The organism is Cycloclasticus sp. (assembly GCA_040743155.1).
In the GTDB taxonomy this organism is placed as follows: Bacteria; Pseudomonadota; Gammaproteobacteria; order Methylococcales; family Cycloclasticaceae; genus Cycloclasticus.
The window spans coordinates 1,209,848-1,266,868 of the sequence record JBFLJU010000001.1 but is presented as its reverse complement, the minus strand read 5'-3'; the positions used below and the strand labels follow the sequence as shown (position 1 = coordinate 1,266,868).

56 protein-coding genes, 2 tRNA genes and 1 riboswitch (2 of these 59 only partly in view) are annotated in these 57,021 nt (G+C 42.3%); of the genes, 28 read left to right on the top strand and 30 right to left on the bottom strand.

Going from position 1 to position 57,021, the window contains the following annotated elements; translation table 11 throughout:
• Both rapA and AB1Y31_06075 read left to right on the top strand, forming a co-directional pair.
• Positions 1-1,573 carry the 3' portion of an RNA polymerase-associated protein RapA gene (rapA, locus tag AB1Y31_06080; protein ID MEW4982732.1) on the top strand. Its footprint begins 1,277 nt before the window's first position, so 1,573 of the gene's 2,850 nt are visible here — the last part of the coding sequence; its start codon lies beyond the left edge, outside the window; it ends in the stop codon at positions 1,571-1,573.
• A 12-nt stretch (positions 1,574-1,585) separates the two neighbouring features.
• The gene (locus AB1Y31_06075) at positions 1,586-1,780 is read left to right on the top strand and encodes a hypothetical protein (protein MEW4982731.1); all 195 of its coding nucleotides are present in this window, start codon (positions 1,586-1,588) and stop codon (positions 1,778-1,780) included.
• Between the two features lie 19 nt (positions 1,781-1,799).
• Here the strand turns inward: AB1Y31_06075 and yaaA are convergent, their stop codons facing one another.
• Entirely contained in the window at positions 1,800-2,576 is a 777-nt protein-coding gene (gene yaaA, locus AB1Y31_06070) for a peroxide stress protein YaaA (protein MEW4982730.1), read from the bottom strand.
• Positions 2,577-2,895: 319 nt separating this feature from the next.
• On the opposite strand from yaaA, the gene phbB reads away from it, so the two are divergent.
• From phbB to AB1Y31_06055, 3 genes are all read left to right on the top strand, one after another.
• The gene (gene phbB, locus AB1Y31_06065) at positions 2,896-3,642 is read left to right on the top strand and encodes an acetoacetyl-CoA reductase (GenBank protein ID MEW4982729.1); all 747 of its coding nucleotides are present in this window, start codon (positions 2,896-2,898) and stop codon (positions 3,640-3,642) included.
• Positions 3,643-3,763: 121 nt separating this feature from the next.
• Positions 3,764-4,423 carry a TIGR01841 family phasin gene (phaP, locus tag AB1Y31_06060; GenBank protein ID MEW4982728.1) on the top strand — a complete coding sequence of 220 codons (660 nt, stop codon included), beginning with the start codon at positions 3,764-3,766 and terminating at the stop codon, positions 4,421-4,423.
• Positions 4,424-4,494: 71 nt separating this feature from the next.
• Complete coding sequence (locus AB1Y31_06055; protein ID MEW4982727.1) at positions 4,495-4,761, top strand: hypothetical protein; 267 nt, start codon at positions 4,495-4,497, stop codon at positions 4,759-4,761.
• 5 nt (positions 4,762-4,766) lie between these two features.
• Here the strand turns inward: AB1Y31_06055 and phaC are convergent, their stop codons facing one another.
• From phaC to dksA, 4 genes are all read right to left on the bottom strand, one after another.
• Positions 4,767-5,756, bottom strand: a complete 990-nt coding sequence (gene phaC / locus AB1Y31_06050) for a class III poly(R)-hydroxyalkanoic acid synthase subunit PhaC (GenBank protein MEW4982726.1) — start codon at positions 5,754-5,756, stop codon at positions 4,767-4,769.
• Between the two features lie 71 nt (positions 5,757-5,827).
• Positions 5,828-6,565, bottom strand: coding sequence for a poly(R)-hydroxyalkanoic acid synthase subunit PhaE (locus AB1Y31_06045; GenBank protein MEW4982725.1), 738 nt, complete (start codon positions 6,563-6,565; stop codon positions 5,828-5,830).
• A 71-nt stretch (positions 6,566-6,636) separates the two neighbouring features.
• On the bottom strand, positions 6,637-7,536 hold the full coding sequence (gene gluQRS, locus AB1Y31_06040) for a tRNA glutamyl-Q(34) synthetase GluQRS (protein MEW4982724.1): 900 nt from the start codon (positions 7,534-7,536) through the stop codon (positions 6,637-6,639).
• Positions 7,537-7,561: 25 nt separating this feature from the next.
• Positions 7,562-8,002: an RNA polymerase-binding protein DksA gene (dksA, locus tag AB1Y31_06035; GenBank protein ID MEW4982723.1), complete on the bottom strand. Its 441-nt coding sequence runs from the start codon at positions 8,000-8,002 to the stop codon at positions 7,562-7,564.
• 156 nt (positions 8,003-8,158) lie between these two features.
• Between dksA and AB1Y31_06030 the strand changes: the two genes are divergently transcribed.
• Positions 8,159-9,334 (top strand): aminotransferase class I/II-fold pyridoxal phosphate-dependent enzyme, encoded by a 1,176-nt coding sequence (locus AB1Y31_06030; protein ID MEW4982722.1) that lies wholly within the window; start codon positions 8,159-8,161, stop codon positions 9,332-9,334.
• Positions 9,335-9,385: 51 nt separating this feature from the next.
• A complete protein-coding gene (locus AB1Y31_06025; GenBank protein MEW4982721.1) occupies positions 9,386-9,547 on the top strand; it encodes a hypothetical protein in 162 nt (53 codons plus the stop codon).
• Here the strand turns inward: AB1Y31_06025 and galE are convergent.
• The 4 genes from galE to nhaD are packed head-to-tail and all read right to left on the bottom strand — an operon-like array spanning position 9,544 to position 13,755.
• Positions 9,544-10,536, bottom strand: a complete 993-nt coding sequence (gene galE / locus AB1Y31_06020) for a UDP-glucose 4-epimerase GalE (protein MEW4982720.1) — start codon at positions 10,534-10,536, stop codon at positions 9,544-9,546. The two genes, AB1Y31_06025 and galE, sit on opposite strands and share 4 nt — an antisense overlap.
• Positions 10,533-11,762 carry a gephyrin-like molybdotransferase Glp gene (gene glp, locus AB1Y31_06015; GenBank protein ID MEW4982719.1) on the bottom strand — a complete coding sequence of 410 codons (1,230 nt, stop codon included), beginning with the start codon at positions 11,760-11,762 and terminating at the stop codon, positions 10,533-10,535. The genes galE and glp overlap by 4 nt, the downstream gene beginning before the upstream one ends.
• A complete protein-coding gene (gene mobB / locus AB1Y31_06010) occupies positions 11,762-12,283 on the bottom strand; it encodes a molybdopterin-guanine dinucleotide biosynthesis protein B (GenBank protein MEW4982718.1) in 522 nt (173 codons plus the stop codon). Before mobB ends, glp begins: the two co-directional genes overlap by 1 nt.
• A gap of 23 nt (positions 12,284-12,306) precedes the next feature.
• On the bottom strand, positions 12,307-13,755 hold the full coding sequence (gene nhaD, locus AB1Y31_06005) for a sodium:proton antiporter NhaD (GenBank protein ID MEW4982717.1): 1,449 nt from the start codon (positions 13,753-13,755) through the stop codon (positions 12,307-12,309).
• Positions 13,756-13,977: 222 nt separating this feature from the next.
• On the opposite strand from nhaD, the gene AB1Y31_06000 reads away from it, so the two are divergent.
• From AB1Y31_06000 to AB1Y31_05975, 6 genes are all read left to right on the top strand, one after another.
• Complete coding sequence (locus AB1Y31_06000) at positions 13,978-14,535, top strand: hypothetical protein (protein ID MEW4982716.1); 558 nt, start codon at positions 13,978-13,980, stop codon at positions 14,533-14,535.
• 491 nt (positions 14,536-15,026) lie between these two features.
• Positions 15,027-15,803, top strand: a complete 777-nt coding sequence (locus tag AB1Y31_05995; GenBank protein MEW4982715.1) for a methane monooxygenase/ammonia monooxygenase subunit C — start codon at positions 15,027-15,029, stop codon at positions 15,801-15,803.
• 86 nt (positions 15,804-15,889) lie between these two features.
• Positions 15,890-16,696 (top strand): bacterial ammonia monooxygenase, subunit AmoA, encoded by an 807-nt coding sequence (gene amoA, locus AB1Y31_05990; protein ID MEW4982714.1) that lies wholly within the window; start codon positions 15,890-15,892, stop codon positions 16,694-16,696.
• A gap of 4 nt (positions 16,697-16,700) precedes the next feature.
• A complete protein-coding gene (gene amoB / locus AB1Y31_05985) occupies positions 16,701-17,951 on the top strand; it encodes a bacterial ammonia monooxygenase, subunit AmoB (GenBank protein ID MEW4982713.1) in 1,251 nt (416 codons plus the stop codon).
• A gap of 2 nt (positions 17,952-17,953) precedes the next feature.
• On the top strand, positions 17,954-18,547 hold the full coding sequence (locus tag AB1Y31_05980) for a hypothetical protein (GenBank protein MEW4982712.1): 594 nt from the start codon (positions 17,954-17,956) through the stop codon (positions 18,545-18,547).
• Positions 18,548-18,931: 384 nt separating this feature from the next.
• Entirely contained in the window at positions 18,932-19,744 is an 813-nt protein-coding gene (locus AB1Y31_05975; protein ID MEW4982711.1) for a hypothetical protein, read from the top strand.
• A 393-nt stretch (positions 19,745-20,137) separates the two neighbouring features.
• Here AB1Y31_05975 and AB1Y31_05970 read toward each other — a convergent pair whose 3' ends face one another.
• The 6 genes from AB1Y31_05970 to AB1Y31_05945 form a co-directional block, all read right to left on the bottom strand.
• Positions 20,138-21,247 carry an S-(hydroxymethyl)glutathione dehydrogenase/class III alcohol dehydrogenase gene (locus AB1Y31_05970; protein MEW4982710.1) on the bottom strand — a complete coding sequence of 370 codons (1,110 nt, stop codon included), beginning with the start codon at positions 21,245-21,247 and terminating at the stop codon, positions 20,138-20,140.
• 29 nt (positions 21,248-21,276) lie between these two features.
• On the bottom strand, positions 21,277-22,533 hold the full coding sequence (locus AB1Y31_05965; GenBank protein MEW4982709.1) for a cytochrome c peroxidase: 1,257 nt from the start codon (positions 22,531-22,533) through the stop codon (positions 21,277-21,279).
• 5 nt (positions 22,534-22,538) lie between these two features.
• Positions 22,539-23,204 carry an SCO family protein gene (locus AB1Y31_05960; GenBank protein ID MEW4982708.1) on the bottom strand — a complete coding sequence of 222 codons (666 nt, stop codon included), beginning with the start codon at positions 23,202-23,204 and terminating at the stop codon, positions 22,539-22,541.
• 57 nt (positions 23,205-23,261) lie between these two features.
• A complete protein-coding gene (locus AB1Y31_05955) occupies positions 23,262-24,656 on the bottom strand; it encodes a selenium-binding protein SBP56-related protein (protein ID MEW4982707.1) in 1,395 nt (464 codons plus the stop codon).
• Between the two features lie 181 nt (positions 24,657-24,837).
• Positions 24,838-27,075: a patatin-like phospholipase family protein gene (locus AB1Y31_05950; protein ID MEW4982706.1), complete on the bottom strand. Its 2,238-nt coding sequence runs from the start codon at positions 27,073-27,075 to the stop codon at positions 24,838-24,840.
• 394 nt (positions 27,076-27,469) lie between these two features.
• Positions 27,470-27,745: a DUF4242 domain-containing protein gene (locus tag AB1Y31_05945; GenBank protein MEW4982705.1), complete on the bottom strand. Its 276-nt coding sequence runs from the start codon at positions 27,743-27,745 to the stop codon at positions 27,470-27,472.
• Positions 27,746-27,849: 104 nt separating this feature from the next.
• Between AB1Y31_05945 and AB1Y31_05940 the strand changes: the two genes are divergently transcribed.
• The gene (locus tag AB1Y31_05940; protein MEW4982704.1) at positions 27,850-28,854 is read left to right on the top strand and encodes a helix-turn-helix domain-containing protein; all 1,005 of its coding nucleotides are present in this window, start codon (positions 27,850-27,852) and stop codon (positions 28,852-28,854) included.
• A gap of 355 nt (positions 28,855-29,209) precedes the next feature.
• Here the strand turns inward: AB1Y31_05940 and AB1Y31_05935 are convergent, their stop codons facing one another.
• Together AB1Y31_05935 and AB1Y31_05930 are read right to left on the bottom strand one after the other, a co-directional pair.
• A complete protein-coding gene (locus tag AB1Y31_05935) occupies positions 29,210-32,611 on the bottom strand; it encodes an EAL domain-containing protein (protein MEW4982703.1) in 3,402 nt (1,133 codons plus the stop codon).
• A 267-nt stretch (positions 32,612-32,878) separates the two neighbouring features.
• Complete coding sequence (locus tag AB1Y31_05930; protein ID MEW4982702.1) at positions 32,879-33,052, bottom strand: hypothetical protein; 174 nt, start codon at positions 33,050-33,052, stop codon at positions 32,879-32,881.
• 392 nt (positions 33,053-33,444) lie between these two features.
• Between AB1Y31_05930 and AB1Y31_05925 the strand changes: the two genes are divergently transcribed.
• Both AB1Y31_05925 and AB1Y31_05920 read left to right on the top strand, forming a co-directional pair.
• On the top strand, positions 33,445-33,636 hold the full coding sequence (locus tag AB1Y31_05925) for a hypothetical protein (protein ID MEW4982701.1): 192 nt from the start codon (positions 33,445-33,447) through the stop codon (positions 33,634-33,636).
• On the top strand, positions 33,629-33,883 hold the full coding sequence (locus AB1Y31_05920; GenBank protein ID MEW4982700.1) for a hypothetical protein: 255 nt from the start codon (positions 33,629-33,631) through the stop codon (positions 33,881-33,883). The genes AB1Y31_05925 and AB1Y31_05920 overlap by 8 nt, the downstream gene beginning before the upstream one ends.
• Positions 33,884-34,420: 537 nt before the next feature.
• Here the strand turns inward: AB1Y31_05920 and AB1Y31_05915 are convergent.
• Both AB1Y31_05915 and AB1Y31_05910 read right to left on the bottom strand, forming a co-directional pair.
• Positions 34,421-34,508 (bottom strand) — tRNA-Leu (locus AB1Y31_05915).
• 63 nt (positions 34,509-34,571) lie between these two features.
• Positions 34,572-35,219: a response regulator gene (locus AB1Y31_05910; protein ID MEW4982699.1), complete on the bottom strand. Its 648-nt coding sequence runs from the start codon at positions 35,217-35,219 to the stop codon at positions 34,572-34,574.
• A 66-nt stretch (positions 35,220-35,285) separates the two neighbouring features.
• Positions 35,286-35,494: riboswitch (cobalamin riboswitch) on the top strand.
• A gap of 116 nt (positions 35,495-35,610) precedes the next feature.
• On the opposite strand from AB1Y31_05910, the gene AB1Y31_05905 reads away from it, so the two are divergent.
• Positions 35,611-37,449, top strand: a complete 1,839-nt coding sequence (locus tag AB1Y31_05905) for a TonB-dependent receptor (protein ID MEW4982698.1) — start codon at positions 35,611-35,613, stop codon at positions 37,447-37,449.
• 80 nt (positions 37,450-37,529) lie between these two features.
• Here AB1Y31_05905 and AB1Y31_05900 read toward each other — a convergent pair whose 3' ends face one another.
• The 4 genes from AB1Y31_05900 to AB1Y31_05885 form a co-directional block, all read right to left on the bottom strand.
• Positions 37,530-38,303, bottom strand: coding sequence for an ABC transporter ATP-binding protein (locus AB1Y31_05900; GenBank protein MEW4982697.1), 774 nt, complete (start codon positions 38,301-38,303; stop codon positions 37,530-37,532).
• Positions 38,300-39,310: an iron ABC transporter permease gene (locus AB1Y31_05895; GenBank protein ID MEW4982696.1), complete on the bottom strand. Its 1,011-nt coding sequence runs from the start codon at positions 39,308-39,310 to the stop codon at positions 38,300-38,302. The genes AB1Y31_05900 and AB1Y31_05895 overlap by 4 nt, the downstream gene beginning before the upstream one ends.
• 13 nt (positions 39,311-39,323) lie before the next feature.
• Positions 39,324-40,169, bottom strand: a complete 846-nt coding sequence (locus AB1Y31_05890) for an ABC transporter substrate-binding protein (GenBank protein MEW4982695.1) — start codon at positions 40,167-40,169, stop codon at positions 39,324-39,326.
• Between the two features lie 111 nt (positions 40,170-40,280).
• A complete protein-coding gene (locus AB1Y31_05885) occupies positions 40,281-40,691 on the bottom strand; it encodes an MAPEG family protein (GenBank protein ID MEW4982694.1) in 411 nt (136 codons plus the stop codon).
• A 106-nt stretch (positions 40,692-40,797) separates the two neighbouring features.
• Here AB1Y31_05885 and AB1Y31_05880 point away from each other — a divergent pair, with 106 nt between their 5' ends.
• Both AB1Y31_05880 and umuD read left to right on the top strand, forming a co-directional pair.
• The gene (locus AB1Y31_05880; GenBank protein ID MEW4982693.1) at positions 40,798-41,646 is read left to right on the top strand and encodes a fumarylacetoacetate hydrolase family protein; all 849 of its coding nucleotides are present in this window, start codon (positions 40,798-40,800) and stop codon (positions 41,644-41,646) included.
• 234 nt (positions 41,647-41,880) lie between these two features.
• The gene (gene umuD / locus AB1Y31_05875) at positions 41,881-42,480 is read left to right on the top strand and encodes a translesion error-prone DNA polymerase V autoproteolytic subunit (protein MEW4982692.1); all 600 of its coding nucleotides are present in this window, start codon (positions 41,881-41,883) and stop codon (positions 42,478-42,480) included.
• Between the two features lie 326 nt (positions 42,481-42,806).
• On the opposite strand, the gene AB1Y31_05870 is transcribed toward umuD, so the two are convergent.
• A tRNA-Leu gene (locus tag AB1Y31_05870) sits at positions 42,807-42,891 on the bottom strand.
• 112 nt (positions 42,892-43,003) lie between these two features.
• Between AB1Y31_05870 and queA the strand changes: the two genes are divergently transcribed.
• From queA to secF, 5 genes are read left to right on the top strand one after another with little or no spacing between them, the layout of a single operon-like run.
• Positions 43,004-44,044 (top strand): tRNA preQ1(34) S-adenosylmethionine ribosyltransferase-isomerase QueA, encoded by a 1,041-nt coding sequence (queA, locus tag AB1Y31_05865; protein MEW4982691.1) that lies wholly within the window; start codon positions 43,004-43,006, stop codon positions 44,042-44,044.
• Positions 44,034-45,149 carry a tRNA guanosine(34) transglycosylase Tgt gene (gene tgt / locus AB1Y31_05860; GenBank protein MEW4982690.1) on the top strand — a complete coding sequence of 372 codons (1,116 nt, stop codon included), beginning with the start codon at positions 44,034-44,036 and terminating at the stop codon, positions 45,147-45,149. The genes queA and tgt overlap by 11 nt, the downstream gene beginning before the upstream one ends.
• 35 nt (positions 45,150-45,184) lie before the next feature.
• Positions 45,185-45,556: a preprotein translocase subunit YajC gene (gene yajC / locus AB1Y31_05855; protein ID MEW4982689.1), complete on the top strand. Its 372-nt coding sequence runs from the start codon at positions 45,185-45,187 to the stop codon at positions 45,554-45,556.
• Between the two features lie 24 nt (positions 45,557-45,580).
• Positions 45,581-47,437 carry a protein translocase subunit SecD gene (gene secD / locus AB1Y31_05850; protein ID MEW4982688.1) on the top strand — a complete coding sequence of 619 codons (1,857 nt, stop codon included), beginning with the start codon at positions 45,581-45,583 and terminating at the stop codon, positions 47,435-47,437.
• Between the two features lie 3 nt (positions 47,438-47,440).
• Positions 47,441-48,376, top strand: coding sequence for a protein translocase subunit SecF (gene secF, locus AB1Y31_05845; protein MEW4982687.1), 936 nt, complete (start codon positions 47,441-47,443; stop codon positions 48,374-48,376).
• Between the two features lie 75 nt (positions 48,377-48,451).
• Here the strand turns inward: secF and AB1Y31_05840 are convergent, their stop codons facing one another.
• The gene (locus AB1Y31_05840; GenBank protein MEW4982686.1) at positions 48,452-49,252 is read right to left on the bottom strand and encodes an inositol monophosphatase family protein; all 801 of its coding nucleotides are present in this window, start codon (positions 49,250-49,252) and stop codon (positions 48,452-48,454) included.
• A 58-nt stretch (positions 49,253-49,310) separates the two neighbouring features.
• On the opposite strand from AB1Y31_05840, the gene AB1Y31_05835 reads away from it, so the two are divergent.
• The 3 genes from AB1Y31_05835 (at position 49,311) to AB1Y31_05825 (ending at position 52,068) form a co-directional block, all read left to right on the top strand.
• On the top strand, positions 49,311-50,081 hold the full coding sequence (locus AB1Y31_05835) for an RNA methyltransferase (GenBank protein ID MEW4982685.1): 771 nt from the start codon (positions 49,311-49,313) through the stop codon (positions 50,079-50,081).
• Positions 50,082-50,144: 63 nt separating this feature from the next.
• Positions 50,145-50,933, top strand: a complete 789-nt coding sequence (cysE, locus tag AB1Y31_05830) for a serine O-acetyltransferase (GenBank protein MEW4982684.1) — start codon at positions 50,145-50,147, stop codon at positions 50,931-50,933.
• 16 nt (positions 50,934-50,949) lie between these two features.
• Positions 50,950-52,068, top strand: a complete 1,119-nt coding sequence (locus tag AB1Y31_05825) for a cysteine desulfurase family protein (protein MEW4982683.1) — start codon at positions 50,950-50,952, stop codon at positions 52,066-52,068.
• Here AB1Y31_05825 and AB1Y31_05820 read toward each other — a convergent pair.
• Genes AB1Y31_05820 through AB1Y31_05800 form a run of 5 tightly spaced genes read right to left on the bottom strand, consistent with a single transcriptional unit; the run spans position 52,065 to position 56,836 of the window.
• Complete coding sequence (locus tag AB1Y31_05820) at positions 52,065-52,808, bottom strand: SDR family NAD(P)-dependent oxidoreductase (protein ID MEW4982682.1); 744 nt, start codon at positions 52,806-52,808, stop codon at positions 52,065-52,067. The genes AB1Y31_05825 and AB1Y31_05820 overlap by 4 nt on opposite strands.
• Positions 52,801-54,069, bottom strand: coding sequence for a DNA recombination protein RmuC (gene rmuC, locus AB1Y31_05815; protein MEW4982681.1), 1,269 nt, complete (start codon positions 54,067-54,069; stop codon positions 52,801-52,803). The genes AB1Y31_05820 and rmuC overlap by 8 nt, the downstream gene beginning before the upstream one ends.
• A gap of 13 nt (positions 54,070-54,082) precedes the next feature.
• Positions 54,083-54,766, bottom strand: coding sequence for an HAD-IA family hydrolase (locus AB1Y31_05810; GenBank protein MEW4982680.1), 684 nt, complete (start codon positions 54,764-54,766; stop codon positions 54,083-54,085).
• Between the two features lie 6 nt (positions 54,767-54,772).
• On the bottom strand, positions 54,773-55,492 hold the full coding sequence (ubiG, locus tag AB1Y31_05805) for a bifunctional 2-polyprenyl-6-hydroxyphenol methylase/3-demethylubiquinol 3-O-methyltransferase UbiG (protein ID MEW4982679.1): 720 nt from the start codon (positions 55,490-55,492) through the stop codon (positions 54,773-54,775).
• 9 nt (positions 55,493-55,501) lie between these two features.
• Positions 55,502-56,836, bottom strand: coding sequence for a TRZ/ATZ family hydrolase (locus AB1Y31_05800; protein MEW4982678.1), 1,335 nt, complete (start codon positions 56,834-56,836; stop codon positions 55,502-55,504).
• A 4-nt stretch (positions 56,837-56,840) separates the two neighbouring features.
• Here AB1Y31_05800 and mtnA point away from each other — a divergent pair, with 4 nt between their 5' ends.
• Positions 56,841-57,021, top strand: the 5' portion of a protein-coding gene (gene mtnA, locus AB1Y31_05795) for an S-methyl-5-thioribose-1-phosphate isomerase (GenBank protein ID MEW4982677.1). The gene runs 851 nt beyond the window's last position; only the first 181 of its 1,032 coding nucleotides appear in the window; it begins with the start codon at positions 56,841-56,843; the stop codon falls past the right edge of the window.

The following is a 57,021-nucleotide window of genomic DNA, read 5'->3' as shown; positions in this document are numbered from 1 at the left end:
ACGGCAATTACATGCGTACGAGTTACCGGCGTTAGACGTTGAACCCGAGTTTGAGTTAGATAACGATATTGCCATGGCGTGTGCGTTATTACCGGAGATGTTGCTGGGTGAAGAGTGGCTTGAGCTTGATCCGCGTGTGTTGTGGTTAATGGATTGGCTGGATGCGCACAAGTCTGAAAAAGTATTATTGATTTGTGCCCAGCAGCAAACGGCAGAAGAGCTTCATGATTATCTAAAAATGCGGACTATTTTTGCGTCGGCTGTTTTTCATGAAGGCATGAGCTTGATCGCCAGAGATAGGGCTGCTGCTTATTTTTCTGATGCTGAAGAGGGTGCGCAAATCTTGATATGTTCTGAAATTGGTAGTGAAGGCCGAAACTTTCAGTTTGCTCATCATTTGGTGTTATTTGATTTGCCGCTCAACCCTGATTTGTTAGAACAACGTATTGGACGTTTGGATCGAATTGGTCAAACAGATACGGTGCATATTCATGTGCCTTGTATAAAAGGCTCTGGTCAACAACGGTTGATGCAGTGGTACGACAAAGGCCTTAATGCCTTCAGCCACGTTTGCTCAACGGGGCATCATGTGTACGCTGCGGTTAAGGCCGATCTAAAAGAAGCATTGCTAGGTGATACGGAGGACGAAGACTTTGACGCGATCATCGAAAAAACTGACGCTCTAATGAAACAGAGCATTGAGGATATGCACGCAGGGCGTGATTTAATGCTTGAGCTTAATTCATGCAGAAAAGATGAAGCGCAGGTGATTATTGACGAAATTAGTTTGTCATCAAGCCACTTGGAATTGTCGAATTACATGGAAGAAGTGTTTGAGAACTTTGGCGTTGAACAGCAATACCATAGTGAAGACAGTATTGTTATAAAGCCAACGGGGCATATGCAGGCAGAGAACTTCCCCAACCTAAGTGAGGATGGGCTAACGGCTACGTTTAACAGGAAAATTGCGCTATCTCGTGAGGACTTCCAATTTTTGACCTGGGAACACCCAATGGTGACCGCGGCGATGGAGCAAATTATCAATACTGAGTTTGGTAATTCAACTTTTTGTACAATGGCCTTACCGCCCATTCCTGCCGGGACAGTCATACTTGAAGCTATTTTTACGACACATTGCCCAGCTCCTAAACGCCTGCAATTGCACCGTTATTTGCCAAAAACGATGAAACGAATTGTAGTTGGTTCAAATGGTTTAGATATGACGAATATTTTAAAACCAGAGCATATAGCGTCGAGATTGACGTTTGTTAAAAAACCGATTGCGTTGAATATTATTGAACACGGCCAAGAAGCGATTAAAACGCTGATTACTAAAGCAGAACTGCTAGTTGTTGAGCACCAAGAGGCGCTAGTGACTGAAAGTGTTGAGCAGATGCGACAACATGAGTCGGCGAATTTAGAACGCTTGGTTGCATTGGCTCAGGTTAATCCAAATATTCGCGATGCTGAGATCACGCAACAAAAAGCTAAAATCCAGGACTTAAGTTCTTATATAGAACGTGCGTCTTTTAAATTAGACGCCATTAGAGTGATATTGATTACTGATTCATAACATCCAAAGCTAGTGCGTCCGACTGAAGCTCAATATAAACAGCCTTTTATCGATATTGATGCTGTTAACGGGGGGGGTGTTATCGCTTCGTCGGACTATGCGCCAAGTAGGGTTGGAATGATACCTATTCAGCTATCCGAGCGAGTTTTCTATGTTAAGGGTATGCTGGGCGTTGCGACAGATAACGAAGGGTTTATTTATCCCTAGAAGCAGAAGCGTTAGACGACTAAGCGGCATCCTTTCTAAGAAAAACCCACTCATTTTCAGTCGATTGTTCAGCTGAAAATGCATAGCCAGCCACGTCAAATAATTTGATATCGCCCGGGCTTTCTAGTTGGTTTTTAATGATGTAAGCGCTCATCATGCCGCGTGCTTTTTTGGCATAAAAACTAATAATTTTGTATTTATCGTTTTTCCAATCTTTAAACACAGGTGTGATAACTTGAGTATTTAAGAGTTTGGGTTTAACCGACTTGAAATATTCATTTGACGCCAAATTAATCAGTACAGGGCTTTTTTGCTCAGCCATTTCCTGATTGATTTTATCGGTGATTTTGTTTCCCCAGAACTCGTACAAGTTCTTACCGCGTTGGTTGCTAAAGCGTGTTCCCATTTCTAGGCGATAAGGCTGAATTAAGTCCAAAGGTTTAAGTAAACCGTATAAGCCAGATAAAATCCGCAGGTGTTTGTTTGCCCAATTTAAGTCGTCTTCTGACAAATCATTAGCAGCCATGCCTTCGTATACGTCACCCTTAAAGGCCAGTACGGCTTGTTTGCTGTTTTGTGGTGTAAAAGGCAGTTGCCATTCGATAAAGCGATTGCTGTTGAGTACGCCCAACTTATCGCTAATACTCATTAATGAAGAAACATCAGAAGGTGAGAGCGTTTTAAGTTGGTCGATCAGCTCGGCTGAGTCAGCTAAAAAATCGGGCTGAGAATAAACAGAGGTGCTTGCAGGTGTTTCGTAATCTAAAGTTTTAGCAGGGGAAATAAGCAATAGCATGGTCTTAACTCATTGTCGTTATATCTGAAAAGCATTGTACGGTGTTGATAGGAGTTTTGTATATCTCATCATAATAACGTGTCTATTAAATGGGGCGTAGGGGCTGTCAGTGACTAAATTTGATGAGCAACAAGTCAGTGATATATAGTGAAAAAAGCTGATAAAGGCCTGTAAAAAGCGCCCAATTATAGTGCGTAAAGAACACGTATTGTCCCGTTGATGGTGCGCTATAGGCGGTGGTTACATTGACGGAAGTGGTGAGTATCTTTATACTGCATCGCAATAAGTTGTAGTTTTTCATTATCGGAGATTCACGAGTATGAGTAAGTCAATAGCCTTAGTAACGGGCGGTTTAGGTGGTATTGGTTCAGAAATTTCAAGAAAATTATCTGAAAATGGTTACACAGTTGTTGCGACAACGTTTAACAAAGAAATTGAAAAAGCGGATGAGTGGATTGCCGCGCAAAAAGAAGCTGGTTTTGATTTCCTAGTTGAAGAAGCAGACGTAACAAGCTTTGATGACTGCGCTGCTATGGTTCAACGCGTTGAAGATAACATTGGTCCAGTTAATGTTCTTGTTAACTGTGCTGGTATTACACGTGATGGTTTCTTGAAAAACATGGATGAGTCTAACTGGGACGCCGTGTTATCTACAAACCTTGATGGCGTGTTTAACATGACTAAGAATGTACTTTCTTTTATGCTGTCTAGAGAATTTGGTCGTATCATTAATATTTCATCTGTTAATGGTCAACGTGGCCAATTTGGTCAAACAAACTACTCTGCCGCTAAAGCAGGTATGCATGGTTTCACAATGGCGTTAGCGCAGGAAGTAGCACGTAAAGGAATTACAGTTAATTCTGTTAGCCCTGGCTATATTGCTACACAAATGGTTATGAAGATTGATGAAGGTATTCGTAATGACCTTATCGCTCAAATTCCTATGCAACGTATGGGTGAGCCTGTTGAGATTGCTAACACCGTTGGCTTCTTGGCTTCAAACCAAGCGGACTATATTACGGGTGCAAATATTCCCGTTAATGGCGGTTTGTTTACCAGTTTCTAAAGAAACATCAAATATACCAATAAAAAGGCGATCATTTGATCGCCTTTTTATTGACAGGAAGATAAGTAACAGATATTACTGCACAAGACTTTTATCGTTAAATAACAAAGGAGTGGTGAAAATGCAAAATGACATAATTAAGCAGTGGGCTCAATTAAGTAAAAAAGCCAATGAGTCGTTGAAGAAGATTAATACCTTGAACACTAAATCCATTAAACAATTAACGAAGTTACAAATGGAAATGGTTTCTAGCTGTATAGAGGGGAGTATTAAAAAGGCCAAAACAGTGGACAAAGTAACATCATTGAGCGACTTAATGAATTTGCAGTCTAGCTTATACAAAGAACTGTCAGAAAAGGTATTAGAAAGCGCTCAGAATTCTGTCAAAATTGCGATGGAAACTAAGCAAGCGATGGCTGACCTTATTAAAGAGGGTATGGCCGAGGCGCCAACAATGGTTGTTACGTCAGAAACCAAGCAAGCAGCGCCTAAACCAGTGGCTAAGCAAGCAGTGCCTAAACCTGCGGCTAAGAAAGCAGCGCCTAAACCTGCGGCTAAGAAAGCAGCGCCTAAACCTGCGGCTAAGAAAGCAGCGCCTAAACCAGTGGCTAAGCAAGCAGCGCCTAAACCTGTGGCTAAGAAAGCAGCGCCAAAACCAGTGGCTAAGCAAGCAGCGCCAAAACCTTCGGCTAAGCAATCAGCACCTAAACCTGCGGCTCAAAAACTACAAATGCCAAAACCAAATGGTCGACCAATGACCGAAGGTGATGCTAAAAAATAAGCTATTTAATGAACAGAACTGCTATGTTCACTTTTTGTTGTTCATAGCAATTCATTTAGCTAGGGGTGAATATGAAAGCTACGATTGAAATTGACGCAACACCTCAAGAAATGAGGGAGTTGCTGGGCTTGCCTGAGGTCCAAGGCTTGCAAAAAGAGGCGATGGAAAAAATACGGGAAAAAATGCTATCAGGCATTGAATCCAATGACATGACAGAATTGATGAAACTGTATATGCCGATGCCCGAACAGATGTCGGCGATGGAAGGGTTTCAAAAAACGATGTGGGAGGCCATGATGAAAGGTGGAGTTCTATCGACAGGCAAGGATAAAGAATAACGTCGCTAACCTAGCCACTTGACCAGTGAGTCTATAAGCTCAGGTTGGCTGTTTAAGCTGGTAAATGCTCCAATATGGCCGCCATTTATTGGATGTTCTTGGTACAGCGATGGTTTAATGTGTTGGGCTAGCGCACGTGTCGAAGCTGGCGTTACGATATGATCCTTTGTCGCGTATAAGTTAAGAACGGGGCACTTAATTGTTTCTAGTCTAACGGCTTTGTCATGAATCGTTAAATTGTTTTTATGTAAGCGGTTTTGTTGATAAAAAGCGTCCATGAATTCTTGAGCTGCAAGCCCTGTTAAATCAGGGTTATCATTAAGCCACTTTTCTATGCGTAAGAATGTATCTAGGTGCTCTTTTTTAGAGATTAAGTGCTTAATTCGTCGATATTTTTCTCGGTTTAATTGGAAGGGCTTCAATGTTTTGAATAATTGACCGATAAGCTGACCGGGTACATTACCTGCACTGTTGGTCAAAATTTTTGTGTTCATACCGTTTGTTAGAAGGCTCAATAGGTTGTTATCCGTATGAAAATCTACGGGTGTTACAAGGGTAATGAGTTTGCGAATCTCAGAGGGGTGTAGGGCTGCGTAGCATAAGGACAGCACGCCACCTTGGCAGATTCCCATTAAGTCAATTTTTTTTCTGTTGGCGTTTCGTTTTACGTGTTGAACACAGCGGTGCATATAACCATTAATGTAGTCGTTAAGGCTTGTGAAACAATCACTACTGTCGGGGTAGCCCCAGTCAATAAGATAAACTGGGTAGCCTTGTTCTAAAAGGCGTAACACTAACGATCTCTTCGGTTCAAGGTCAGCGATATATGGACGGTTGACCAGCGCGTAAGCTATTAATATGGGCGCTTTTCTTTGTTTAACATTTAGGGGCTCATAACGAAAAAGGCGCAGTTTGTTTTCACTGTAAATAAGTTCTTTAGCAGTTGTGCCGACCCTAGGGGTAGGCTGTCTACCATCATGACTTAGTTGCTTCATGAGGCGTATGAAATCATCCAGCCAGATGTCTTCGTGTTGTTGACTTGTGCTCGGCATGTTTTGGGAAATGATTATTTTAGACGCTGAATAGTCTGAGTTAATTTGCTGATAGCGGCATCGGTATCTTCCTTATATTCTGCAAATTCAAGCCGAAGTTTATGTAAGCCTGTTTGTAAATCTTCAACTGTTTGTTGAGAGGGTAAGCCGAGCACACCGGAAACTTGTTCTGCTATGACAGTTTGTGTGTTTTTTAATTCAGCTAATGATTCAAATAATGTTCTTTGAGTGTCGATATAGTCGTCAGTTTGGCTGATTTCCTTGAAAGCCCCTTCGCCGGCCTTTAACCAGTTGTCACAAAGCTGCTCTGTTGATAATTCAGTGGCTTCACCTTTTAGGGTTTGGAAGCGTTCCATCGCCAACACACTTAACTCGTTATGCAAGCTAGTCATTTTGACGAGGCTTGATTGAACGGTCTCGAAACTTCCTTGTATTTTTAACGGAATATCGCTGAGCGCATGGGCGAATTGATCGCTCAGTGGAATGTCAGCGTTTGCTTTAATGTTATTAATGTCAAAAATTGACTGAAGCCATTCAGGTTGTTCGCTAGATAAAGCATCAAAGCCAAGGGTGTTGGGTAAATCCCAAAATTTAGATAAATCTGGTTCGTTGTCGTTAACACTTTGGACTAATTGCTGATAAAAAAGTCCCTGTTCCCAAACGTTCTTTAAAAGCTCTTTGTATTGCTCAGGCATATTGCCATTAATTAAGGCGTTGAATTGAGCAAAAGCATCGTCGGTTTTAATGGTCATCTGGATCACGCCTAATAAGTGACTAGTAATTTTATTGAAATAGAGGAAAAACGTACAGGTGAATTATTTATTTAATGCATTTGAAAGAAAATGGAATTTGTTGGTGTCATTTTATCGAGCGACCAGTTCTCAACTCCCCAGTTTAAAATATCAGCAGGCTTTGATTCTAAAAGTGCTGTTGGCGGGCTTAAGTTTAAATGTTCTAAAACGTTGATCAGCGTTTCTCTAACGGGCGATAAAGATACATCGCTGGCAAAGGTTTGTTTACTAAGCTTTTCGCCATTAGCGTCGCTAATGACGGGAATATGAGCGTAGTAGGGCGTGTTGAGTTGAAAGAGTTGTTGAAGATAGATTTGTCGGTAGGTGCTGTTAAGTAAGTCATGACCTCTAAGAACTTCGGTAATACCTTGTGTGTGGTCATCTAATACAACAGCGAGATGATATGCATAGACGAAATCTTTACGGAACATGACAAAATCACCTACCTGCTTTTTTAAGTCTTGCTTAGACGTTCCTTGGACAACATCCGTGAGACAAACTGGCTCGTTCGGTAACTTGATTCTTAATGAAGTGGGCTGGTTTGCTTCTAGTGCATGAGTTAAGCAGTAACCGTCATAAATATTATGGCTCTGTCTGTTTGCTAAGTCCTTGCGAGAACATTGGCATGGATAAAGTAACTGTCGTTGTGTTAGCTCATCTAATGCACTTTTATATGCATCGTGCCGTGAACTTTGGTAGAAAACCTGCTCATCCCAGGTGAGCCCGTATTGCTCGAGCGTGTTAAGGATAGTCGTGGAGTACTGTTGTTTGCAGCGAAAAGGGTCTAAGTCATCAATTCGAACGAGCCATTTTCCGGCGTTAGATCGGGCCTGTAAAAAACTGGCGACGGCGGTGTATAAAGAACCAAAATGCAAAGGGCCGGTAGGTGAGGGGGCAAAACGCCCCCGGTAACCTAAATCCGTAACAGCCAAAAGGCGTAAGTGTACTTAAAAGGGGTTAAACTTTTTGTTTTTCTCTTATTTCGTCAAGAGATTTACAATCGATGCATTGTGTAGCCGTTGGACGCGCTTCTAGACGTTTAATCGCAATTTCTATACCGCAAGTTTCACAAAAGCCATAGTCGCCAGAGCTCAGCATACTGATGGACTCATCAATTTTCTTGATTAACTTTCGTTCACGATCGCGTGTGCGTAACTCAAGGCTGAAATCAGCTTCTTGACTCGCTCTATCGGTTGGATCTGGAAAGTTAGACGCTTCATCTTGCATGTGGTGAACCGTACGATCCACGTCGCCCATCAAACCATTTTTCCACTGCAGAAGAATAGATTTAAAATGCTCAATTTGAGCTGGACCCATGTGCTCCTCACCTTTTTTTGCTTTGTAAGGTTTGAATTCAAGGTGACTTGCGTCTAAGTTTTTGTTGTTTGCTGTAGCCATTATTTTATTTGTTACCAATGGTTAAAAATTTGAGCGCGAATAAATATCAGATATTGAATGATTTTGCAATATTTTTTGTTAATTAGATTGCTCGTGCGCTACATTGTCTTACATTAAAATATAGACCTTATTAATGGTTTCTACAAAGGTTTTTTGATGAATATTGGAAAAGTTTCAAAGCGCGTTGAAAATGTTTTACCGTTTTATGTGATGGACCTGATGGCTAAAGCTAAGGCGCTTGAAGAATCAGGGCGGGACATTGTGCATATGGAGGTCGGAGAGCCTGATTTCCCGACGCCAAGGCCCATTATAGAGGCTGCACAACGTTTCTTAGAGCTTGGTAATGTGCGCTACACAGAGGCGCCAGGGTTGCTTGTCTTGCGTGAAAAGATTGCTGACTACTATTGGCAGGAATATCAAGTTAAAGTGTCGCCAGAACGTATTTTCATAACCCCGGGTGCGTCCGGCGCATTAACTGTCGCGTTAGCCGCATTATTAGATGAAGGTGATGAGGTGCTGACGTGCGACCCGGGTTACCCATGTAATAATAATATAATCACCTTATTTGGTGGGCAGCCGGTACCGGTAGAAATTGGTGAAAGTCATGGCTTTCAGGTGACCGGTCAGGCTATTGCGCAATCATGGACGACATCAACTAAAGGGGTGATGATTGCATCACCGTCCAACCCAACGGGGACCATGATCAGTCGTTCGCAGTTAGAAGGCATTGTTAAAACGATAGAGGAGCGCCAAGGCTTCTTGATTTCTGATGAAATTTATCACGGCCTTGTCTACGAGCAACGAGCAACCTCAGCGTTAGAAGTATCTGATGATGTTTTTGTGTTGAACAGTTTTTCTAAATTCTTTGGCATGACCGGATGGCGGTTAGGCTGGTTGATCGTTCCTGAATATGCGGTGTCTGCGGCTAATCGCTTAATGCAGAATTTGTATATTTCTGCGCCAACGCATTCGCAATATGCTGCTTTAGCAGCTTTTGATCAAACTACTCGAACAATCCTGCACGAACGACGGGATGAATTTAAGTGTCGCAGAGATGTACTTTATGACGGCTTGAAAAAACTGGGTTTTGGTATGGCTGATAAACCGCAAGGAGCTTTTTACATCTATGCGGACTGCCGTGCGTTCACCGACGACAGTTATAACTTTGCATTGGAATTATTGGAAAAAGCTGGCGTGGCAACCACGCCGGGGAAAGATTTCGCAGCTAGTTGCCCCGAGCGATACCTTCGTTTTGCCTATACCACCTCAATGGAACGTATTGAGCAGGGGCTCGCTCGTATGGCCGAGTTTTTAAAGGCTAATGCACGTTAAGTATTTAAAGTTCCGACAAGTTTTTATTCTCATTAATATATAATCCTGCGCATGAAAAAATACTATAAAAGATGGCTGCTACTAGGAACAAGCGCTGTTTTAAGTGCTTGTTCGGTTATCTCTGTGGTAGATACGGCCGTCGATGTTGCTCTTTTACCTGTAAAAGCAGGTGTTGCTATCGCAGGCGCGGTTATACCGGATGGCGATGACTAGCTCTTTCGTACGGTCAGTTTTCTTTCCCAAGCGAGCGATGTTTTAACAATCAGGTTTAGATCATCAAATTGTGGTTTCCATCCGATGCTATCGCGTATTTTTTCAGCAACAGAAATAAGTTCAGGCGGGTCACCTGCACGACGTGGCATTTCTTCAACCGTTATGGGCGTGCCATTTTCTTCGTTAATGGCGTTAATAACTTCCCTTACGCTAAAACCATGACCGTAACCGCAGTTGAGCGTGGTTGATTCGCCATTGGCTCTCAAGTAATCCAAGGCGTTGATATGGGCCGCAGCAAGATCAGACACATGAATATAATCACGAATACCCGTACCGTCGGGGGTGGGGTAGTCGGTGCCAAAAACAAGTAGTTTGTCGCGCTTTCCTGTAGCAACTTCGGCGGCAACTTTAATAAGCAAGGTGGCATTTTTAGTCGATTGGCCAATTTGCCCATCGGGATCGGAACCGGCAACATTAAAATAGCGCAAAATTACGTGGCTTAAATCTGTTGCTTTCGATACATCGCGAATCATCTGCTCGCTCATTAATTTAGAGCTTCCATATGGGTTAATGGGGGCTTTAGGTGTGTCTTCAGAGGCGAAGCCAGTCTCAAGTTCACCATAAACAGCGGCTGTTGAGCTAAAAATAAGATGTTTCACACCGGCTTCAGAGCAACATTCAAGGAGGTTACGCGTACCGCAGGTATTGTTTTGATAATACTTCAATGGATTTTCTACTGATTCGGGCACGATGGTATGTGCAGCAAAGTGAAGCACGGACTCGACGTTGTGTTCTTTTAAAATACGGCTAACGAGCTCCTTATCGCCGGTATTTCCTTGGATGAATTTACCGTGCAATATTGATGATTCGAATCCAGTTGATAAATCATCCAAAATAATGATATTTTCGTTGCGTTCGCCAAGTAGCTTAACAACGTGGCTGCCAATGTAACCGGCACCACCGGTCACTAAAATAGATGTACTTGTCATAAATGCGTGTCCAATAATTGAATGGTTACGTGTTGGCCTTTGTCGACGGTACTGCTGTTTTGTTCGAGCACAATAAAACAATTGGCTTTAGCCATAGAGCTCAATATATGGGAGCCTTGGCTGCCAGTGGGTTTAACGGTCAGTTTGCCATTAATGTTTTCAGCAAAACCGCGCTGAAACTCCATCCTGCCGGGGTGTTTTATAATGGTTTCGGTAGTAATGGCCTGTAGTGTGATGGCGGGCTGGCTTGTTGAGTAGCCCATCAGTTTTTTTAATGCGGGTAAAACGATGTTATGAAAGGACACCATTACTGAGACGGGGTTGCCGGGCAGACCAAAAAAACTGGCATTATTAATTGAACCAAACACAAATGGTTTACCTGGCTTTATGGCAATCTTCCAAAGGTTAATATGGCCAATCTTTCCGAGCACATCGGTGATGAAGTCTGCTTCGCCGACGGAGACGCCGCCAGTAGTGATAATAACGTCACACTTTTTGGAAGCGGATATAAGGGCTGCTTCAACTGCGTCAGCATTATCTGGAATAACACCCATGTCGATCGGGGTAAGGCCTGACTGCTCGAGTAGGGCGTGTAATGTGTAGCGATTGCTGTCATAAATCTGTCCCAAGTTAGCTTGTGAGCCAATGGGTATAAGTTCGTCTCCGGTGGAGAAGAAACCAACGGTTAGTTGCTTAAAAACAGCCACGTCAGCTATGCCGCAAGAGGCAAGTAAGCCAATGTCGGCCGCGTTTAAATCCCTACCTTTGGTTAATAACGTTTGCCCCTTGCTGGTGTCATCAGCAATGTTTCTGATGTTTTCTTTTGATTGGGGCCATTGATTAATCTGAATGCTTTCGTTGAGACGCGTTACGTTTTCTTGCATGACGACGCAATCACTGTCGTCGGGCACATATGCGCCTGTGAAGATGCGTACGCACTCGCCTCGGTTAATTTTCCCAGTGTAGGGTTTGCCCGCCCAAGATGTGCCAATAAGGTTTAAGGTGTCTTTTTGATGGTCTAAGGAGCGTAATGCATAACCATCCATTGACGAATTTCTGAAGCTGGGTACATTAATATTTGAGGTGACATCTTGGTATGTAACGCGGCGTAGGGCTTTTTTTAGCGGTAAGAGTTCATAATATTGCGGTTGTGGTAAGGCATTTAATATCTGAGCGAGAGCTTGTTTAAGTGGTAATAAACCAGGTGCTGCGCAAGAATCAGTCATTATTGTTTAACCGCTAAAAAATCGTTGATGACAAAGTCGGCCACTTGTTTTGGGTTATTAATATCAAGAACAGGTAGCTGAGTTGGTGGTTTGTTATCGCTGGCTATAGCGATAATAGAACGGTCATTAGGGTGCAGGAAAGGAGCGTTTAATGCCGCTCTATGTAGTTCAATTTTAGGGAAAACCTCCTGCTTGAAGCCTTCAACAATAATCAGATCAACAGGGCTGTTGTGAAAGCAATATAACTGTTCAGCTAAGGTAGGCTCGCCGGAAGTTAGTTCAGTAATAACCGCGCGACGGTGGCTGGACACTAAAACAACTGGGGACGCGCCGGCCTTTCTTAGGCGATAACTATCTTTACCCGGCTGATCAATATCAAAATCGTGATGGCTGTGTTTGACCAAGCCTACTTTAAGGCCGCGCTCACTCAAAATAGGAATGAGGCGGCTTAATAAAGTCGTTTTACCCGTACCGCTGTTCGCGGCAAAGCCAAGAACAGGTGGTGAAGAAAATTCAGGCACAGGTTCTAGTGACGCAAATATTGTTAGAAATGTGCAGCGTTAACCCACATATGAACATAGATACTGGCAATGTAACCAAGTGCAATAACAGGCGTCCATTTAAGGTGAGAAGCAAACGTATATATGCCTCGAGCTTGACCCATTAAAGCTACACCAGCGGCGGAGCCAATAGATAATAAGCTGCCACCAACACCGGCTGTTAATGTGACTAAAAGCCACTGCCCATGACTCATGTCAGGTTGCATCGTTAGTACCGCAAACATCACCGGAATGTTGTCAACGATAGCAGATAACACACCAACAATAACGTTAGCGGTGGTAGGACCAAGTTGACCGTACATGGCTTCAGAAACCATGCCTAAGTAACCCATAAAGCCAAGGCCACCAACGGCCATAATGACGCCGTAGAAGAAGAATAAGGTGTCCCATTCTGCGCCTGCTACTTTAGCAAAAACATCAAATCCTTTTGCGTCCGGGTCATGGCGTTGTGAGGTTTCAATATCCATGCCTTCATCAAAGCGGTCTTCTGGTTGAGTTGATTCTTGGTCTACAGTTCTTTTTAGGTAGTAGCCAAAGAATTTCAAATAGGCTAAGCCAGTCATCATGCCGATGGCGGGAGGTAGGTGTAGGAAGTTGTGGAAACTAACGGCTGTAACAATCGTTAATAGGAATAAAACAACAATAATAATACCGCCGCGTTTCATTTTTAATTCTTCGCCTTCAACTGGATCAGGTGAGCCTGACGGAATGAAGAAATGCATAATCGCAGCCGGTATTACATAGTTGACGACCGACGGTAAGAATAATGCGAAGAATTCAGAGAATTGAACGATGCCTTTTTGCCATACCATCAATGTTGTGATGTCGCCAAATGGACTGAATGCGCCGCCAGCATTGGCGCCAACAACAATAGCGATACAAGAAATAGCAACAAACTTTGGCTCTTTTGTACCAACGGTTAATGCCACAGTACACATGATTAAGGCAGTCGTAAGGTTGTCGGCAATTGGGGAGATAAAGAAGGAAAGAATGCCGAGTAACCAGAATAATGCTTTGTAACTAAACTCTTTTGCAACTAACCAGCCCCTTAACGCATCAAACACACCGCGTTCAATCATCGCGTTAATGTAGGTCATGGCAACTAATAGGAAGAAGAATAGTTCGGCATATTCAAGGAAGTTATGCCGGATCGCAATTTCAGCAGCATGATCAAAGCCATGTTGCTGATAGACGACCGCAATCATTATCCAGATGAGGCCAGCAGCTAACAGCACCGGCTTGGATTTACGCAAATGAAGCTGTTCTTCAAAAATAACCAACGTATAAGCGACAACGAATACGGCAAGTGCTAAATAACCAGCGGTGTGGTCGGTTAAGTCAAGCTGGGGGTGTTCGCCAGTTGTGGCAGAAAAGGCCAATGTCGGCAAAAAGACAAGAAATAAAAGGCTGGTGAAGCGAATTAAGGAATTCATTTGCGTCCCTGTAAGGTTATGTGTGGATAAACAGCTACTGAAGGTTCGATATTATATAGTGACTAACGTGTGAGCAACAAACAGAAAGTTGGGGTCATTGTGATTTCCTTATCTAGATCGTGAGCAAGCCCTAATTGTTATTAGCTATAATTTTATGGAACTAACGTGCACTTGGTGCAGACTATATTAAGATTTAAATAAAAAATCCAGAGGAAATAGAAGATGAGAACAAGCTTAGTAGTACTTTTGTTTGTAAGTAATTATGTGTTTGCGCACGGTAATATCGATAATAAGCATGGAGCTTGCACATTGAAGTTAGCTGAAGGCCGAGGTATTCACCTAACAGCTTATCAAGCTTCAACGCATAAAGGCGAGGTGTTTTGCCAAAGCGCACCAGATTTAGTTGAAACAACGATTGTTCTAGATTTTATGGAAGAAGATTCGAAGGGCTTTCCATTTTCTTTTTCAATAGGATACATGGATGGGGAAAGTCTTGAACCACTAGCTGCGTTACCACTTAAATTGTACCCTCAAGGCTCAATGCTATTGAATTTTATGCCAAGGCAAAAGGGAAAGTATCATGGCAAGGTCATGTTTTTGAATAAAGACGGGCATGATACGACAAGGGAGTTTGATTTTTATGTGGGTGAGCTTGGTCCGAATAGTAGGGAACCTTCAAGCACTCAACAAGTTATCAAGTGGCTGCTGATAGCGTTATTGATTTTAAGTGGGCTCTATATTTGGTATGTGAAAAAAGTGAATAAAGAGCAAGACCAATGACTGTAATTAGGCTGGTATTTTTTCTAAGATCGATTCAAATTTTGATCTAAATCATTTTAATATTAAGGAGCAAATGCTGATGTTTAAAGAATATTAGTGTGAAATTTTACAAGGTTATTATTTTAGTAAGCCTATACCTTCTGATAAATTTAAAGAACTTTTGATTAGTCTTTAAAGGGGCTGGCTTTCCGGTGGCTGGGTAATGTAGTTGGTGAGTTAATGCCCGTATTTTAATTCTTTCTTTTAGTATTGCAAATGATGGGCTATCACTGAAATTAAAGTCACTCATTTAGTCTTTTTTAAGATTAATCCGTGCTCCTATTGATTTATAGAAAGGGGAAAGGTTATTATATTATAACAACTGTTAGGTAGATTGGTTGTGCTCCTCACTAGCGAGGCTTAGGGCCTCGCGTTTTTTGTCAGCCGTATAAGAAAAGATTAGTAGTGTAGGATCAGAATAGGGTGCATATAAATTAAAGTGGAGAATTCTAATGGCAATAACACAAGAAGATGTTGTAGATGATCAAAAAATAGAAGCTTTTAAGTTTAATTTGAAGCCTATGGCTATTGGGTTTCTTATACTCATAGCTATTATGGGAACAGCGCGTTGGTACCAGCAATGGGCTGCATGGGATTATGGGCTTGATGCCACAGATCCGATGTTTGATAAGTATTGGATGACCGTTTTTTGGGGTGAGCTTATTGCTGAAGTAACGGCGTTTTTTGGCTTTGTTGGTTATTTTTGGGTGACACGCGATAAGCACCTTCGTGACCTAAAACCAAGGGAAGAGCTTAATAGGCTATTAGTTTGGGTAACTATGTTAATGGTTTATGCATTTGCATTTTATTTTGCAGGAAGCTTGTATGCCGAGCAAGATGCTTCTTGGCATCAAACAGTAGTTAGGGACACCAGTTTCACACCGAGCCACATATTCCTTTTTTATATGTGCATGCCTATTTTCATCATTATTGGCTTTAGCTTGTTTTTTTATGCAATCACTCGCTTACCGTATTTTGCTGAAAAGATTTCAATTGCGTTGGTATTAGTGGTTTGTGGCCCATTTATGTTGTTACCAACAGTTGGGTACAACGAATGGGGCCATGCTTTTTGGTTAATGGAAGAATACTTTACGGTGCCTTTACACTGGGGCTTTGTATTTTTCGGTTGGTCAATTATTGCATTAGGTGGTGTGTTAGTTCAGGTAATCAAATACATCATTGATTTGCTACCAAGAGTAGTAAACGAAAAAGGTGAGTTAACATCGTAAGAAGGTTTGAGTTCAGCCCTAATTTTATTTAGTCACTTATAGATAAAATTAGGGTAATTTTTTATAAAAATTACAGAGGTTGAGTTATGGCTTTAGAAGCAAATGAAGCATTACTGTTGAAGGCGGTTAGAACGTCGAATTCAGATGCTGCAAGGATCGCGCGTGGTTTAGATAGGATTGTCGTTGGTATTTTGTTTTTTGCAATTGTTGCAGCGTTCCACATACATTTTATGTTGACAGTGGGTGACTGGGATTTTTGGGTGGACTGGAAAGATAGGATGAACTGGGTGACATTAACACCTATGTTATTGATTGTTATTCCGGCGGCCTTATCTTATCCGCTAATGGAGAAGTTCGGATTACCTATTTCAGGAACATTATGCGGACTGTGTTTAATGGCGGGTGAATGGGCAAGCCGTTATTTTAGCTTTCATTTATGGACATATTTTCCAATGAGCATGATTTGGCCTTCAATCGTGATTCCTGGCTTAATGTTAATGGATTTAGTCTATTTACTTTCAAGAAATTTATTTATAACAGCCATATTTGGTGGTAGTTCAGTTGCGTTTGCGTTTGCACCTGCAAACTGGCCAATTCTTGCACCGTACCATGTGCCTGTTATTCATATGGATCAAGTCGTTAATGTGGCTGATTTGATCGGTTATTCATTTACTCGTACAGCAACACCAGAGTATTTAAGAATGATTGAACGAGGTACGTTGCGTACATTTGGTGGTGAGTCTACGTTGATTTCAACCTTCTTCTCTGCCTTTGTATGCATGGTTCTGTATTACGTTTGGTGGAAAATTGGCGCATGGCTTACAAACCTGGGAAGTGTGCCAAACCGTTTAAAAGGCTTTGTTGGTCTAGACGACGTGGCTGAGGAGAAATAATAAGATGCAAACTGTAAATCTAGTAAGAAAGGCAGTTTTATTATTTGTCTTGATGGCGGTATCAACTGTTCTGTATGCGCATGGTGAGCGTAACCAAGAACCTTTTTTAAGGATGAAAACATTACAGTGGTACGACGTTAAATGGTCTGTAGACAATGGTGCAACCATCAATGTTAATGATGAAATTACCTTAAAAGGGCGGGTGCACTTTTTCTCGCGCTGGCCTCAGTCAATCAATGAACCAGATACGGTGTTTTTAGCAAACGCTACACCAGGTCCGGTTTTTGTAAGAGTGAGTAGTTATCTAAATGAAGTACCTCAGATTCAATCAACGGGTGTTGAACTCGGACGTTTTTATGACTTTGAAGTTGTCTTAAAAGGACGTATTCCGGGACGTCACCACGTTCACCCTATGTTCAATGTCCAATCGGCAGGTGGTTTAATTGGCCCAGGGATATGGGTAACTATTGCAGGTGATGCAGATGACTTCGTCTATTCTATTGAAACCAGAACAGGCCAAACAATCGAAAACTTAGGTACATATGCTACGGGTAACGTATACAAATGGCATTTGATTTGGGTTGCGGTCGCTATTTTTTGGCTAATTTGGTGGATAAGGCGTCCTTTATTGATTGAACGCTATTTGCTTGTTAAAGATGAGCAGTGGTCTAAATTGATAACTGCTACAGATATGAAAGTAGGCGCATCGTTAATTGTCATTATTATTGGGATGTTGATTTTTGCTAACAGTCTTACACGTGAAGCGTATCAATATACAATTCCATTGCAAGGTGGTGTGGCTGAAACAGATCCTTTGCCGGACCTAGGTAAAGGCAAGGTTGTTGTTAAAAACAAAAGAGCTGAATACTACCTACCCGGCAGAACAGTGACTATGGATGTTGAAGTTACAAATAACCATGATTTACCAATAGAGCTTGGTGAGTTTATGACTGCTAACCTTAGGTTTATTAACCAAAATTTACCGGTGGCTGTTGCTGCTGTAGATGAAGGTTACCCAGATGAATTAGTGGCAGATAGTTCGCTTGTAATTAGTGATCTTTCACCCATCATGCCGGGTGAAACTAAAAGAATCCTAATTAATGCGACAGATGTTGCCTGGGAAGTTGAGCGACTCAGTAGTTTGCTTAATGATCCAGATAGTAGTTATGGTGGGCTTTTATTCTTTTATGACAGTAACGGTAAAAGGCTTATTAGTGAGGTATACGGGCAAATCTTACCTACATTTATAGATTAATTTTGTTAAGTAATAAGTTGATAAAAATGTATGGCAGGGCTGTTTTATGCAGCCTTGTCATATTAATTTTCACGCCTAATGTCTTTGCGCACGGTGGTGTAACAATAGACCGTGACCAGTGTGTATTTCGTACTGAAGGACATACTATCCATTTTACGGCCTATCAACCGATAGAGACACAACAAGAAGAGCATTGCAGGCAAATTCCTACAATATCTAAAACATTGATGGTTTTAGACTTTATTGATGAAAGCTTGCGTAATATCCCTATTGAAATTCGCGTTGAAAGAAAAGAAGGGGAACAATTTGTTGATTATATTTCGACAAAAGCTGAGAGGTATACATCAGGGAGTGCAAATCTAGAGCTTATAGGTATTACTGAAGGACAATACCGAGTCTCTGTTGGATTGTTACAACCTGAAAAGCATAACCATCAAGAAAGGCGGCATAAAACGGGCTCCTTTAACTTTTCAGTCAAAGATATAAGTAAACGTGGCGACGTGGGTTTTTTAAATAAGAATGTTTGGGTATTTTACCTTGCTGCCTTTGGGTTATTTGTCTATTTATTGGCAAGAAAGTATAGAGATAAAGCTTAAAAGTTGTTTTAAGGTGGGTTTATTCACCCTTTTTTTACTTTCCATACAGTATTCATACGATTGATTGATCGTTAGCAATGGCTCGTTTGTAGTATCGGCGGATATTCAATAATGTGAGGCATCTCAAAAGCGAAATAGCCGAGTATTGCAGAAACTTATAGAAATCAAACTTCTCGCCCTCATCTATGCAGCAGTCGTTTAGTAAAGACTTCAAACTGCATTATTTATACTTAAGACGTTTAAAGAAAAGATTCTTTGGTTTAGCGCACTTAGCTATCTTCCAAGCAAATTATAATAATAATTTTTTAAAGCTTTATTCAGTTGACTGATTGATTAATCAAATATCTCAACCATACTAAGTATTCAATTATTAAGATCAAGCGTATGGGTATTAGTGAAATTAAATTTTATGATGAGAAGAAAGCCGTTGTAACGAACATCCTTGATGCGGCTGTTAAAACACTTGAGTTTGATCAGAAAAGTTATATAGAAACAAAAAGAAAATTAATGCAAATTATCGAAAAGCCTGGCTACGAAGGTTTAGGCTTGGGTGAGGTTGTGTCAATTTCTAATAAAATGATTGCCAAGGTTGCTGAGCACTCCGGCTACGTCATTGTTGACTCGCCTAAAGGTACGGCAGATGAAACGACTACTACTAGAGATATAAAAAGAAAAGCCCTTGATGAGGGATTAAGGCAAAAAGTGGTGCCGAGTAGTGTCAGTCGAACAAGTGGTGTTGTTAGTGAAGAACCAGAAGACCCAAGTATTAAAGGTAAGGAAAACCTGCTTAAACTAATGAGGTTATTGCCGCCTTTAATCACAAGGAAGGAAATGGAGCTCTATTCGGCGCAAATAAGAAAAGTGCGCCTAGGGCCTCCAACGGGTGCAAGTCCAGCACGTACCACGGGAGATTTTGAAGTGGTTATTTCAGCAGAATTGATTGAGAGTTATTCATTGGAGTTCGACAGTTTAGTAAAGGAACAGCCAAAAGCGTTTATAGAGTCAGTTGAAATGGTTAGCGGCTCAATAAGAAAAGTTGATGTTTCCGATAAACTACGAAAACAACTGTCGAGAACACGTTCTGTTGCAGAGTTCCTAAGTATTAGGGACCTTGTTGATCGTCACATTAAAGATTATACAAAGCCAACTATTGAAAAAAGCAAAAAGGCGAGCTTGTTTTTTTGGCGCAAAGCATAGCGAATTAGCATCCGTCTATTTGAAACCTAGAGAGCTTTGGAAAAGGCTTATACAGACACTAGGAGGTTCTCAAGATCTATCAATTGGCAACTGAAGCGTTTTACAGGTACTTGACCGGCTAGGTCTGTAAATACCAGATGTATGTCTGTAGCTGCCGGTTTTACTCAGAGGGCATTTGTGCTTTTCTTATGGACTACGCTGATGATATTCATAAGTTGATTTATATTAGCAAGGTGAGCGAATTGTTGAGCCGCTTTTTCGAAAAGGCATCAAAAGGCTAAGCTGTTCTTAATTGTTGACCGCGCAAAAAGAAATTGACGTCTTAAGTATTTAAGGGACATTAGAAAACAGAAGGTGCTTATCTAATATTGTTATTAGCTCGTTAATTTCACTTTAGTAAAGAATAACCGAACGGATGCTTTTACCTTGGTGCATGAGGTCAAAGGCACGGTTAATTTCATCAAGCCCCATAGTATAGGTAACCATTTCATCAATTTTTATTTCACCACGCATATATTTTTCAACATATTCGGGTAACTCACTACGGCCTTTAACGCCACCAAAAGCAGTGCCTCGCCATACGCGCCCTGTCACTAACTGAAAAGGACGTGTTGAAATTTCTTGCCCAGCGCCGGCCACACCAACAATAATGGATTCGCCCCAGCCTTTATGGCAACACTCTAAGGCTGACCGCATGGTGTTTACATTGCCAATGCACTCAAACGAATAATCAACGCCGCCATCGGTCATATCAACGAGAACATCTTGAATAGGTGCATCGAAGTTTTTTGGATTAATGCAATCGGTTGCGCCAAGTTGTTTGGCAAATTCAAACTTATCTTCGTTAATATCAACCGCAATAATGCGCTCGGCTTTAGCAATAACCGCGCCTTGAATGGCGCTTAAACCAATACCACCTAAACCAAAAACAGCCACGGTGCTGCCTGCTTCTACTTTTGCTGTATTAAGTACAGCGCCAAGGCCAGTGGTAACACCACAACCAAGTAAGCACACTTTATCTAATGGTGCGGCTTTATTTATTTTAGCTAATGATATTTCGGGCAATACGGTATATTCAGCAAAAGACGATGTGCCCATGTAGTGATAGATAGGCTGGCCATTTTTTGAAAAGCGTGATGTGCCATCGGGCATAAGACCCTTACCTTGCGTGGCGCGAATGGCTTGGCATAAATTGGTTTTACCCGATAAGCAAAATTTACACTTCCCGCACTCAGGTGTGTATAGCGGAATGACATGATCGCCGACTTGTACGGAGGTAACGCCGAGGCCAATCTCTTCAACAACAGCTCCAGCTTCATGGCCTAGAACAGCAGGGAATATGCCTTCAGGGTCATCACCAGAGAGAGTAAAAGCATCGGTATGGCAAACACCTGTTGCAACGTTGCGAATCAGTACTTCGCCTTGTTTTGGGCCGTCTAAATCAATGGTTTCAATGCTAAGAGGTTCGCCAGCTTTCCAGGCGACGGCAGCAATTGTTTTCATTTTGTTTCCTTAATGTATGGGTATCAGTTTTATTGAGTGTCGCCAACGGGGGCGGCAAATGCGTCTGAAATTAGTGCGTCTACATTTGAACCTGTCAGGCTGTTTAAAAATGCGAGTAAGTCTATTTTCTCATGTGCGGTTAAATCAAGGGGCTTTATTAGTGGATCTAAGTCAGCATTCTTAATGCCGCCTTGGTTATAAAAATTGATCACTTCTTCCAGTGTTTTAAACGCGCCATCGTGCATATAGGGCGCGGTTAAGGCAATGTTTCTTAATGTTGGCGTTTTATATTTCCAGCGATCTTTGGGGTTTTCGGTTACTTCATATAAACCAACATCGTTAGGCTTTTTTTCAGAAACCGAATCAAAGAGAGCTGAATCAATTTCAATATATTGCCCGGGGGCAACGAGGATTTTTTGTTTCTTCGGCCGTTGGTGCATGGAGATCTGATAACCATGCCCCGTGTTGTGCAGCTTGTGGTCGGTAAACAAAGCACTATTTTCACCAACATTATGGCAAGCGATGCATTTTGCTTTGCCTTTGAATAGTTGGAAGCCATTTTTTACGGATGCATTAACAGCTGTATCTTTATGCCCAAAGTACCATTGGTCAAACGGGCTATTGGCAGAATTTAAGCTGCGCTGATAGCTGGCAAAAGCCATGCCCAGTGTTTCCATACTAAGTGGTTTATTGAAAGTAGCTTCAAATAGGCCATGATAATCACTGAGTGAGCGAATTTTGCGCAAGACGACAGCGACAGATGGGTTGCCCATTTCATTATGTGCTAATAGTGGGCCCCAAATTTGTTGCTCTAAGTTGTCTTCACGCCCATCATGGAATAGTATTTTAGCGTAAGCAACATTAAAAATAGTTGGGCTATTTCTACGACCTGAGCGGCCCTCTATACCAACGGCTGTTGCCAATTCGTTATGGCTAAAGCCTTGTTCTGGCACATGACACATGGCGCAAGAGAACGTGTTATTGAGTGATAATCGACGATCGAAAAATAATTTTCGACCTAAAACTATTTTCTCTTTGGTGATGGGGTTATTACTTGGAACAGGGGTTGGCGGTAAGCCAAGAGGAGGCTTTTCAATGAAGCGTATTAAATCAGCTTTTTTGCCGACCCGGGTGGTAAGTGCCTTGCTATTGGTCGTATAACTTTTGGTGCTGTAACCTGTTTTATCGTCACCTGCGCCGTGTAAACTTGGCTTGGCGCTCTTATCGTCGGCAAAGCAGCCGAAGGAAACGATAAGAAGTAACAGTAAAAGGCCAGCATTTTTCATAAGCCTTATTCTAACGTGAGTGTTTTCACATCATTAATTAAAATATCGGGGTGTAAAAAGCCAACGCTGTATATTTTTCTAATTTTTTTATGCCTATCAATTAGGTACACACGGAGGGTATGTGAAAAACCACCTGTAGACTCCCCGGCGTCATTATATTTTTGTTGAACGGTCTGGTTGTAACCTTCAAGAATAGGCCGTAATTCTTTTTGAGATGCCGTGGTTAAAAAACGCCAATCGGTTTGTTTTGTTTCTAATGACTTGGCGTAGTTAGCCATCATATCGGGTGTATCGTGTTTTGGGTCAAAGCTTAAGGTAATAAGGCGTAAATCGTTTTTAAGACCTGCTTTGGTTAAGCGTCGTTTAATTTTGTGAAATACAGATGTGGATAAAGGACAGCCGTTTACATCGTTACAGGTTGCGTAAATAAAGCTAAGTAAAACAACTTTGTCGCCCATCAGTTCATCGAGTGTTTGGTGTGAGCCAAGGCTGTCAATGACCTTTCCATTACTTGCTTCGCCATAAATAGGTAATGTATAGCTACCGGCTTTAGGGGCTTCAAATGTTAGTGGACCGTAGCCAGGAGCTAATAAAATAGGTGTTGCTGTGTCCTCACTTGCAAAGCAGTTGAGTGACGTGATTAGGAACAGTAAGAAAGTGATAATTTTCATAAGCGTGGCCGAATAAAAAAGGGCCACCCGAAGGCAGCCCTTATAATAATTAAATATTTATTTAGACAATGATGCAATGATCTTCTCAGCACTTTTCACAGGTGCTTTTGCATAAAGAGCATTTGAACCAAAGCGCATTTGATGTGGGTAACCATATCCTGCTTCAAGGAAATCAATGTCCATTGTTTTTGTTAGTTTCTTACCGTCCCAATCATAGGCACGGAAGAACTGATCTTCATCCTCACCTTTTTTGTCCCAGTTAGACAACACAGATGATGTGAAGTACAAACGCTTGCCGTCCCAGCTTGAAGAAACCATGTTTACTTGCTTACCAATTTGCTCTTCAAAAACAACTTTTGGTGCATGTGGGTCTGAAATATCAAACAAACGAGTCTTGCCGTCCATTAAAGTGTTAACCCATAACTTGCTGTCATCACTTGTGATAGAGATATCGACAGGAAGAGGGATTTTAGAGGCATCGCCAATAGCGGCAACATCTTTTGCATGCCATACGCCTTTGTTATCTTCATAAATTAACCAAAGTCTTGAAGTTAACGCGGTTGTCGTAAAGCAATAGTTCTTATTGACTCCCCATGCGCAACGAAGTTCTAAAGGTGCACCTGGTACATCTAATACTTGTTTAGGTTGTTTTGTGTGCAAATCCCAGATCACAACAGTGTTCCCCATTCGCTTCATCGCTTCAGGGTCGGCAACTAATTTGCCAAAATTCATCATGTAGTTATTCCAACCGGTGAAAGAAGAAGTAATCATCATGTTCCGGCGAGGAAGTGCGCGTATGTCGTAGCCATAACCATCAGCAAATTGACCGGATTTTTTAGCACCGTTTAGGTTTTCGTCTGTTGGCATCCAATGTGTTGCAACAAAATCACCAGCGTTGGTATATTCAACTAATGCAGTGCGGCCGCCGTGATCTTTATTATTAGATAAGCCAGTGATCATCATAGTGCCAGGCAAGGCGTAGGTTGTATGTGGGCCTACAACGCCGCCACTGTCGGCAACAAAGTTTTCAATAACTTTATGCAACGTTGGTTTTGAAGGGTTTGTATGCACATCAAAAATGAAAATTTTGCTTGTATCTAAACCACCAGCCCAAAGGTATTTACGGTCATCGGTAAAACCTGAGTGATGCGCTTCGTTACGGCCGCCAACAGACACACTGTTGATAACTTTTCCGTAGTCTTTATCTTGCGGATTAACGGAAAGCGTCACTAATTTGTCTTGTTCGTCGCCAACACCCACAACGCCTAAAGTCCATACATAAACGTAGTCTTCTTGACCAACAATTTTAGCCATGTAAGGAGACATGCACGTTTCATCCGCTTGCACTTGTTGCGGTAGTGCCGCCATGCCGATGCTTAGAGCAACTGCAGAACCAAGCATAACGCCTTTAAGCGTTTTGCCGAGTTGTGTAAAAGTTTGTGTGGATATCATTTCTCAACCTCTAATTATTATTGAATTCTTATTCTGGACTTAGTAATAAAGATCAACAAGGTCTAAATAAGACAATATGGTGCTATTTAAGCCATTTTGGAGTTTAGTTTAGGTTTTTGAGATGCTAATTATGCGTATATGCGTGATTTGTAATGCCAGAGAAAAGCATTAAGTTTGCTTATTACTCAGTAACTTCATTACCACGACACCACCTTGTTACTTCGCTAATGGAAGAAGAGTAGCCTAAGGCTACAATTTTTTCCAAGTGCTCATACTCAAGCGTTCCAACGCTGTCGACGGGTAACATCAGGTATAGACTGGCTAACCCTTTTTCATCTGTTTGCATGCTTTTGTTAACGGCTGCTAGTGTCATCGAGCGTGAAATAATATCAAAAATACTGGGAATATAATTCTTGCGACGGAAAGGGTTAAGACGGGCTAATAAAAGCCTTAGGCCGGAGGTGGAGATGAGGTGGCTTTCGTTGTTAGCTAAATCAACTTTAGGGGATATGTCTACAGCAATAATTTTTCCGCCTGCATACATGTCATTCATGACATCAATCGGCAGATTGTTGAGCACGCCGCCGTCAACCAATAAATCACCGGATTGTAAAACAGGAGGTACCATTGCCGGTAAGCTCATACTTGCACGCAGGGAATCACGAATGGAACCCTTATTATGAATAACTTGCTCGGCGCGTGTTAAATTTGCCGAGACGCAGAAAAAGGGAATTAACAAATCCTCTATCTGTTTGTCACCGAGAGCCTTTTCAAGGTTTTCTTCAATTTTTCTTCCTTTGATAAGCGATATAATCGGCAACGTAAAGTCAAAAAATTTACGAAAGTATTGGGAACATAACTCAAACGTTTTATTTGAGTCATACTGCAAGGCGACGGCAGCACCAATAATGGCACCGATGCTGGTTCCTCCAACAATATCAATGGGGACTCCGTTTTCTTCTAATGCTCGAAGCACTCCAATATGAGCATAGCCACGCGCTCCGCCACCGCCTAAAACCAGCGAATTTGCTTGCCCTGTGACGATTCTGGCAAGGCGTGCATAATCTTCAAGGTGCTCTTTACGAACGTGGTAAAAGCTTTGGATGCGACGTCTTTCAAGCCAACGTTTGGTACCGGAGATGTCATCGGTATTAGCGGGATGAAGGAGAATTAAGCTTTGTTTGAGGTGACTGGAAAAGTCCCATAAGGCGTTAAGCTTCTTTTCTAATGGGCTTTGTTCAACATCGGCTTCTGAATCGGTTACCAATAAAAGGTGATCGGCTTGTCTGATTGCTCGTTCAGTCCAGTTGGACCAGCTATTATCGGCAATTAGAATAATGTTCTCATAGGTGATTTCTTGTTTGTGTAACCATTGTGAAATTTCAACATTTTTAATGCTGATACTCGGTTCTTGAGCGACTCCTTCTTGCCCAAGTTCTTTATCAATATCCTGGGCGCTGAAGTATGCAGTTGATCCGGTGAATTTCATTGCTGAAAATAAAGAAGAAACGAATTCTTTGGTATTAAAGTCATCATGAACGGGAGTGACAACAAATATCGCTCCTTTACGGTATTTTGGCGATTTTTTGTTCAATTCGTTTTTCAGTCTTGTTGCCACTAAACGAGCTATCTGTAATGTAATTTGAGGGTGCGACTTGGTTAATTGTGCGAACCCTTCACTTGAAAGCTCGGCAAGCACGGTGTCACGCGCGGCAGCCACTGTGCCATGACGTCCAGAACGGGTGAGGGACGCCATTTCACCGACGGTTTCACCAGCAAGCATCTCTGAAACGAGCCGATGCCGACCATTACCTTCGTCTATGATTCGGCGCATTTTACCGGCCAATATTAAATAAATTGAATTACTGGGTTCACCTTGCCGATAGAGAATTTGGCCGCTATTTAAGCTACGCCACTCCACCCCCTCAAGTAAATTTTTGAAGCCCTGTGGATCATGGAAGTCAAACAAACTGCTCATATAAAGCGCAAATTGACCCCTGTACACAAGTTGCCTGATCGATTTGTCGTAATGGAACTTTGCATCAGGGAATTGACGTAATACAGAAATAAGTACTTTATCGGGGATAGATAGTAAAGTGGTTGGTTCTGCAGCCACTAAGTAAATCTTACCTTGAAAGTTTACCTGAGATTTTAAATTGCCAATTAAAGTGCCTGCTTCAAACGCATCAAGAGCCTGCTCGCCATGAGTATGGCTGTTTAAGAAAAAGGAAAGTTTGCCTGAAACGATAATAAATATGGCAAAGCGGTCTTTATGCTTAAATACCATCTTCTCGCCCGCTTGAAGCGTTAATTCACCGGAGTGGCTTGCTAGCTCTTTGAGTGCCGTAGAATCAATGCGAGCAAACTCTGGCTGTTTCTGCAAAGTATTATATCGATCATTTTCGTGCAATATCATCATTAGAGTTCTATAGCTGATGCTCTAAATAGTTGGCTAGATCGTTCAAGTAGGTCTGTCATATAGGCCTCGGATCAATAAATTTTTGTAGTAAATTATGGAGAAACGATATGTCGAAATATGGCTACTAAAAATAATTCTACATGAGTTAAAAATCAAGAAGGTAGCCTAATGATTTATCAATAATCAAACATTAGGATTAAGGAGTGATGAGTTTTACGTCCTAAGACTAATCGATAATGCGATGTGCAAAATTCTGAAATAGTTTATTTTGATGTTATTTCTCAAACAGCCCAAGCTCCGACTCTTTAAAGCCGTCATTCGTTCATTGTATTAGCGGCATAATTAAGCTTTAAGCCGAGAAATACCGTGTTACTTCAAGCCCTGGTGAGATTTTTCAGGTTTCTGACGTTGTTGGGTCGATAATCGATTTAACTTCAGCAATGCTATTTGCAGGAAAACCGCCTCGTTCCGCGTGTTCGCGAAGGGCTTCTTCGTTTGGCGCGATATAGACGCAATAAATTTTATCCTCGGTCACAAAGCTTTCTAACCACTGTGTTTGACTGCCCATTTCGCGTAATACGCCGCAAGAGGTTTGTGAAATGCCCTGAAGTTCCTCGGCAGATAGTTTTCCAGCGTCTGGTATTTTACGTTCGATGATGTATTTTGGCATAACGGATCCCTCGGTAAATTTAAAGGTAAATTGCAATGTGAGGTATATTCTGATCTTATAATCAATGTATAGTAAGGTCTAAATATGACAAAAACGTGCTATTTATGCCAAATATAAACATTTCTATCCTCGCTATCGAAGAAACGATGATTTACACCCTAGCGGGTCCCTATGATATTTTCTCTACAGCAGCGGTGTGTAGCCAGCAAATGCGGTCAGAATCAGCCATTTTCGTAACGGATACATCGGTTGTTGGTATAAAAAAAGGTCACCTAACGTGTTACAACGGCTTAACGATAGAGTGCCAAAAGTCGCTGACTGAAGTGACAACGACAGATCTCATTATTATTCCTTCGGTTGAGTTTATTGATGAACCATTTTTAACAAAATACCCACAGTTGAAAGATTGGCTTACCCAGCATTATGAGAAGGGAGCTGTTATCGCTAGCATTTGTGCGGGGGCTTTTTTAATTGCAGAGACAGGTTTGTTGGACGGAAAAATAGCGACCACGCATTGGGCTTTTGCTGATTTGTTGCAAGAGAAATTTCCAGAGGTAGAGGTGTATGGTGACAAGATCATCACGGAGCAAGATAATGTTATTTGCGCGGGTGGTGCGACCTCATGGCAAGACCTTGTGACTTATTTGCTGGAGAAATACGCATCAACAGATACGGCGAAATATATAGAGAATTTTTTTCTTTTAAACACGCATGGCTATGGTCAAAAACCGTTTAAAAAGTTAACAAGTACGCTGGAACATAATGATCAAATTATTATGGATTCACAACAATGGGTTAAAGATAATTTAACAGTAGAAGACTTGTTGAAACAAATTACTCAGCAATCAGGTTTGGCAGAAAGAACATTTAAACGACGGTTCAAAAAAGCAACTAAACAAAGCCCGAATGAATATATACAAAATGAGCGCATTGATACTGCAAAGTATTTACTGCTAAGCAGTAAGCTGAGTATCCAAAAAATTGGGGAAGAAGTCGGCCTGTTCGATGGTAGTTATTTTAGGCGGTTATTTAAAGCGAAGACAGGAATGACCGCGAATGCCTATAGAAAAAGTTTCACCAGTTTGGACGATTCAAGAAAGATAATTTAGGAATAAGTTTTATTTCTAGGAGCCGGGTTACAGCTATTTTTAGAATGCTAATTTAAGTAGGCGCTAGCCATATCTTAAACCTGACTTTGGTGGGGGTCACAAACTGAATCGTCTGAGTTAATTTGCCCCGCTAACTCGTGACGGCTGCATTCATATCACTGTTGATACAGTAGTGATGCCAATGTTGAAAAGAGAAGGGTAGGGCGTACCTATTAATTTCAGAATGAAAAAAGCGCAAGGTGTTTTGGGTAGGGTTATTTTGCCAAAGCTACTGCAACGGCCATCGTGCTGGTAACTTAATGATGGGCGTAGCGAAGGGAATTTGAGAATGAACCTAATGGCGTCGCAAACTCAGTTACTCCGAGTATGACAAGTGAGAATAGGCTACCTTTGTATTCGCTGTGGAGGAGTTGATTTGTTTTTGTAGGGTATTGAGCTTGTCTAGTAGTTGGCTTTTTAGTGCCAATAAGTCTTTTGCCAAGAGTACAGCGTCCTGTTTTTTATTATTGTTATATAGCTTGATAATACGGTAACCCGTTTTATGAACATTTTTGTGAATGGCTTCTAAGTCACGAAATTCACTTAAATTGCCGTAGTGTTTTTTGCCATAACCACCGTACCAATTCCCTAGTTGACATTCATGATGATTAGTCAGTTCGTTGTGTTGTAATCCAAGTTGATGACCTTCCAGTACGTCAAATATTTCCTGAATCCATTGTATGTGGTCGCTTTGCGCCCTGACTAGATGCAAGTTACTCATTGCCCAGTGAGCATTGTCCCAAATTGACCATGCTTCATCAGGTTTATAGTTACGCATCCAAGTAGCTACCTTTGCTGCCGGCATTGGTTTGGCAATAGCGTAACCTTGTGCATAATGACAGCCAATTCGCATCAGAAGAACACCATGTTCAGTCGTTTCAACACCTTCTGCAATGACTTCGCGGTCGAACGCTTCAGCCAAACCGATGATGCCCTCGATTAAAGCTAAATCTTCTTTATCATCCAGCATGTCACGGACGAAAGATTGATCAATCTTAATAGTGTGAGCAGGCAAGCTTCTAAGGTGTGTTAAAGAGGAATAACCGGTGCCAAAATCATCAAGAGCCACATTGATGCCCAATACCTCTTGGCAACTGGTGATAATTTCATTGATCTTCATAAGGTCTCCCAACGCACTACTTTCTAAGATCTCTATTTGTAAGTCTTGGGGGGGAACGTTAGGATGCCTAGCTAGGGCATCATCGAGTTGATTAAAGAAAACGGAAGATTGCAGGTGGTGGGAAGCGATATTAATGCTGACTTCAAGTTTCACACCTTGCTGTTGCCAGTGATCGAGTTGTTGTAAGGCCTCATTAATCACCCAGCCCCCAACTTGAATTTCTAACTCAGTCCCTTCGATAAGGGGTAAAAAATCTAATGGTGGAATCAAACCTCTTTCAGGGTGGAACCAGCGAATCAAGGCTTCTGCGCCAAATACCTTGCCGGTTCTCATGTTTACTTTAGGCTGGTAATACAGTTGAAACTCTTTATTGCTTAATGCTTGTGTAATTTCTTCTAATTGATGATGCCTTTGAATAGTGCGCTGATCCTCTTCCGGGTTGAAAAAGTGATAACGGTGTTTGCCAGCAAGCTTAGCTTGATACATCGCTTGGTCGGCGTGACGAAGTAGTGTGTCTATGTCACCATTATCATCAGGGTATAAAGTTACACCACTCGACACGGATACCTTATGATGGAAACCATCAATGATATATGGCTCAGCAAGTGCGTGGTGGAGTCGTTCTATCGTTTGTTCACATTGTGTAAAAGATTCAATATCATTTAGCAATAAGGCGAATTCATCACCGCCTTGGCGAGAGACTGTGTCTTCCTCTCTGATGCTGCTGCTAATGCGTTTAGCGACTTCCACCAACAAGCGGTCACCCGTGCTATGACCATAATTATCATTGACCGGTTTAAAGTCATCTAAATCAAGGAAACAAATGGCAAGTTGATTACCGGTGCGTTTACTGTGAGCAATAGATTGGTTGAAGCGGTCTATAAATAACACTCGATTAGGCAGCTTTGTCAGTGGGTCGTAATGAGCCATGAAACTCAGCTGTTCTTGTTGCTCTTTGCTTTTCGTGATATCGGTGAATATGCCAACATAATTGACCACGTTATTTTGGTCATCCTTGAGTACGGAAATGGTGAGTAATTCAATATATATATCACCGTCTTTTTTACGGTTCCAGACTTCACCTCGCCAGTGGTCTTGCTTTTTAACCTCATGCCACATTCCGTCATAAAACGCTTGTCTCTGTTTGCCTGAGCTTAGAATGCGAGGGTTTTGACCAATAAGCTCTTCACGGCTATAGCCTGTAATGTCGCAAAAGGCAGGGTTAATATCAACAATATTCATGTTGTCATCGGTAATAAAGATACCATCATGCGTTTCACTAAATACACGAGATGAGAGTTTAAGTTCTAGCTCTGCTTTCTTTTGGTGGGTGACCTCCTGGACCGTTCCGCGTATCATGACTGCCTTGTTCGTTGAATCAAACTCGGCCTTTCCAATCCCACGCATCCAACGTATATTTCCATTCCTATCGGTAATTCTATATTCAACATCTAGGTCTGAAGCATTATCAATATGTGACTGAATGACCTTATCAACATGTGCGCGGTCATCAGGGTGCATGGTACTCAACACATCAGCCATGCTGGATTTGTCGTGTGCTAAAGGGAAACCTAATTCTTGGAAAACAGCATTAGAGTATGTAAATTCACCAGTTAAGACGTTGTATTCCCAGGTGCCTATACCTCCGGCGAGTTGACTCAAGCGTAATTGTTCTTCGCTATGAGTAAGCAGTTCTATATTGTCTTCTAACGCTTTTGTTCGCTTTAAAATAGTGTGTTCTAACCGTTGGTGATTGTGTCTTAGACGTGACCACAAAAGAGATGAGGCGGTTGCTAAAATGATAAAGAGCAAGCCAATCAAAACAGGGTATACAAGTGCCGAATAATCTCTCCAACCATTAATTGGAAAAGCGTGAAATGTCCACATTCCATTCGGGACTTTAATGGTCAATACTTCAGGGTTTTCAATTAATGGGGTGTTTGAGCTTGAGATAATATGCATTTCACCAGTATCAGGGTGAGTTCGTGATAGCTGATAGGCGATGCCTTCTTCAATAAGCGCGGGTAATTTTGCCGATTCTAAAATATCAGGAAAACGGATTAAGGCACCCGCAAAGCCCCAAAATTGCTTTCCTTTTGGTGTCTTTAAATAAATAGGTAAACGGGCTGCTGCACCAACCCCGCCTTGGACAAGGTTAAAAGGGCCGGCCAGAGTCAGCTTGCCGGTATCTCTAGCAAGAAATGCTTCTTTATTTCGGTCGGGGCTTAATAACAGGTTGTGGCCTATTGCGCCCTCATTGCCTTTCAACGGCACGAGGTGTCTTATAACGCCATTAGGCTGGAGTTGTAACGATGCAATGCCGGGATAGAGCGGTAGCATTTCTGTTGCCAACTTAGTAAAGCCAGAAACATCACCATTTTGTGTGCGTATTAATGCCGCTAATGGGTAAGTAGCAGAAAAAGCCTGATAGAGGTTATTTCTGATATGGCTGACATAACTACTGGCGATTTTTTGGGTTGCGATGCGTTTTTCTTGATAACTATATTGGTCAAATAAATACACTGCATACAGTGATATGACAACTGATATAACAAAGGTAATCTGTACAAACGTCGATTGTCTAAATGAAGTAACCACTTTGGATCCATTTTTTCCAAACAAGTAGTATTGCAGTTAAATTTATAATGTTCAATTGTTAAATATCATGGTTATCTAATACTGACTTCGTGAGCACTAACCGTGCTTAAGCACGTCCAAAATACCACCCAACAAAAAAGCCCTTAATTATGCGTTATGGCTAGTAAATTATACTCATAATGGGTTAGTTGAATTTTTCAAAGAATTTGTAATAAATCGCGGGATAGAACGTCACATGCTCTACGCAAGATCATGCTTTCCTGATACCTATTGGATTGACGTTAAAATCTCGCCAGTTTGTTCGATTACTCGCGCCGGTTTTGTATTGCTGGATAACCCATTATCTTGTCTTTCAGGATTAGCAGATGGCGCATTGCCAAGAACGCCCTTATGGTAATTCTTCTCTGCCTCTGACATCTCCTTTGGCGTTAGAAAGTCCATGTTGACCAGTTGATCTTCTAGGTTGACTATCCGTTGCGCCAGCTTCGTTGTTAGAAACGTCTCTGCTGCTCGGCTATCTCTTCCACTGTTTTTACTTTTAGTTTTTTTATTTTTAACTCTAGCCGTTAATTCATCTTTTATGAGGAAATCACTCGGATTCTCTTGATTGCAATTACTATCAGTCGTACGATTCGCCTCGGTTAACGCTAAGCCAAATTCGGCCTTTATATAGTTCAGGTAACTCTATTGGATTATTTGTGGCGTTGCTTGATTTAACGTGAGCAGACCTTCCCTTAAAGCGTTCTATTTTGCTGATCATATTCATGCTATACATATTTTATTTTGCACGCAAATGCGTTACATTGCGTGTACTTTTAAAGAAAACTATACTTATGTCACCAAAGAAAACAACAACACTTAACCTACGCGTTGATCCCGCTATAAAAGAAGCGATCAAGATTGCTGCCAGCCTTGATCACCGTAGCGTAGCCAACATGATTGAAATGCTTATCCGTAAGCACTGTGATCAAGAAGGAATATTAATACCCGAGCAACGCGCGTTATTTGGTGATGCCGATGCATGAGAAAACTATTCGAGCGTTGGTTGAAGCAGGCGCTGTTAAAAAAGTTCGCATCGTAGCTCATGGAGCGGCAATACACGTTGATATAGTCACCAAGAACGACGTTGTGACAGCCACTACTCTTAAAGGAGCAATAAAGATATGGGTAACTATTGATGCTTCTACAAAGTGGGTGAAGAATTTAGGAATAGGCCGAATTGAACTTATTGTTGATAAGTGGTTGCCTGATCAAAAAGGATTAAAGATATAAGAACCCTGTTAAACAGAGGGTAAGCAATAAAGAGAGTTTGTGCCTTGAGGTAGTAGCGCGAGCTAGGTTTGTGTTATGAAACCAAGTCAATGAAAAAAAGAGTTTTCAAGGTTTAATGTACCCAAAGTTGGTCAGTTATTAAGGGTACTAAAAGCGGGCATCAACAATCTTGGCTGTTCTTTAAAAGAAACTTGATACAAGTCATCTCTACCAAAGCCCAAGCCGTTCACTGTGGCAAATGCCTCTGGGCGTTATTTCTAAATATAAACCGCCGCTATCTGCCAGACGATGTTTCTTATCTTTAGGCTTTGAACCTTTGATTCATAATGTATTAAGTGCCGTAGTTCATATTCCTTATGGGCTGCATGGATTGGGGGGGGGTATTTTAAATACGGATATTTCAAAGTACCCCTAAAGACACCCCCACTTTGGGGATGTTTCTTAGAGCGTCATAGGGTTGTATAGGAATGGCAGGCAATAAAAAACCCCGTAACTACTGGAGTTCGAGGCTTCTTTGGACGTTCTAATACAACTTGATGGTGCCTGGGGCCGGAATCGAACCGGCACGACTGTTAAGGTCGCGGGATTTTAAGTCCCGTGTGTCTACCAATTTCACCACCCAGGCAATCAAATTGAGCGCGAATTCTACCTTATGATTGAACCGTTGACGAGTAGAAATTTTATAAATTTATAAATTTGTTAGTAGGCCTTCGTTGATGGCGAGTTTAACCAACTCAATATCATTGGTGACGCCTAGCTTTTCATGCGCTCTGTAGCGGTGCGTATTGACTGTTTTAGGGCTGATGGACAAGGAATTCGCAATGTCTGCTATTTTATGTCCATCAACAATTTTAGTGATTATTTGTAATTCACGATTACTTAGTTGGCTAAATACGTTTTGTTCGGGTTCTTGTGCGCTAAAGATAAGGTTTGTAGCGACAGCGGATGACAAGTAATTTTTACCTTGGAAAACCAATACGATGGCTTTAATCATTTCATCTACGGGGCAACCTTTATTAATGTAGCCTTTGGCGCCTAATTTTATTGCTTGGTGTGGAATAGGGCCATCATCATAAACACTTAAGGCAATGATCTTAGCGCTGGGGTCGTGCCTTAAAATACGCTTAATCGCCTCGGCACCGCCAATGCCGGGCATATTTAAGTCCATTAGAATGACATTTGGGCTGAGTTGCTCATTCAGCTTAACGGCTTCTTCACCCGATGATCCTACGGCGATAACGTCCACATCAGGGTCGGAGCTTAAAAGATACTCTATACCTGTTCTGACCAACTCATGGTCATCGATAAGTAAGACGCTGATATTGTTTGAGTTCATTAGGTGTTTGTTTTTCTTTTATTTATGATGCTTCGACTAACTTGACTAGCATAGACCATATCAAAGATAATGCCCACGCTTTTTGGTATTGGGCATAACGCTCAATTAAAGGGAAGTTGGTACGATCTTGATCAAACCCAACGCTGCCCCCGCAACGGTATATAAGTACTGTGCATCAACAGCCACTGTGTAAAACATGGGAAGGCGATGCATCGGTTAATTTGCTAATTAACCACTTATGAGCCCGGAGACCTGCCACAAGCAAACTGGTACGTTGCGGGTGGGCAATAGGGCTGATGTTGATTTTTTTCTATCTTTTTCAACCTCTTCATTTCCTCTCGTGGCGTCATTTTAATTGGCGCGGGGCTGCGCCTTACTTCGAGGGAATCTCATGAAAAAAACCATTTTAGCGTCAAGTATTCTTGCCGCGCTTTCTTTAACCCAAGTTACGGCATTTGCTGAAGACGATACGATGATTGTGACCGCAACGCGTACGGCTCAGACAGCAGATGAAACGTTAGCATCGGTGTCTGTTGTAACGAAGGAAGACATTGATACGTTTCAATTTAAAACAGTTGCTGAAGCGATTAATAGCTTGCCAGGTGTTGTTATTGCTAATTCAGGCGGTTTAGGTAAGCAAACATCCATTTTTTTGCGTGGTACTGAATCAAACCACACACAAATTTTATTGAATGGTGTGAAACTTGCGACGAATGCTTTTGGTATGCCGCAAATCGAGCATATACCTCTTAATTTGATCGATCGAATTGAATTGGTACGTGGCCCACAATCTGGCCTGTATGGGTCTGGCTCTATCGGTGGAACGATTCAAATTTTTACTAAAAAAGGATCGGGTAAGGCAACACCACATATGTCTGTCGGTTTTGGTACGCATGATACAAAAGAAGCTACTTTTGGTGTCTCAGGTGGAAATGCATCAACTTGGTATTCCCTAAGCGGTGGTTATACTCAGACAAATGGTTTTAATTCTTGTGATGGTAGAAGTGGTGTTTTATTTATTGGCTGTTTTGCTACTGAACCGGATAATGATGCATACAGAAATACCAATTCTTCTATTAGGGTAGGGCATAGTTTTTCGAATACGCTAGCAGTGGAGTTCTTTAGTTTATATAGCGAAGGAGAGTCAGAATACGACGGGTACTTTAATACGACTGATTTTTTGCAGCATACCTTTGGTACAACAGCTTCATTTGATGTGACAGACACATGGTCTATCAAAACGACGCTTAGTCAAGGGCGCCTTGAGGCAGATAATGAAGGTGCGTTTGCTACTAGTTTCTCAGATAACCAGCAAGATCACTTTAGTATTCAGAATGATATCCAGTTAAGTGACAGTCACCTCCTTAGTGTTGGCTATGACTATGAAGATGATAAAATTGAGACGAACAATGCCTTTACTGTAAAGAATAGGAACAGTAATGCGCTCTTTACTCAATTACTGGGTGAGTACGGACAACATAATTATCAAATAGCAATTAGAGCAGAAGATAATGAACAGTTTGGTAGCCATACAACAGGAAATATAGCTTGGGGAACGGATTTATCGGACAACCTACGCTTAACCGCTTCTTTTGGTACGGCATTCGTTGCGCCATCGTTGATTGATCTTTATAACCCTCCATTTTTTGGTTCTCCAACCAGTAACCCGGGTTTAGATCCTGAACGCTCTAAATCATACGAACTAGGCATTTCTGGACGACATAACGCTATAAATTGGTCAGCAAATATATACCGCACAAAAATAAAAGACCTCATTACCTTGGATGCTTTTTGGGTACCACAAAATATTTCTGAAGCAGTTATAAAAGGCCTTGAGTTACAAGCTGGCGCTAAACTTGCTGGGGTTAATGTTGATGGTCAATTCTCATGGATTGACCCAGAAGATAGAAGTGGCGGAGTAAATGATGGCAACGTATTACAACGACGTGCTGAACAAACATTTGCTTTAAATGCTAACAAGTCGTTTGGTGATTTTAGTCTGGCTAGCAAAGTGTTTATTTCAGGTCGTCGTTTTGATAATGCGGCGAATACACGCAGAATTGCTGGTTTTACAACGGTGGATTTAGTTGGGGCGTATAAAGTTAATAAGGATTTAACAGCCCAAGTAAAAGTTTCCAACTTATTTAATGAAGAATATGAAACTGTTTCTGGTTTTAATACAGATGGTACGAATATTTTCTTTTCTATTAGCTACCAACCTGCTGATTAATTGAGAGGTATAAGTTAGACCTGTAAAAAAGGAGAGGGCGGTGCCTTCTCCTTTTTTTATATTTATAGGGCGTAAATCGTTTAAGTTAAACTATTGCCCCAAGGCAAAATCCAGTGACTGCCTTGGTGCTTACCAAACAACGCATCCACACCATATACGTGTTGTAGGTTGTCTATTGTTAGCACTTCCTTGGGCATGCCTTCGGACACCTTTTTACCATCATTCAATAATACTAACTGATCACAGTAGCGCATTGCTAAGTGCAACTCGTGCAACACGACGATGACGGTTTTACCTTTTGATGTCAGGTTTTGTAGCAAAGCCATCACATCAATTTGATGACGTGGGTCTAGTGAGGCAATAGGCTCATCGGCTAATAAGATATCGCTTTGGGTTGCTAATGCGCGGGCCAACATCACGCGAGCGCGTTCACCACCAGAAAGCTCATTAACCGCACGACCAACAAGGTGCATTATGTCGGCATCTTTAATGGCTTGTTCAACGGCTTGCATGTTTACCTTATCTAAAAGGTGGCTATCGACATGTGGGTGACGGCCTAACATGACGACCCGTTCAACGGTCATAGGCCAATGGCACTCACCTGTTTGCGGTAGGTACGTTATTTTTTTTGCTAATTCCAAGTGCGGTAAGGTGTGCAGTGGATAGTTGTTTAATTCAATTGCGCCTGATTCAATCATTTGCAAACCGGCTAAAGCACGAATCAGAGTGGATTTGCCTGCGCCGTTCGGGCCAATTAAGCCAATCAGTTTGCCGCTAGGAAATTTAACACTTATATCCTTTAAGATACTTTTACCCGATAAAGTAACGGCAATATTTGATGCCACTAAGCTCATGATGCCCACTCCCTTTTTGATTTTAAGATCAGGTGTAGGAAGAAAGGAGCGCCGAGTAAGGCGGTCAGAACACCAATTTTTAACTCTTGTTGAGTCGGTAATAAGCGAACCGTAATATCTGCCGCGAGTAGTAGGACGGCGCCGCCTAGTGCGCTGCATAAAAGTAATCGACCGGGTTGGTAAGCTACAAAACGGCGCAATAGGTGGGGTACAACTAAGCCAATAAAGCCGATGCCACCACTGACGGATACTGCCGCGCCAACCGCTAGGGCAACGCCTAGTATTATTCGTTTATTGAGTCGTTTAAGTTGTACGCCCAGTGAATGGGCGGTGTCTTCGCCCAGTGATAGAACGTCTAAATCGCGGCGTATACTGAGCATTAGCCACCAGCCTAATAGCGTAGGTGGTAAGACCAGCCAAACATGGGTGAAGCTTCTGTCTGCTAACGAACCCATCAGCCAAAAGAATATTTCAAGTGAAGCGTAGGGGTTGGGTGCTAAGTTAAGTGCTAATGCTGTTAATGCGGCGGCAAGGCTGCTCACAGCTACGCCTGCTAAAATTAGCGTGAGCATGCTGTTGTTATGTTTGGTGAGGAGGTATAGAAAAATAACGGCTAAAAGCGCGCCGGTAATACCGCCTAAGGGGAGGGCTAAGGGAAAAACGGATGCTAAACCAAAATAAAAGACAATAACCGCACCCAGCGCGGCACTGGTTGAAACACCAATCACCCCGGGTTCCGCTAAGGGGTTGCGGACCATGCCTTGCAAAGCAGCGCCCGATAAACCTAAAGAGGCACCAATTAACACGGCTAACAAGGTTCTAGGTAAACGAATCTCTTTAAATATAATGGAATTTAATGTGGGTTCGTTATTAAGTATGTTTGATAAGCTATTAATAATGCTTATATTTACATCGCCAACGGTTAGCGAAAAACCGAAGAGGATAAATAACAAGCTCGCGAGCGTTACGGTTAAAAGGGTTTCTTGGCTGCTATTATTTAAGCTCATTGTTACGTGCATATTAGTGAGTTTCCCCCAGTAAGTGTTGTTGTAAATAGCTTGCTGCGGCAAGGCTGGATGGCCCAGCGCAACTCCAATACCTATCGGGAATCATTATTTTTTGCACCTGTGTCAACGTAGCGTATTGCTGGATAGCGTTATGCCGTAATACTTGATGCGCTAATGAATCGGTATTTTCATTTAAACGTCCCAAAAGGAGAACATCTGGTTTTGACGCCAGAAGTGACTCTAGTGATAAAGGCGCGACAAAATCTAGGTTCAATTCGCTAGCAATATTATCAAGCCCTGCGATGTTTAAAATTTCGTTAACGATGGTATGCCGACCAGCGGTAAAGCCATTAGCGTAATACACCACCGCGCGTTTGGATTTTTTTTCACGTAATGCTGTGATTTTAGCGAGTTCCTCTCGCATGTTGGAAACAAGCTCTTGCGCTCGGGCCGGTTCGCCGATTTGTTCGCCTAGAGAATTGATCTGCTGAAAAACACCGTCAATAGTGACCGGTAAACCCAACTTAATGACCTGATAACCCAAACTCTCAAGCAATTGGTTAGTAGGTTGGGCTGTGAACTCACCAGCGACAACCAAGTCTGGCTTGAGCGCCATTATTTCTTCAATACGACTGGTGTGTTGATGAAAGTGGCTGGCTTCTTGGTATAAGTAAGATGCTCCGGGATCAGATGCGAGTTGGGTGATTCCAACTAAACGTTCGGGCGCTAACAGCGTCATTAATAACTGATCGGCGCATAGGTTTAGCGAGACAATACGCTGAGGCGTAGCAAGCGTATTAGCGCTCGTTAACAAGACGATAAATAGGCATGTCAGCCGCAGGGTTTGTTTAAATATCATGCGCTAATTATAAAGCTATTTAGCTGGGAACGAAGGTTGTAAAAGGGCTGAAGCCAGAATTTTTCTGAGCTCAGCCCTTTGTTTGTTCAAATAAAAGAACGGTCTGTTTATTTACATAGTAATTTGCCAAATATAACTGGCTAATAGCGCTAGTTGGATGACAAAAAATGTTCCGCGAACTAATACGGCAATAAGAGAAGTGGAGATCATGTGTACGATAGATTGTGCAACCCTCGCATACAGAATATACATAACCGTCGGCTCTAATAAGCTCATTTGATCGGCTATTGCGGCAATCAATATAGTGGCGGCAAAAATGGGTAGCACTTCAAGGCAGTTGAGGTGGGCGCGTGTTAACCTTTGACCAAACCCCGGCACATCTGAGCCGTCGGGCTTGAAAAGATTCAGTGCGATACCATGTTTAAGAACAAAGTCGCTAACGATGCGAAATGTAGCGACTGATAAAACGAGAATTAACGTCCAAAGCGCAAACCCACCTAGTGCGACGACTGAATTACCCATATGAATATCTCCTGTCCGTGATTAAATTGGATTATTTTTTTTAATGTCCTTGTTCAGCTATAGTATCAGACTCTTTAAATAACCTTAAAATCATAATACAACACTCATGAAATTACTTAATGTTGGTTTACTTGGTCAAGAAATTCCTTGCATCTTAGACGGTCAAAATGTCATTCGTTCTTTAGAAGGGATTTGCGATGTTATTTCATCGGGGTTTTTAGCGAATGGTGGTTTAGCTCAATTAGCGGGTATTGATGTCGATAGCCTTCCTGTAATCCATACGCCTTCACGCATAGGTGCGCCTTTATTAAACCCAGGAAAAATCATAGCGGTTGGTTTGAATTATGATGAACACATTAAGGAAACGGGCTCTAAACCACGGGCAGAACCGGTACTGTTCACAAAAGCAGTTAGCGCATTAAGCGGGCCATTTGATCTTATTGAACGACCTCAAGGCGCGTCTAAAGTTGACTGGGAAATAGAGCTGGTCATCATTATTGGTAAGCCGGCGAAATACATTACCGAAGATGAAGTAGAGGCACATATCGCAGGGTTTTGTACAGGCATTGACGTCTCAGAAAGGCATTTTCAGAAAAGTCGCAGTGGGCAATGGCTGAAGGGTAAAAGCGCAGATAGCTTCGCGCCCATTGGGCCATACTTTGTTACTCTGGATGAATTCAAGGAATACCAATCATGCAATGTTCGTTTAGATGTGAACGGTGAGCGTGTGCAATCGAGCAATACAGAGACGATGATTCATTCCGTTAAAAAACTGGTTAGTTACATTAACGAATTTATGAGCCTGCAACCGGGTGACCTAATCTTTACCGGTACACCTGAAGGAGTAGGGCTTGGGATGAATCCTCCAAAATTTCTTAATGCCGGTGACGAGGTTATCGCAGAGGTAGAGGGGCTAGGTGTTCAGAAGCATACCGTGGTTGACTATACGGCTTAGCTAAATTGCATCTGTGCAAACGACCGAGCTTGTGCTCAAGCTAAAATTGCTAGGCTCGATTTTAATGTTCAAAAATTGACCATTTTTTCTAAGTGCATGACAGTCATCTGATTTTCTGCGCTTACTCCAGTTGCCCACAAAGTTATCCACAGTTTTCGTGGATAACTTAAAAAGCCCTTTTAATTGCTATTTGATTTTTGTACACTATTCAATAGTTATTTTAAAGAGGTTTTTATGATGGTTAAAGAACCTAAAAAACACGGTGGAACACGCATTGGAGCAGGGCGTAAGAAGGGCTCGTCCGTCTATGGAGAAGCAACAAAAGCGGTTAGGATTCCAGAAAGTTTGCTAGCAACTGTTAGTGAACTGCTGGATCATAAAAAGAAGCTGCTGGCCACTAAAAACATAGACCATCCAGCGATTTATTTCCCCGATCTTGATAGCCCTGTACCCTCGATTCCTTTCTATAGCGCCAGTGTTGCCGCGGGTTTCCCGTCACCAGCAGATGATTATGTAGAAAAACGACTAGACCTTAATGAGCTGCTGATTAAAAAGCCGTCGTCTACCTTTTTTGTTCGAGCAGAAGGCGAGTCGATGCTCGGTGCAGGCATTCACCCAGGTGATGTTCTTGTGGTAGATCGCTCGGTACATGCCGGCGTCGGTAAAATAGTTGTCTGTGCATTAGACGGGGAACTGACTGTAAAACGGCTACGTTCAAAAGAAGGCAAACTAGTCCTTGCGCCGGAGAACCCAGATTACTCTGATATACCGATAAGAGAAGAGGTAGAGATGGTTATTTGGGGTGTCGTGACTAGCGTTATCCACAACGTCTAAAAACGCTTAATATCGTGTCATACCCCGAAAATATAGCGCTGGTTGATTGCAATAACTTCTATGTTGGTTTTGCTTGGCGGATTGTTTCGCCCAAAAAACAAATTGTTACCAGTGGAATGCTTGGCTTCTCTTACTCGTTTAATATTAAGTCTTAGATGCTAAAAAGTTATTTAAATAGTTCAGCGGTATTTCTTAGCGTTGGTTGTAGCGTAAATGGAGTGTATTTATTGCGGTTTCTTACGGATTTGTCAAAGGACGGTAGATACTAAAAAGCCCTTTAAAAAAGGGCTTTGCAGTCTCTTTCAGTTTGTTGCTGAAAGCTTATATGGTACCGAGGGCCGGAATCGAACCGGCACTTCCGAAGAAACCGGATTTTGAATCCGGCGCGTCTACCAGTTCCGCCACCCCGGCAAATAAGTGTGGGCATTATAGACAGTTTCATATTTAAACTCTATTGAATTATTAATTTAATAGGCTCTTTTGCACTCGCTGATATTCTTTGTACCTGTTAATATCCGTCGCCATGAAAAAAAGTGATTTTAATTACCAGTTACCGAATGAGCTGATCGCGCGTTACCCGTTAAATAAGCGTGTTGATAGTCGTTTATTAGTGGTTAATGAGGCTGAACTATCGGATATGGTTTTTTCTGATTTACCGTCTTTATTGAAAGAAGGTGACCTGTTAGTTTTTAATAATACCCGTGTTATTCCTGCGCGTTTGTTTGGCCGTAAAGAGACGGGCGGAAAACTCGAAATTTTGCTTGAGCGGGTTCTTGATGACACAGCAGCATTGGCGCATATTCGCTGTAGTAAATCACCTAAAGCAGGGGCGAAAATCATTCTACACGGTGACTTTGAGTGTATCGTCAATGGCCGTGATGGTGACTTGTTTCAACTCACTTTTATGGAATCAATCGACACGGTTTTAGATGCTGTTGGGCATATGCCGTTGCCACCTTATATAGATAGGGATGATGAAACGTTGGATGTTGAACGTTATCAAACGGTGTTCAGCTGTGAGCCAGGCGCGGTGGCGGCTCCAACGGCAGGTTTGCACTTTGATACAAATATTCTCGATGAAATAAAATCGTTAGGGGTTGATTTCGCTTACGTGACGTTGCATGTTGGTAGTGGAACCTTTCAACCGGTTAGGGAAGAAAATCTTGTTGACCACATTATGCACAAGGAGTGGTTAACGGTGGCTGCCGAAACGGTGCAAAAAATTGAAGTGACGAAGCAGAACGGTGGGCGGGTGATAGCAGTGGGTACAACAGCCATGCGTTCATTAGAGTCAGCTGCTAAAGACGGTACACTGAAGCCATTTACCGGCGATACTGATTTGTTTATTACACCGGGTTATAGCTTTAATGTTGTTGATGCGATGCTGACAAATTTCCATTTGCCGGAATCTACTTTGTTGATGCTGGTTAGCGCATTTTCAGGTTATAAAAGAATAAAGTCAGTGTATCAATACGCTATTGACCATCAGTATCGTTTTTTTAGTTATGGTGACGCTATGTTTTTAACTAATATGCAAGATGAAGGTAAACAAAATGAAATTTGATTTATTAAATACCGATTCTGAGGCACGGCGGGGGCGCTTAACGTTTGACCGCGGCACTATTGAAACGCCAGTGTTTATGCCAGTTGGAACATACGGAACAGTTAAGGCAATGGCTCCAGAGGAGCTGCTGGATCTAGGCGCTGAAATCGTTTTGGGCAATACTTTTCACCTAATGCTACGCCCCGGTGTTGAAGTAATTGAAGCGCATGGCGATTTACATGACTTTATGCACTGGCAAAAACCAATTCTTACCGACTCGGGTGGTTTTCAAGTGTTTAGCCTTGATGAAATGCGTAAGATTACTGAAAAAGGCGTACATTTTCGTTCGCCTGTTGATGGCCGAAAGGTCTTTATGGGGCCAGAGGAGTCGATGCAGGTTCAGCGCAAGTTAGGTTCAGATATTGTGATGATCTTTGATGAATGTACGCCATTTCCAGCCACTGAAAAAGAAGCACGGATATCGATGGAATTATCATTACGCTGGGCTAAAAGAAGTAAAGATGCGCATGCTGATAATCCATCTGCTTTATTCGGTATCATTCAAGGCGGTATGTACGAAAACTTACGCGATGAATCGTTAGCAGAGTTAAAAAATATTAACTTTGATGGCTTTGCTGTTGGAGGCTTATCGGTAGGCGAGCCAAAAGACGATCGAGAACGGGTGCTGGACCACATTGTGCCTAAAATGCCTGAGGATAAGCCACGATATTTGATGGGCGTGGGCAAACCCGAAGATATAGTTGAAGCGGTATTAAAAGGTATTGATATGTTCGACTGCGTGATGCCAACGCGTAATGCTAGAAATGGTTATTTATTTACGCGCAAGGGCTTGGTTAAAATCAGAAATGAAAAGTACCAGTTCGATACAAGACCGGTTGACGAGGCGTGTGAGTGCTATACGTGTAAGAATTATTCGCGTTCGTACTTACGCCATTTAGATAAATGTAAGGAAATACTGGGGTCGCGCTTAAACACAATTCATAACTTACATTACTACCAAGATTTAATGCGTGGTTTACGAACATCAATAGAAGCAGGTAATTTGGCTGATTTTGTTGTTGATTTTTACGAGCAGCAAGGTAAAAGCCCAGATGCTGTGGCATAATAAATAATTAACTTAATATAATAATAGGAAAAGATATGTTGGATTTTTTAGTATCAAATGCTGTCGCAGCGGAAGAAGCGGTAGAAACTGCAACGGCGGCTCAAGAAGCAGCGGGACCTGGGTTTGAAGGCTTGGTTTTCCCCATTGCCTTAATTATTATTTTTTACTTCCTTTTAATTCGTCCTCAGCAAAAGCGTAACAAGCAACATAAACAATTAGTTTCAAGTTCTAAAAAAGGTGATGAAATTGTCACTACCGGTGGTGTATTAGGGAAAATAACCGAGGTGGGTGATCACTTCCTTACATTAGAAATTGGCACCAATATGTCAGTTCAGATTACAAAATCATCTATTTCAGCTGTGATGCCTAAAGGCACTTACAAAGCGACTGGAAAGAATAAAAAATAAACCGTTAAACGAGCTGTTGTCATGATGAATCATTTTCCTGCTTGGAAAAATTTAATGATAGCAATAACGCTGGTTATTGCTTCAATTTACGCCTTACCAAATATATATGGCGAAGACCCTTCTGTACAAATTTCACCTTTACGGGGTGCTGTTATCAACAGCAGTTTAGTAAACGAGGTTAAAAAGAAGCTAACAGAAAATAGTATTACGCCGTTAAAGGCTGAGCTAACTGATGCTCAAATTTTATTGCGGTTTAGTCATACAACAGACCAGCTTAAGGCTGCCGATGTCATTAAATCTTTGCTGGGTAGGCATTATGTTGTTGCGCTAAATTTAGCCCCGGCGACGCCACAATGGCTTCGTTCGCTAAACGCTGCGCCGATGTATTTAGGCTTGGATTTACGCGGTGGTGTGCATTTCTTGCTTGAGGTAGATGTGGAGGCAGCTGAAAAGCAAGCGATTGATCGTGGAGCCACTGATATTCGCCAATTCTTGCGTGAAAACAAACTCCGCTACCTGAGTGTCATTGTTAATGAGGGCGACATTCGCGTTAAATTTAGAAACCAAGCTATCCATGACGATGCTCTCAGTCAGTTAGACTCTCAGTTCCGTTCTTGGGAGTTTGAACCAGAGACAACACCGTCATCTACACCGACGTTAATCGCTAGTATGTCTGGTAAAGAATTAACGAATGTTAGGAATTATGCGGTTCAACAAAACATTATTACGCTAAAGAACCGAGTGAATGAATTAGGTGTAGCGGAACCGGTTATTCAACGACAAGGCGACAACCGTATTGTTGTTGAGCTACCTGGTATACAAGACACAGCGAGGGCAAAAGAGATTTTAGGCGCCACTGCAACGCTTGAATACCATATGGTTGATACAAAACATACGGTGTCTTCAGCGTCGACGGGCAGAGTGCCCATTGGCTCAAAATTGTATAACCGCCGTGACGGTGGTCAGGTGTTGCTGAAGAAACAGGTCATCGTAACGGGTGATGAAATTGTTGATGCGTCATCAGGTATCGAAAGTGATACTGGCTCAGCAATGGTGTCAGTCTCATTGGATGGCCCGGGTGGTAAGAAGATGAGCAAAACCACGCGTGAGAATGTTGGCAACCCAATGGCGGTCGTTTTTATTGAGCATAGAACGGAAACCAAAATAGTTAATGGCAAACCGGTTCGTTATAAAACGATTGTTGAAGAAGTGATAAATGTCGCAACCATTCGTGGTCACTTTAGCAACCGTTTCCAAACGACGGGTTTAGATAATTCGGCAGAAGCGCGTGATTTAGCCTTGTTATTACGAGCAGGTGCCTTGGCTGCCCCTATTGATATTGTTGAAGAACGTACCGTTGGCCCAAGCTTGGGGCAGGATAATATCGATATGGGCTTTAACTCTGTGATGATTGGTTTTGCCTTAGTATTGGTGTTTATGGCCGTTTACTATAAAACGTTTGGCCTATTTGCTGACGTGGCGTTGGCAGTTAACTTGATTTTTATTGTTGCTGTTTTGTCACTCTTACAAGCTACACTCACGTTGCCGGGCATAGCGGGTATTGTGCTAACAGTGGGTATGGCGGTTGACGCTAATGTGCTGATTTTTGAACGGATTAAAGAAGAGCTGAGAAACGGGAATTCACCTCAGGCTAGTATTCATGCGGGTTATGAGAAGGCTTTTTCAACCATTACCGATGCAAATATCACCACGTTAATTGCCGCTATTATCCTTTTTGGTTTTGGCACTGGCCCGATAAAAGGTTTCGCTATTACCCTTAGCATTGGTATTTTAACCTCTATGTTCACCGCTATTATCGGTACAAGAGCGTTGGTTAATGCTACCTACGGTAGCCGTCAAATAGACACATTGAAGATTTAAGTTATGAGTGATAAAAATACAATTAAGATTGATTTTTTAAATAAGCGAAAAATAGCATTTGTTTTTTCAGCGTTGCTGATGATTGTGTCTATTACTTCTTTGGCAACACAAGGGCTCAAAAAAGGCATCGATTTTACCGGTGGCACTTTGGTTGAACTCAGTTTTGCAGAACCTGTTGAACTAAAGGACTTAAGAAGCTTATTGGATAATGGCGGCTTTAATGGTGCCGTTGTGCAACATTTTGGCTCGTCTAAAGAAGTGTTAATTCGCCTAATGCCGAATGACGCGCTTAATACAGCGGCGTTAAGTAATAAAGTACTATCGCTGGTGAATGATAGCTTTAATCAAAAAAGTGAATTAAGGCGTGCTGAGTTTGTCGGTCCTCAAGTAGGTGAAGAGTTGCAAGAAGATGGCGGTTTAGCGTTGCTATATGCACTTATTTGTATTCTGATTTACGTGGCGATTCGGTTTGAATATAGGTTTGCCATTGGTTCTGTAGGTGCTCTGGCTCATGACGTTATTATTACCTTGGGTTTCTTTTCAGTGTTTCAGTTTGAGTTTGATTTAACGGTGTTAGCGGCTATTTTGGCGGTTATTGGTTATTCGTTGAATGACACGATTGTTGTTTTCGATCGGGTTAGAGAGAACTTTAGAACCTTACGCAAAGGCTCACCAACGGATGTTGTGAATGTGTCATTAAATCAGACGTTAAGTAGAACAATCATGACATCGTTGACCACGCTATTGGTGTTATTGGCGTTGTTTTTGTTAGGTGGTGAAATTATCCATGATTTCGCACTGGCGCTTATCGTGGGTGTACTGGTGGGTACTTATTCATCTATTTATGTGGCCAGCCCAATTACTCTTGCGCTGGGCATCAGTAAGGCGGATTTGATTATTGTAAAAGTTGATCAAGACGAGCTAGATAAAATTCCGTAAAGTAAAATGGAATAAATAGAATGCAATAAAAAAGCCGCTTAAAAAGCGGCTTTTTTATTCAGTGAAGTAAAGTTCTTAACTGTTAATGACCTTGTTCGCATGCGGTGTGATTTTTTCCAGTAGTGCACTGTGCATTTTAGGGTTACCACAGACGATGTTACCTGTTTTGAAGTAATCGTGGTTATTTGAAAAATCGGTGACAACACCACCCGCTTCTTGAATAAGTAGTATGCCGGCAGCAAAATCCCACGGTTTTAAGCCAATTTCAAAGAAGCCATCTAGTTTCCCAGCTGCAACATAGGCAAGGTCAAGAGATGCCGCACCCGCGCGCCTAACACCCGAGGTTATTGAAAAAATATCACGGAAGATATCTAAGTAGGGGTCAATGTTCTTATTGTTTTTAAACGGGAAGCCTGTGCCAAGAAAAGAGCCTTCAATTTTACGCTGACGACCAACGCGAAGGCGGCGGTTATTAAGCATAGCGCCTTTCCCGCGTGTTGCAGTAAATAGATCCTGACGTACAGGGTCATAAATAACGGCTTGTTCTATTGTGTTGCCTTTCTTTAACGCAATGGAGACAGCATAATGCGGAAACCCGTGCATATAATTAGTGGTTCCATCTAGTGGATCAATAATCCAGATATATTCCGCTTCTTCATTTAGGTAGCCTGACTCTTCGGCTAAAACACCATGATCGGGGTAAGCGGTAAGAAGCGTATGAATAATTTCTTCCTCCGCACGCTTGTCAATTTCTGTAGCGTAATCATTTTGGCTCTTAATTGTTATCTTAAGAGTGTCAATTGAGTCAGCTGAACGTATTATAATATCGCCTGCTTGTCTTGCTGCTCTAATTGCAATATTTAACATTGGGTGCATGATTTTGCCTAGCCTTTAAAATGGCGAAAGGATAACAGATACAGCCGGAGTATGTCTTTTGAATGTCGATGAAAATAACGAAATACTGTCAAATATAAGAATTGTACTGGTTCAAACCTCTCACCCAGGTAATATTGGGGCGACAGCGCGTGCAATGAAAAACATGGGGCTGTCTGATTTAGCCCTTGTACAACCGAAAATCTTTCCGAGTGCGGAAGCAACGTCTAGAGCGTCGGGTGCAGATAATATTCTAGCGAATGCCCATGTCTATGACAGTTTGCAAGAGGCGTTAGAACCTTGTGAGTTAGTGCTTGGCGCTAGTGCAAGAATTCGGCACTTGGGCTGGTCGGAAGTGGGGCCAAAAAAAGGCCGTGAGTTGTTAATCGCAGGCGCTAAAAAAGCGCCGGTAGCCTTAGTGTTTGGGCGTGAAAATTCCGGGTTAACGAATGAAGAGCTAGAACTGTGTCATCATTTATTACATATTCCAACGAACCCTGATTTTAGCTCGTTAAATGTTGCATCAGCAGTGCAGGTCATGTGTTACGAAATTTATTCAGCGGTGATTGGGGCGCAAGTGATTGAGTCGCCGGAGGTTGAAGATAGGCCGGCCACTAGCCAAGAATTCGAAGGCTTTTTTGATCACCTTTTAAAAACACTCGAAAAAACAGAGTTTTTGCAACTGTATAAAACCAAGAGACTGCAACAACGGATACGGCGAATTTTTTACCGATCTGAACTTAATCGAACAGAAGTGAATATCTTGCGTGGAATCCTAACAGCCATCAATAACAAGCTGGACGGTATAAAGAGAGCTAAGAAGGGTAGTTAAAAACTCCTTCTTGATGAAAGAACACACGTTAGAATAACGCTAAGATATAAATGACACACTATTATGTTTAATCAATTAAAAGAAGATATAAATATCGTTTTTGACCGTGACCCGGCTGCGCGTAACAAGCTTGAAGTGGTCACTACCTATCCAGGTTTTCACGCCATTTTGTTACACCGTTTAAATCATTGGTTATGGCAATCAAACTTAAAGTTTATCTCTCGATTTGCTGCGTACTTTGCACGTTGGCTAACAGGCATTGAAATACACCCAGGTGCGGTTATCGGTAAACGTTTTTTTATCGATCACGGGATGGGCGTGGTTATTGGAGAGACGGCTGTGATTGGTGACGATTGCACGCTTTATCACGGCGTAACACTGGGCGGAACAAGTTGGCAAAAAGGTAAGAGACACCCAACGTTGGGTGATGGCGTGGTGGTTGGTGCGGGCGCTAAAGTACTGGGGCCAATTGAGATTGGAGATAATGCTCGAATTGGCTCAAATGCTGTTGTTATACGAACGGTGCCTGAGGATGCTACGATCATTGGTATACCAGGCCGAGTTGTGAGTGCTGAATCCACGAAGCCTAGCCCTGAGCAAGAAGCCATGGCAAAGAAGATTGGTTTCGATGCCTACGGCGCTTCTCAAGAGATGCCAGACCCTGTCGCTGTGGCCATTAATAGTATGCTTGAGCATATTCACTATATGGATAAAGAGATGGAGCGTATGTGCCAAGAAATAGAGTCATTAGGTGGTGGGGTTGACGAAAGGTCTGTTGAAGAAATTTGCAGTGAGCCAGTTGATGATGGAACAGGGTCGACTTGCTTAGAAAAGCAGCCAAACGACGATTAAATATTACGTATCCTAAATGATTTATTTTGACCATAATGCCACAACACCGATTGATCCATTGGTGTTAGAGGCAATGCAACCCTTTTTAACCACGTTTTACGGTAACCCTTCTAGTCTACATAGACATGGCAGGGCGGTGAAAACGGCTATTGAACAAGCAAGACAGCAAGTGGCGGCGCTCCTTAATGTCAGCTCGGATCAGGTCATTTTCACTAGTGGCGGTACAGAAGCAAATAACCTAGCGGTTTCAACGGCCTTTTGTTCTAAAAAAAAGCATGTCTTATTGGGGGCTACTGAACATCCTTCAATTGTTGAGTCGGTACAGAACCTTGAACTATCTGGCTTCACAGCCGACGAGTTAACGGTAGATGGTAATGGTCTGATGTCGAAAGAGACTTTAGAAGAGAAAGTTCAAGTTGATACAGGTTTTATTAGCGTCATGCATGCGAATAATGAAACAGGCGTGGTTCAGCCTATTGCGCCATTGGCTCAACTTGCGCAGGAAAAAGGTATTGTCTTCCATACGGATGCGGTTCAATCTGTCGGTAAAGTGCCGGTTGATTTTAATGCGCTGAATGTGAATTTGATGTCGTTGTCGGGACATAAAATCTATGGGCCAAAGGGTGTCGGTGCGCTCATTCACGATAAGCTTACTCGGATAAGCCCCTTATTGCATGGCGGAGGGCAAGAGAAAGGCTACCGACCGGGCACAGAAAATGTCGCCGCTATTATTGGTTTTGGAAAAGCGGCTGAGCTAGCCAGTCAGGCGTTGAGTCGTCGCGCTGAACACGTATTAAGTCTGCAGCAAAAGTTGGAGCAGGGTATTAGTGACATTAAGGGTTTAGTTGTCGTTGCTTCAACGGTTGATCGTTTGCCAAACACCAGCCAAATTCTAATTGATCAGGTTGACGGTGAAATGCTACTGATGCAGCTTGATCAAAAAGCGATAGCAATTTCCAGTGGCTCAGCGTGTTCTAGTAATAGCAAAGAGCCAAGCCCAGTGCTAAAGGCAATGGGTTTTTCCGATAAGTTGGCGCTCAGTGCTATTCGGGTGAGTGTGGGTCAGCAAAATACACTGGCTGATGTATCAGAGTTTGTTTCTAGCTTAAAAGCGATTGTGAAGCATAACGCTTAATACGAAAAACATTGCCCTGATTGTTCACTGAGTACGACCTTTAATAAGCTATTAGCAAGCTCTGGTGAGGTACTTAATCGTGTTTCATCTTCGCCTGGGTGTGTTTTCTTTCTGATGGGTAGGATGCAAGGGCCGGGAATGAAAACATTGCTGACGACAGATGTCGACTCTAATTCATCAGCCAACATAGCCGAAAAACTCTCAATAGCGACCTTAGAGACGCCATAAGCGCCCCAATAAGCTTTACTTTGGCGAGCGGAGGAGTCTGAGATGAAACTGAGGGACGCATGTGCTGATTGCTGAAGAAGGGGTATGCAAACCTTGCTAAGTAAGGCTGCGGAGTTTAAATTTATTTGCTGAACTTTTTGCCACACGGAACCATCTTGGCTACCAATTGGGCCAATAATCCCCATATTGCAGGCGGTGTGAATGATACCGTCTAATTGTTTGAATTCATTGTAAATAGAATTTATGAATTGCTTGTAAATGTCTTCCTCTGTTTGTTCTAAATCAAATGGAATAATGGCTGCTGTTGGGTAACCGGCTTCTTCAATTTTATCGTAGAGAGCTTCTAGTTTTTCTTCACTTCGAGCCGTTAAGACAACGCTGGCACCCAATTTTGCCAATGCTAAAGATATGCTTTGCCCTAAGCCGCCAGTTGCGCCGGTGACAAGGTAAACACGGCCTTTAAGTTGGTTCTCTTGAATGTCGAGTGAAGGTACGGGGACAGGTTTATTCATTTTTTGTATTTAATAAGCTGGTTGGTTTGCGGGTTGATTTTTCGATCGGTTCTATTTCAGGCACTGGTTTACGTGTTTCAATACCAAGGTCTTTAAATTTACGAGTGGTCGGGAAAACTTGACGCTCTAAGGAACCGACGGCTTTGTTGTAATGGTCGACGCTTTTGTCTAAGGAACTGCCTATTCGACTCATATGCTCAACAAAGGTAGCTAGGCGGGCATACATTTCTTCACCTAGCTTTCTGATGGCTTCGGCATTGTCGGTACTGGCTTGTTGCCGCCAGCCGAAGGCGATAGCGCGTAATAAAGCAACTAAACTGGTCGGCGTAGCCAAAATAACGTGTTGCGCCAGTGCGTCTTCAAGTAAGGCATGATCTTGTTCAAGAGCGGCGCTTAGAAATTGATCGCCAGGAATAAATAAAACAACAAAGTCGGGTGTATTTTTAAACTGCGACCAATATGCCTTTTTCGAGAGTTCCTTTACGCGGTCTCTTACTTGCTTGGCGTGCCTTAGTAGGTGATTTTTACGCTCAGCATCATTGCTTTGTTCGGTTGCCGTTAAATAGGCATCTAGGGGTGTTTTAGCGTCAACCACAATATCTCGTTGATCAGGCATGCGAATGATCATATCGGGGCGCATAGCACCTTCGGCAGTATTTAAGTTTTCTTGTTCAAAGAAATCACAGTGTTCGACAAGGCCAGCGAGTTCGGCTAAGCGTTTTAGAGTCAGTTCGCCCCACTGACCGCGTACTTCAGGCCTTCTTAGTGCTTGCACAAGGTTCCGAGTTTCACTTTGAAGCTGGTGTTGTGTTTCAGTCATATTTTGTAAATACTGACTAATCGAACCATATGTTTGTTGTCTATCGGCTTCTAGCTTTTTAAGCTGCTCATCGGTTTGTTTAAGAATTTCCTTAATCGGTGAAACCATGTCGCTGAATGCTTTTTCCTTTTCAGTTAAACGTGATTCAGCGGTGTTTTGTTGCTTACTGAAGTTTTCCCTAGCGAGTTTTAGAAACTCTTCATTATTTTCTCTCAACGCTTGACCGGACAGCGCGGCAAAACTATCGCGAAAACTCTGCATCAATTTTTCTTCATCAGTCTTAGACTTTTCGCTTAATTCCTTTTCAATAGCCTGACGAGTTTCATGAGCCAATAAGTTATTTTTTAGCTTAGAGTGAGCACGTAACATAATGAAATAACAGGCGGCAAAGCCAATGATTGCGCCGCCAATTATGAATAAAAAATCATTTAGTTCAATCATCGTTCTAATGGGGTTAGGTGAACGATTGCAGCGCTTTTAATAATTCAATTGAAGAGCTGACTTGTTTGTCGGCTTGCCAGTTATTGATGTTATCCGTATCGGGGATATAGCCATAAGCACAGGCGATGGTTTTTAAGCCAGCCAGTCTGCCGGCACGAATGTCACGCTCAGCATCGCCAATATAAACCGCATTGTCTGGCAATATCTTCATTTGTTTACAGGCTAGATAAATGGATTCTGGGTGTGGTTTTGGGTTCTTTACTTGGTCACCGCAGATGACACAGCTAGCGCGCTGATCAAGCTTTAACTCTTTGAGTAGCGGGAGGGTTAGGTATGCTGGCTTATTGGTGACAATACCCCAAGGTACTTGCTTGTTTTCTAGATGCAATAGTGCTTCGTCTAAGCCTTCAAATAACGCGGATTTACTTGCAATGTTTTGCTGATAATGAGAAATAAAGAAGGTTTTTATTTCTTCGTGTTTTTCGGTAGATAAATGGGCGCCAAAGCCAAGCTTGATTAAACCGTTTGCGCCATTCGATACGGTAGGGCGTATGGTTTTGTACGGTAGCTCAGCCAGTTGGTTTTGTACCAGTGCGGCATTTAATGCGGCGGCTAAATCAGGCGCTGTATCCACTAATGCGCCATCTAGGTCGAACAAGACGGCGTCCACTTGCCAGTCACTCATGGTTGGGGTCATGATGGCTTATTTAGTGCTAGTCATTTTTTTGAATACAGAAATATAATTAACACTGATGTCGCTGGTCATAGAAAATGAAGCGCTAATGGGGTTGTATTCGATACCGCGGCTATCTTGGAGTTCTAGGCCGGCTTGTCGGGCCCACAACGCGAGCTCAGAAGGCTTAATGAAACTGGCGTAATCATGGGTGCCCCTTGGTAGCAGGCCTAAAATATATTCTGCGCCGACAATAGATAATAAGTAAGACTTAGGGTTTCTATTTAAGGTGGATAGAAAAACATAGCCACCCTCTTTAACAAGCGTTGAACACGCTTCAATAATGGCAACAGGGTCGGGAACGTGTTCAAGCATTTCCATGCAGGTCACGCAGTCAAAATGACCGGGTTGCTGCTCTGCTAGATTTTCCACGCTGATGTGTTGGTAATTAACGGCAACACCACTGTCTAAACTATGAAGGTCTGCGACATCCAGTAGCTCTTTACCTAAATCAACACCGGTTACCTTAGCGCCTTTAACAGCCATTGCTTCAGATAAAATACCGCCGCCGCAGCCTACATCAAGAACGTCCTTGCCCGATAAAGAGACGAGCTTATCAACAAGGTTGAGACGTAGAGGGTTGATTTGATGAAGCGTTTTGAAATCACCCTCAGGATCCCACCAATGAGAAGCCATAGAACTGAATTTCTCGATTTCGCTAGGGTTTACATTATCGTTAGTTTGAGTCATGAAAGTATTTTACACCGCTTTATTGGGTTGATGATGAAACGGGCTGATTTTTCCTTGCCACTGTTTAGCCTTTTCGAGGAGGGCTGCTTCATCTAATGTCGTTAATTTATGGTTCTGCAAAAGGCGACGGCCGGCAACCCATACGTCACTAATTTGTGAACGACTTGCCGAGTAGACGAGTGTCGAAATAACATCGTAAATAGGTTGGGTTTCAAGACTATTTAAATTAATGGCGAACAAATCTGCTTGTTTACCAATTTCAATCGATCCAATTTTTTCATCCATTCCGAGTGCTTTCGCGCCGTTTATAGTAGCCATACGTAACGCTTGATGAGCTGGAAGGGCGTCTGCTTTTTTAGCAACGCCTTTGGCCAATAGTGCGGCTGTGCGAGTTTCACCCAGCATATCAATATCATTATTACTGGCGGAACCATCTGTTCCCAGTGCAACGTTTATTCCTGCGTTGAGCAAGGCGGATACAGGGCAAAAGCCGCTGGCGAGCTTTAGGTTGGATTCGGGGCAATGAATAACGTTTACGTTGTATTGTGCAAGCATTTGAATGTCTGCATCGGTCAGCGCGTTCATGTGCACGGCTATTAAATCAGGACTGAGTAAGCCTAACTGATTCAACCGTTCTATCGGTGTCACCCCATGTTCGGCAAGAGACTGCTCTACTTCATTGCTCGTTTCGTGTGCATGGATGTGCATGGCTAAACCTAATTCATCCATGATCGGTTGAATGGTTTTTAATGATTCGTCACAAACGGTATACGGTGCGTGTGGCGCAAAGCAAAAACTAATCAGCTCATGGCCATTAAAACGCTCGTGTACAGCAAGACCCTTGCTGATGTATTCATTGAGGTCTTTCGCCCAGCGGGTAGGGAAATCAATCACAGGGATACCAAGGCAAGCTCTAATGCCGATATGAGCGGCGGTTGCGGCTGTTTGGTCAATAAAGAAATACATATCGTTGAAACAGGTAGTGCCGCTTTTAATCATTTCGGCAATGGCCAACTCAGAGCCATCTCGAACAAATTCGTCATCGGCCAATGCAGTTTCGGCAGGCCAGATATGATCGTTTAACCATTCATCGAGCGGCAAATCATCAGCTAGGCCTTTTAGCAGGCTCATAGCGCCGTGAGTATGCGCGTTGATAAAACCAGGTGCTAAGGCGTGATCATTTAACTCAACGAGATCGACAGGTGAATACTTGTTAGCCTGCGATTGCGGCAAAATATCGATTAGCGTGCCATTGTTAATAATGACGGCATGATTTTCCAGTACGCTATCGTTAGGATCAACCGTTATAATCCAACGGGCATTAATTTGAAGGCTTACTTGCATAAATATGGTTAAAACAGACGCGTTGTTATACGACACCATTCGCCCAGTGACATGGCACGATAATGGTCTGCGCTTATTGGATCAGCGACAGTTACCAAAAGAGGAAGTATATCTACATATAACAAGCACGCAAGCCTTGTATGAGGCAATAAAAGAGATGGTCGTTCGTGGCGCACCAGCGATTG

What these genes read in the sequence shown, in the direction of transcription:
- yaaA (MEW4982730.1), bottom strand. Translation starts at nt 2,576, where the DNA reads ATGCTATTGCTTATTTCCCCTGCTAAAACTTTAGATTACGAAACACCT.
- phbB (MEW4982729.1), top strand. Translation starts at nt 2,896, where the DNA reads ATGAGTAAGTCAATAGCCTTAGTAACGGGCGGTTTAGGTGGTATTGGT.
- phaP (MEW4982728.1), top strand. Translation starts at nt 3,764, where the DNA reads ATGCAAAATGACATAATTAAGCAGTGGGCTCAATTAAGTAAAAAAGCC.
- AB1Y31_06055 (MEW4982727.1), top strand. Translation starts at nt 4,495, where the DNA reads ATGAAAGCTACGATTGAAATTGACGCAACACCTCAAGAAATGAGGGAG.
- phaC (MEW4982726.1), bottom strand. Translation starts at nt 5,756, where the DNA reads ATGAAGCAACTAAGTCATGATGGTAGACAGCCTACCCCTAGGGTCGGC.
- AB1Y31_06045 (MEW4982725.1), bottom strand. Translation starts at nt 6,565, where the DNA reads ATGACCATTAAAACCGACGATGCTTTTGCTCAATTCAACGCCTTAATT.
- dksA (MEW4982723.1), bottom strand. Translation starts at nt 8,002, where the DNA reads ATGGCTACAGCAAACAACAAAAACTTAGACGCAAGTCACCTTGAATTC.
- AB1Y31_06030 (MEW4982722.1), top strand. Translation starts at nt 8,159, where the DNA reads ATGAATATTGGAAAAGTTTCAAAGCGCGTTGAAAATGTTTTACCGTTT.
- AB1Y31_06025 (MEW4982721.1), top strand. Translation starts at nt 9,386, where the DNA reads ATGAAAAAATACTATAAAAGATGGCTGCTACTAGGAACAAGCGCTGTT.
- galE (MEW4982720.1), bottom strand. Translation starts at nt 10,536, where the DNA reads ATGACAAGTACATCTATTTTAGTGACCGGTGGTGCCGGTTACATTGGC.
- glp (MEW4982719.1), bottom strand. Translation starts at nt 11,762, where the DNA reads ATGACTGATTCTTGCGCAGCACCTGGTTTATTACCACTTAAACAAGCT.
- nhaD (MEW4982717.1), bottom strand. Translation starts at nt 13,755, where the DNA reads ATGAATTCCTTAATTCGCTTCACCAGCCTTTTATTTCTTGTCTTTTTG.
- AB1Y31_06000 (MEW4982716.1), top strand. Translation starts at nt 13,978, where the DNA reads ATGAGAACAAGCTTAGTAGTACTTTTGTTTGTAAGTAATTATGTGTTT.
- AB1Y31_05995 (MEW4982715.1), top strand. Translation starts at nt 15,027, where the DNA reads ATGGCAATAACACAAGAAGATGTTGTAGATGATCAAAAAATAGAAGCT.
- amoA (MEW4982714.1), top strand. Translation starts at nt 15,890, where the DNA reads ATGGCTTTAGAAGCAAATGAAGCATTACTGTTGAAGGCGGTTAGAACG.
- amoB (MEW4982713.1), top strand. Translation starts at nt 16,701, where the DNA reads ATGCAAACTGTAAATCTAGTAAGAAAGGCAGTTTTATTATTTGTCTTG.
- AB1Y31_05975 (MEW4982711.1), top strand. Translation starts at nt 18,932, where the DNA reads ATGGGTATTAGTGAAATTAAATTTTATGATGAGAAGAAAGCCGTTGTA.
- AB1Y31_05970 (MEW4982710.1), bottom strand. Translation starts at nt 21,247, where the DNA reads ATGAAAACAATTGCTGCCGTCGCCTGGAAAGCTGGCGAACCTCTTAGC.
- AB1Y31_05965 (MEW4982709.1), bottom strand. Translation starts at nt 22,533, where the DNA reads ATGAAAAATGCTGGCCTTTTACTGTTACTTCTTATCGTTTCCTTCGGC.
- AB1Y31_05960 (MEW4982708.1), bottom strand. Translation starts at nt 23,204, where the DNA reads ATGAAAATTATCACTTTCTTACTGTTCCTAATCACGTCACTCAACTGC.
- AB1Y31_05955 (MEW4982707.1), bottom strand. Translation starts at nt 24,656, where the DNA reads ATGATATCCACACAAACTTTTACACAACTCGGCAAAACGCTTAAAGGC.
- AB1Y31_05950 (MEW4982706.1), bottom strand. Translation starts at nt 27,075, where the DNA reads ATGATGATATTGCACGAAAATGATCGATATAATACTTTGCAGAAACAG.
- AB1Y31_05945 (MEW4982705.1), bottom strand. Translation starts at nt 27,745, where the DNA reads ATGCCAAAATACATCATCGAACGTAAAATACCAGACGCTGGAAAACTA.
- AB1Y31_05940 (MEW4982704.1), top strand. Translation starts at nt 27,850, where the DNA reads ATGCCAAATATAAACATTTCTATCCTCGCTATCGAAGAAACGATGATT.
- AB1Y31_05930 (MEW4982702.1), bottom strand. Translation starts at nt 33,052, where the DNA reads ATGGACTTTCTAACGCCAAAGGAGATGTCAGAGGCAGAGAAGAATTAC.
- AB1Y31_05925 (MEW4982701.1), top strand. Translation starts at nt 33,445, where the DNA reads ATGTCACCAAAGAAAACAACAACACTTAACCTACGCGTTGATCCCGCT.
- AB1Y31_05920 (MEW4982700.1), top strand. Translation starts at nt 33,629, where the DNA reads ATGCATGAGAAAACTATTCGAGCGTTGGTTGAAGCAGGCGCTGTTAAA.
- AB1Y31_05910 (MEW4982699.1), bottom strand. Translation starts at nt 35,219, where the DNA reads ATGAACTCAAACAATATCAGCGTCTTACTTATCGATGACCATGAGTTG.
- AB1Y31_05905 (MEW4982698.1), top strand. Translation starts at nt 35,611, where the DNA reads ATGAAAAAAACCATTTTAGCGTCAAGTATTCTTGCCGCGCTTTCTTTA.
- AB1Y31_05900 (MEW4982697.1), bottom strand. Translation starts at nt 38,303, where the DNA reads ATGAGCTTAGTGGCATCAAATATTGCCGTTACTTTATCGGGTAAAAGT.
- AB1Y31_05895 (MEW4982696.1), bottom strand. Translation starts at nt 39,310, where the DNA reads ATGAGCTTAAATAATAGCAGCCAAGAAACCCTTTTAACCGTAACGCTC.
- AB1Y31_05890 (MEW4982695.1), bottom strand. Translation starts at nt 40,169, where the DNA reads ATGATATTTAAACAAACCCTGCGGCTGACATGCCTATTTATCGTCTTG.
- AB1Y31_05885 (MEW4982694.1), bottom strand. Translation starts at nt 40,691, where the DNA reads ATGGGTAATTCAGTCGTCGCACTAGGTGGGTTTGCGCTTTGGACGTTA.
- AB1Y31_05880 (MEW4982693.1), top strand. Translation starts at nt 40,798, where the DNA reads ATGAAATTACTTAATGTTGGTTTACTTGGTCAAGAAATTCCTTGCATC.
- umuD (MEW4982692.1), top strand. Translation starts at nt 41,881, where the DNA reads ATGATGGTTAAAGAACCTAAAAAACACGGTGGAACACGCATTGGAGCA.
- queA (MEW4982691.1), top strand. Translation starts at nt 43,004, where the DNA reads ATGAAAAAAAGTGATTTTAATTACCAGTTACCGAATGAGCTGATCGCG.
- tgt (MEW4982690.1), top strand. Translation starts at nt 44,034, where the DNA reads ATGAAATTTGATTTATTAAATACCGATTCTGAGGCACGGCGGGGGCGC.
- yajC (MEW4982689.1), top strand. Translation starts at nt 45,185, where the DNA reads ATGTTGGATTTTTTAGTATCAAATGCTGTCGCAGCGGAAGAAGCGGTA.
- secD (MEW4982688.1), top strand. Translation starts at nt 45,581, where the DNA reads ATGAATCATTTTCCTGCTTGGAAAAATTTAATGATAGCAATAACGCTG.
- secF (MEW4982687.1), top strand. Translation starts at nt 47,441, where the DNA reads ATGAGTGATAAAAATACAATTAAGATTGATTTTTTAAATAAGCGAAAA.
- AB1Y31_05840 (MEW4982686.1), bottom strand. Translation starts at nt 49,252, where the DNA reads ATGCACCCAATGTTAAATATTGCAATTAGAGCAGCAAGACAAGCAGGC.
- cysE (MEW4982684.1), top strand. Translation starts at nt 50,145, where the DNA reads ATGTTTAATCAATTAAAAGAAGATATAAATATCGTTTTTGACCGTGAC.
- AB1Y31_05825 (MEW4982683.1), top strand. Translation starts at nt 50,950, where the DNA reads ATGATTTATTTTGACCATAATGCCACAACACCGATTGATCCATTGGTG.
- AB1Y31_05820 (MEW4982682.1), bottom strand. Translation starts at nt 52,808, where the DNA reads ATGAATAAACCTGTCCCCGTACCTTCACTCGACATTCAAGAGAACCAA.
- rmuC (MEW4982681.1), bottom strand. Translation starts at nt 54,069, where the DNA reads ATGATTGAACTAAATGATTTTTTATTCATAATTGGCGGCGCAATCATT.
- AB1Y31_05810 (MEW4982680.1), bottom strand. Translation starts at nt 54,766, where the DNA reads ATGACCCCAACCATGAGTGACTGGCAAGTGGACGCCGTCTTGTTCGAC.
- ubiG (MEW4982679.1), bottom strand. Translation starts at nt 55,492, where the DNA reads ATGACTCAAACTAACGATAATGTAAACCCTAGCGAAATCGAGAAATTC.
- AB1Y31_05800 (MEW4982678.1), bottom strand. Translation starts at nt 56,836, where the DNA reads ATGCAAGTAAGCCTTCAAATTAATGCCCGTTGGATTATAACGGTTGAT.